Below are 57,671 nucleotides of genomic sequence, written 5' to 3'. Positions count from 1 at the left end.
TTTCTTGGAATACTACACGAAGACTCGCACATCCGTGCACCTGAACGACTTCTGGGTGGGACTCTTCAGCGCCGCTGTCTTCGGCGTCCTTGTTGCACTTTCCGGGTGTATGAGGGGCATGCAGTGCGGCAGGAGCGCCGCTGACGTGGGTGACGCGACAACCTCTTCAGTGGTAACCGGTATCGTCAGCATCGTCGTGGCGATGGCGGTGATCACGGTCATATGTAACACACTTGACATTTAATCACCTGGAACAGAAAATATGGAGAAACGGGAGCCCCAGATTGTGGTACAGGACCTCACATTGGCCTACGGGGATGTAGTGATCCAGCAAGACCTTACCTTCACGGTGACCAAGGGGGACATCTTTATCATCATGGGCGGAAGCGGCTGTGGAAAGAGTACCCTTATGCGCGGCTTGGTTGGACTCTTGGAGCCGGTGAAAGGACAGGTGCTGTACGAAGGGATAAGCTTCTGGAATGCAGAAGAGCAAGAGCGCCGTCGGCTCTTTGAAAACTTCGGGGTGCTCTATCAGAGCGGAGCACTATGGACTTCCATGACCCTGGCCGAAAATGTGGCTCTACCCCTTCAGGAGTGCACCGACCTTAGCCCTGCCAGAATCGCCGAGATCGTTTCGTTCAAACTCTCCCTGGTCGGTCTTGCGGGTTTTGAGGAATATTATCCTTCCGAACTTAGTGGAGGAATGCAAAAGCGCGCCGGACTGGCCCGCGCGATGGCATTGGACCCTGAAATCCTCTTCTTTGATGAGCCCTCTGCCGGACTTGACCCTGTCAGCGCCCGATTGCTCGACAGGCTTATTTTGGAACTGAGGAACAGCCTCGGTGCCACCGTAGTGATTGTAACCCATGACCTTCAAAGCATTTTTTCTGTTGGCAATAATTCGGTATTCCTTGACGCAGAGACGAAGACCATGATCGCAGGCGGGAACCCTAAGGAACTTCTTGCAACCTCCAGAGATCCAAGGGTCAGGAATTTTTTGACAAGCGGTGGGGAAAATATCCGTGAAGGAGGGCGCAAATGAGCAAGAAGGCAAGCAAGAGTCTCATCGGGCTCTTCGTTCTTGCCGCTATTTCCCTCTTCGTTGCAGGCATACTCATTTTCGGTTCAGGCAAATTCTTCACAAAGGCCGATAGGAGTGTGATGTTCTTTGAGGGTTCGGTGAAAGGGCTCACGGTGGGGGGGCCGGTTGTGTTTCATGGCGCACAGATAGGGCACGTGACCGATATCGTCGTGGAACTCAATGCAAGAGACCTCACCGCTTTCGTCCCGGTTTACATAGAAGTCTATCCGCAAAAAATCGTGCCGCTAGGGGACGATCATGGCTATGACCAACGGTTTCTTCAGGCGCTGATAGAGAAAGGACTGAGAGCTCAGCTTCAGTTGCAGAGCTTTGTCACCGGCCAGCTCGTGGTCAATCTCGATTTCTACCCGAATACGCCGATCAGGCTTGTGGGCCTCGAAAAGCGGTATCCTGAGATCCCGACAATCCCTTCGGGTCTGGAGCAACTGACAAAAAGATTGGAGGAGTTGCCGCTCAGGGAGATCGCCGACAGATTAAATGAAACCCTTGCAGGAATAACCGGGCTCGTCAATTCCCGCGACCTTCAGGCAAGCATCGGCTCGCTGAATCAGTTGCTCAAAGACGCAGATGTGCTCGTGAAAACTCTCAATACCGAGATCGGGCCTCTCGTTTCGCAAATCAAGGGGACAGCGGATGCCTCCCGTACAGCCTTTGCACAGGCCGAAAAAACACTCAGATTCGATGAAGGTGTACCCGGGCAGGTCGCATCGAGCATCAAAGAGACCCTCTCTGCAGCCCAAGATACTCTGAAACAAACACACACAGCGGTCAAAAATGTCAACGCAGTCGCCCTGCAGAATGCAAACGTCGGATACGAGATAAACAGGACACTTGAGCAGATCGCCGAGCTCTCCCGCTCCATCCGTGTTCTGGCCGATTACCTTGAACGCCACCCCGAGGCATTGCTTCGAGGGAAGAGCCCCGCTAAAGGGGAATGAAATGAAAACTATGAGAGAATAAATGAAGGGCCCCCTATGGGGGTAGAGGGCCCGGAAATCGCGGGAATGCGGGGAAGGTGTGTTCCCGCGAAACTGTGCAGGTGGGAGGGTTTCTCCCTGCACAGGATGTATTTCAGTCAACGATAATATTGTATATCGGCAGGGCGCCGAGAGTCAAGGCGTATCTAAATTACGCAACTACAATGAAAAAAAGTTCATCTTCGACAGGACAGGTAAAGAATGCTTTCTCAGAGGAGTCCGAAATCTTTCAGCGTCTTCCTGAGCTTTTCCTTGTTGGCGTCGGACATCTCGCAGAGGGGAAGGCGAAACTCTTCCTGTATCTTTCCCATCATCGCCAGGGCTGTCTTTGCAGGGATAGGATTGGTTTCGATGAACATTGCGCCATTGACCGGCTCAAGACGGTAATGCAATGCCCTTGCTTCTTCGTGTCTACCTCCTGCCCAGAGCCTGCACATCTCTGAGACCTCACGGGGTGCGACGTTTGCAGAGACGGAGATGACCCCTTTGCCGCCGAGCGCCATGAGCGGCAGGGTGGTGAAGTCATCTCCCGACAGGACGGTCATGCTCTCACCGCAGAGTCTTATGACCTCGCTGACCTGCTTCATATCGCCGGTGGCCTCTTTTATGGCGACGATATTCGGTATCTCTCTGAGACGGGCTACCGTAGGCGGCAGTATGTTCACTGCCGTTCTTCCCGGCACATTGTAAAGCACGATCGGGATATCGACCGCCTGAGCAACGGCCTTGTAATGACGGTAAAGTCCCTCCTGCGTGGGTTTGTTGTAATAGGGAGAGACAAGGAGGGCGGCATCGGCGCCAAGTTCCTTCGCCTTTCTCGTAATCATGATTGTTTCGTCAGTGCCATTCGCACCGGTACCGGCTATGACAGGCACGCGCCTGTTCACGGCGTTGACCGTCATTTCGATGACCCGGTAATGCTCTTCGTAATCAAGGGTCGCAGATTCACCGGTTGTGCCGCAGGGAACGATGGCGTTCGTACCGCTCGAGATATGCCAATCGATAAGTTCTCCCAGGGCCCTCTCATCGATCTTTCCGTTCCTGAACGGTGTGACGATTGCTACGATAGATCCTTTGAACATATGCTCCTCCTCACTCGACTTGTGGTGACGGTATCAAGATTCAGTCCTCGTCTCAAAGTTGAAGACCCCCGTGAAGACCTCCACAGCAGGTCCTGACATGGAGACGCGATTGTCAGCAGACCACTCAATGAACAGGTCCCCTCCCATGAGGTGAACGGTGACACTTCTGGCAGTGAGACCCTTGAGGCTGGCTGCTACAACAACGGCAGACGCTCCGGTGCCGCAGGCCATCGTTTCGCCGGCTCCCCTCTCCCAAACACGCATCTTTATCTCAGAGGGACTCATGATTTCGATAAACTCCACATTGGTCCTCTTCGGAAAGAAGTGATGATTTTCTATCATCGGACCGTAGTATGCCACAGGAAAGGTGGTCACATTGTCCACGACTATAACGGCATGGGGGTTGCCCATCGAAACGCAGGTGATCTTGAAAAGGGCGTCATCGATGAAGAGAGGGTAATCGATGATCATCGGTCTCTCTCCCGAATGAAGGGTTTCAGGCTGATAATCGGGTATCTCCACCGGTACCTTTGAGGGTTCGAGCACGGGTTCACCCATATCGACTCTTATGAGACTATCCCTCTGTTCGGGAATGATGATGCCCGCAAGTGTCTCGACCCTGATCGCCCTCTTGTCAGACAGTCCTTTGTCCCAGACGTATTTCGCAAAGCATCTGATCCCGTTGCCGCACATCTCGACCTCGCTGCCGTCGGCGTTGACAATGACCATCCTGAAATCGGCCCGCTCTGACGGGTAGAGGAGGAGGAGTTGATCTGCACCAATGCCGAACCTTCTGTGGCAGAGCTTCTGTGCAAGGGCAGAGATATCCGGAGGATTGAACTCCCTGCAATCGACAAGGATGAAGTCATTTCCCAGCCCCTCCATCTTTGTGAAGGGCAGTTTCATCGTTCTTCCAAAAAGGCAGGGACGACCTCACCCTTTATAAGGTCCTCGTGCGTTTCTCGCCTGCGGATTACGGAGTGTCCCTTGCCATTGACCATCACCTCTGCTGCACGGGGCCTGCTGTTATACTGTGAGCTCATCGAAAATCCATAGGCCCCGGCCGACATCACCGCAAGGTATTCTCCCTGTTTCATTTCGGGCATCTCCCGCTCCTTTGCGAGGAAATCGCCGGATTCGCAGATCGGCCCCACGACATCGGCGAAAAAGGTCTTCCTCCTCTTCCTCACAACGGGCTCTATATGGTGATAGGCGTCATAGAGGGAAGGTCTCATGAGATCGTTCATCCCGGCATCGACAATAACAAAGGTCTTATCAGGCCGCTCTTTCAGATAGAGCACTTTGGAGACAAGGATCCCTGTATTGCCGACGATCGACCTGCCGGGTTCCACGATGACCGTGAGTTTCCTGCCCTTGAGCAGGGGGACAAGACTCTTCGCGAGGTCCCTGGGGACCGGCGGGGCTTCATCCTTGTATGTGATACCGAGTCCTCCGCCGATGTCAACGGAGGATATCCGGATGCCATGTTCCTGCAGTTCATCAACGAGGAGGAGGGTCTTCTTCAGGGCCTCAACAAAGGGAGAGACCTTGGTAATCTGTGACCCGATATGTTTATGGATGCCGACAACGTCAATATTCTTGAGGCTGTCGGCAAGCTTATAGTATTCAAGAGCTTCTTCAAGCGGTATCCCGAATTTATGTTTCTTGAGACCCGTGGATATATAGGGATGAGTCTGAGGATCGATGTCGGGATTGACCCTGAGGGCGATAGGCGCCTTGAGCCTCATAATCCCCGCAATCCTGTCGATCTCGGCGAGTTCGTTGCCGGACTCCACATTAAACATCAAGATTCCGGACTTGAGGGCATACCGTATCTCGTCTTCTCTCTTGCCTACGCCGGCATAGACAATCTTCTTCGGCGGTATCCCTGCCTTGAGGGCCCTGAATAACTCTCCACCTGATACAACGTCCGCGCCACCTCCCAGCCGGGCGATGGTACGGAGTATCGCGGAATTCGAATTTGCCTTGAGCGCAAAGCAGATGAGATTGGGCAGATGATCAAAGGCATCACGATAGGCCTGAAAATGTCTTATAAGGGTATTGTAACTATAGACGTAAAGAGGGGTGCCATACGTTTCGGCAAGCTCCCTCACCGCCACTTCTTCGGCATAGAGTTCTCCGTTCCGGTATCTAAAAAGGTGCATGGATGCTCTCCATAGGTGTCATTGTGGCATCAAGAAGAATGAAATATTATAGAATAAATGATTATCGGCGGCAACAGGGAGGAAATCCTTAAGGCGACTGCTCTCCTGCATCCCCAGCTTCCTTGCGGCAAACTGGATCATTGTCTCTATCGCTGAGGAATCGGGTCCTGAGAGCAGGTTTCATAATCATCTGGGATGTCCCGCCCTGTAATCCCGGGGCGACTCCAGGAGTCCTCCTGCTGCCCATATGCCCCTCTTCTTCTCTCTTGCCTCCCTCTGCGCGGCCCTCAGCTGGTCAACATGCCTGACATTCGGTGGAACAGTATAGATGACAGCATAGCCGTCCCTTACCATCTCAAGATTCACCAATCTTCCTGCAGTTGACCAGACATATGCAAGGAGACGGCCATATCTGTCTCTCTTTCTGACATCGGTCACAATGGTTATGTCAGAGGCGCCTATGAGATCGGCGAGGTGCCTCTTCGCCTTTTCTCCCCAAGGTCTCTGGCCGACCTCAGGAGCATCGATTCCTATCAATCTGATCTTCTCGGTCTTGCCGCCAATCCTGACACTGAGCGTATCTCCGTCATGGATCTTCATGACCTGGGCGGCTACCCCATCCTGAAACGCCGTATTGCTCCCATGGTCCCTGCTTGCGCGCGAACTATCACCGATGCAGAGCCCTGCAAGGATGAAGATGATGGTAAAGAGCGATGGACCCCGAAGTCTCATGAAATAATTATATATATAAAGAGTTTCAAAATAGAATAGACATAATCAGAAAATCTCCCCTCGCCCCTCTTTGCCGAAGAGGGGATTTCCCTCCCCTTGGAAAAGGGAGGTTAGGAGGAATTTTACAAAGAGAGTTCATACTATTATGAGTCTGTTAATATATACGGTCTCCGTCATGGTTTCGACATTCCCATTATAGCCGATGGGACCTGAAAAGAGCAGATCCCATGACTTACCACCAAACAGAGAGATGCCCTTCACCGGTTGCCTCTCGTTGGATGCGTGAATGGGAGATCACTGCCGTTGGATTTTCAATGACCGATTGGTTATAATAAAAAAGATCTTCTAGACTTCTTTGGAAGTTCCTCATTACGAAGGAAGAGTCGGGAAAGAATGGAAGGAGTTGGAGAACATGTCGTCACCCGTCTGTACGTTTGAACCTGAAGTTTCTCAGTCCCTTGTCCAAGAGGTCATGGAGCGGTCGGGTCAAAACGTCCTGGCCTGTTACCAATGCCGTCGCTGCGCTGCCGGTTGTCCGGTGGGCGACGAAACCGGCGTCACGCCTGATCGCCTCATACGCATGATCCTCCTCGGGGAAAAAGAGGAAGCCCTCAATAACCTCCTTGTATGGAAGTGCCTAGCCTGTTATACTTGCGGTACGCGCTGCCCGAATAATATCCAGACGGCGAGGATCAACGAAGTCCTCAAGCAGATGGCAAAGGAAGCCCACCTCACACCGCTCAGACCGAAGATCGCCGAGTTCCACAACGCCTTTATGGTCTCGACGTCCCACTTCGGCCGTTTCAACGAACTCGAGTGCATGGGTATGTACGAGGCAAAGACCGCAATCGCTGAGGTAAAGCGGGGAGGATTGAAGGCGATTGTTGAGGAGATGAAGAACCAGGCCAGGCTCGGCGCTGACATGATGAAGAAGAAAAGGATGCACCTTTCCTTCGAGAAGGTGAAAGGACTTCCTGAGGTGAAGCGCCTCTATAAAAAGGCTAAAGACGAGAAGAAGGGCTGAGCCGGCTGAGAAGGAAGATGACCGAGTGACGGATTGCAGAGGTAGACTATGGAAATAGCATATTATCCCGGATGCTCCCTTCACGCTTCTTCAGAGCTCTATGACGTCCAGTGCAAGAAGGTCCTCGGGCAGTTGGGAATCGAACTGAAGGAACTTGAGGACTGGAACTGTTGCGGCGCAACCTCGGCGAGCAAGACGGATGATTTCCTGGCCGTGGCACTGCCTGCCAGGAATCTTGGCATTGCCGACGCAAGCGGTCTTCCCGAGATCTTCATCCCCTGTTCATCCTGTTACAGCAGGATGCGCGTCTCCCAGAAGCGCCTCTCCTGCGACGCAGAGCTTAAGGAATCGATTAATGACGAGCTCGAAAAGAAGGTCGGGAAAGGAGTGAAGATTTCTAGCATCCTCGAAGTACTCGCACCTAAGGTTTGGTCAGGCGAGATCGCGGAAAAGGCGACGAAGAAACTGGAGGGGCTGAAGCCCGCCTGCTATTACGGATGCCTTCTCACCCGTTTCCCCTGTGATGTGGACGTGCCGGACAATGTCGAAAACCCCCAGGGGATGGAGACCGTCTGCAAGGCACTCGGGACCCAGCCCCTTGACTGGAGCTATAAAACGGATTGCTGCGGTGCAACGGCATCGGTGGTGGATATGGACCAGTCGCTCCTCCTCATGTCAAGGATATTAAGGGACGCCATCGCCAGAGGCGCAAACTGTCTTGTCACGACCTGCCCTATGTGCCAGTTCAATATGGACGCCTATCAGGAAAGGATCGCAGAAAAATACGGGATAAAGGAGAGACTCCCTGTTTACTTCATCACCGAGCTCATCGGTATCTCCATGGGAATCAGTCCCCATGAGATGCACGTGGACAGGCATTTTACTGACGCAATGGAACTTCTCAAGGAGTTGAAACTGATATGAGCAACAACGGTTCATCAAAGAAGATCGGGTCGGTGCTCATCGTCGGCGGCGGCATCGGCGGGATGCAGGCGGCTCTCGACCTTGCCGACAGCGGATTCAGAGTTCACATGGTCCAGAGGGACCCCTCCATCGGAGGTACCATGGTCATGCTGGATAAGACCTTTCCGACGGGTGACTGCTCGATGTGCATGATTTCTCCGAAGATGGTCGAGGCAGGCCGCCACCTGAATATCGATATCCACACCCTGGCTGAAGTCGTTTCGGTGGAGGGCGCAGAGGGCGACTTTAGGGTCAAGGTGAGGCTCGCGCCCCGGTATGTTGACTCCGGCAAGTGCACGGGGTGCGGCGACTGCGAGGTGAAGTGTCCGAAGAAGGTGTCGAGTGAGTTCGATCAGGGACTGGGTGTCCGCAAGGCGATTTATTCCCTGTTCCCCCAGGCCGTACCGAACACGCGGGCCATCGATGCCTCAAAGTGCATCTACCTCACCACCGGGAAATGCCGCGCCTGCGAAAAGGCGTGCAAGGCAGGGGCAATCAATTATGAAGACAAGGGAAGGGAAATAGAGCTCAATATCGGATCGATCATCCTGAGTCCCGGCCTCGACCGTTATGACGCAACGGTGAGGGGAGAATTCGGTCTCGGCAGATGGAAGAACGTCGTGACCTCCATACAGTTCGAGCGCATTCTCTCTGCTTCAGGTCCTTACAAGGGAGAGGTGAAGCGGCCTTCTGATGGAAGACATCCGAGGAAGGTTGCCTGGATCCAGTGCGTCGGCTCAAGGGACCGTCGTAACGCGAATCCCTGGTGCTCGTCGGTCTGCTGTATGTATGCGACAAAGCAGTCGATCATCGCCAAGGAACACGACGCCCATATAGAGCCGACGATCTTCTATATGGAGATGAGGGCCTTTGGAAAGGACTTCGACAAGTACGTCGAACGGGCGAAGAATGAATACAGTGTCCGCTACCAGCGGGCCATGATCTCAGCGGTGAGGGAGGATCCCGCCAGCTATGATCTCATCCTCCGCTATGCGACTGAAGACGGCAGGCTCATCGATGAGACCTTTGACATGGTGGTCCTCTCCATCGGGATCCAGCCCCACAAGGACGCATCTGAGTTTGCCGAGAAATTCGGCATCGAGATGAACCCCTATCGCTTTGCGAAGACCTCTCCCCTGAAGCCCATCGAGACAACCCGTGGAGGGATCTACGTGACCGGCATCTACCAGGGTCCGAAGGACATCCCCGAGACCGTGATGCAGGGGAGCGCAGTCGCGGGAAGGACCATGGCGCTCCTTGCGGAGGCCCGCGGTACCGAGACAGTGACAAAGGAGTTGCCTCCGGAAAAGGACGTGAAGGGTGAGGAGCCGAGGATAGGCGTCTTTGTCTGCCACTGCGGGACGAACATCTCCTCAACCGTCGAGATCGACCAGGTGGTGAGTGCCGCAAAAGACCTTCCCGGCGTCACCTATGTTACGAATACGATCTATGCCTGCGCACAGGACAACCAGGAGATGATCAAGCAGACCATTAAGGAGCAGAACCTAAACCGCGTCGTTATCGCTTCGTGCACACCAAGGACCCATGAGAAACTCTTCCAGGAGACGATCCGCGAGGCGGGTCTCAACAAGTACCTCTTCGATCTCGCCGACATCAGAGAGCAGTGTTCCTGGTGCCACAAAGGTCAGAACGAGGTGGCCACAAAGAAGGCGATCCAGATCGTGAAGATGTCCGTTGCGAAGTCAAGGCTCCAGGAGCCGCTCAAGACCGACACCGTAGGAGTCACGCCGGCATGCCTGGTGATCGGAGGGGGGATTGCCGGGATGATTGCAGCCCTCGCCCTTGCTGACCAGGGCTTTCAGGTCAGCATTGTCGAGCGCGAAACTTTGCTCGGCGGTCTCTTAAAGAACGTCTACCGTACCCTCGAAGGAGACGACGTACAGCAGTTTCTTAAGACAAAGATCGGGGAGGTCGTGACCCATCCACGGATAAATGTCTATACCGGGGTTGAGGTGAAGAAGACCGAAGGTTTTGTGGGAAACTTCAAGACAGCGCTCACCGACGGTACGACCATTGACCACGGCGCGGTCATCCTTGCCACGGGCGGGGTGGAGTATGAGCCTACGGAATACCTTTACGGACAGAATGATAGAGTCATCACGCAGCGCAGGCTCGAAAAGAGGCTTGCCGAGGGCGAAACACCGAAGAACAGCGAGAGATTCGTGATGATCCAGTGCGTCGGATCGCGGGAGGAGCCTAACCAGTATTGCTCCCGCGTATGCTGCCAGGACGCTGTGAAGAACGCCATAGCTATAAAAGAGCGGAACCCGAAGGCCCAGGTCGTTATCATTTATCGGGACATGCGCAACTATGGACTCCGCGAAGACTATTATGCTAAGGCCCGTGATCTCGGTGTCCTCTTTGTCAGATATGACGTGGACAGGAAACCCTCTGTCGGGGCAGCAGGCAATAATAAGGTAAAGATCAAGACCTGGGATTATATGCTGAACAGGGAACTCGTTGTGGATGCCGACTGGCTCGTCCTTTCGACGGGCCTCAGACCGCATCCGACAACGGACAGGGTTGGAGAGATGTACAAAGTCACAAGGAACCCAGACGGGTACTTCCTCGAGGCCCATGTAAAGCTCCGTCCTGTGGATTTCCCGAGTGAGGGGCTCTTTGTTGCGGGACTCGGCCATGCCCCGAAGAACCTCGATGAGACCATCAGCCAGGCGCTGGCTGCGGCGGGAAGGGCAGGGGTCATCCTCTCCCATGAGAGCCTCGCGGTCTCGGGAATCATCGCAAAGCACAAACGCGACCTCTGCATGTCGTGCCTGAGCTGCCTAAGGGTCTGCCCCTTCGGCTCTCCCTACATCGCCGAGGACGGGAAGATCTCCCATAACGAGGTGAAATGCATGGGTTGCGGCATCTGTGCAGGCATCTGCCCTGCCAAGGCATTTCAGGTGAACAATTTCCGTGATGACCAGATTGTTGCGATGATCGATGCGGCGGTGGAGTCTGAAGCCGGGGTCATCGGCGCGTAGGAAGCGAGGAGGTTACAAGCAGGGCCTCACTCGTCATTCCCGCAAGCGAACTCATCGGGAATCCTCATGTGACTTTGCTATTGATCGAGTAAGCAGATATGAGCCGTTGGAGGATTGAAGAATGACAACAGTTGCAGAACCAGCAGTTGAGCAGGACATATTCACCATTGAAAAGCCTCATGAAGGCCTGCCGGGCTGGGAGCCGAACATACTGGCCTTCGCATGCCACTACTGCGCCTTTGCTGCGGCTGATCTGGCCGGGGTGATGAGGCTCTCTTATCCACCCAACGTGAAGATCATAAGGCTCCCGTGTACGGGAAAACTGGACCACATCCATATTCTCAGGGCCTTTGAGCGGGGCGTGGACGGCGTCTTCGTTGCAGGCTGACTGAAGGGCCAGTGTCATTACCTGGAGGGTAATACATTCGCAGCCCGGCGCATAGCGTACGTGAAGAATCTGCTCGCAAAGCTGAACATCGATCCGGCCCGTCTCGAGATGTACAACCTGTCTGCTGCCATGGGGCCGAGGTGGGCAGAGATCTGCACACAGTTCACTGAAAAGATCCGCAGGCTCGGGCCTTCGCCCATAGGGCTTGCCCTCGCCAAGCGTAAGATAAAGGAGTGATAGACCGATGATTGTTGGGACACAGAAACCGATTGAGGAAATTTGGGAAATGGTCAAGGACTTCAAGAAGGTCCTTGTTTTCGGATGCAATACCTGCGTTGCCATCTGTCATGCGGGCGGCGGCAAAGAGGCGGAGATCATCGCCTCGATGATCAGGATGAAGGTTATCGAAGAGGGAAGGGACATGGAGGTGAAGCACGCCGCTGTTGAGCGCCACTGCGAGCCTGAGTTTTTCGATCCGGTGATGGAAGACGTGAAGACCTATGACCTCGTGCTTTCGACGGCCTGCGGCGTGGGGGTCAACTTCCTGACCGAGAGGATCGGCGAGATACCGGTCTACCCGGGGATTAACACCTCTTTCTACGGCGGCGTTCCCCAGGTCGGCGTCTTTACGGAACTCTGCGGAGGCTGCGGAAACTGCATTCTCCATCTTACAGGCGGCATATGCCCGGTCGTCCGCTGCTCCAAGTCGCTCTTGAACGGCCCCTGCGGCGGCACCAACAAGGGGAAGTGCGAGGTCAGCGATCAGGTGGACTGCGCGTGGTACCTGATCGTCGAAAGGATGAAGAAATTGGGAAGACTTGAAAAACTCCTCGAGATACAGCCTCCAAAGGACTGGTCAACGGGCACTCACGGCGGTCCCCGCAGAGTTGTTTTGGAGCATATCGCCGAACTTGAAGAGAAGGAGGAGGAGAAAGCCAAGGGGGAGGTCAAGAAATGAAATCCGGAAGCAATCTTGAACGCGTGATCCTGAGCGGACAGCCCGCCGTAACAGCCGAACTCGGTCCTCCCATGAGCGCTTCCCCGGACGAGGTGGTCCATAAGGCCCACAGGCTGAAGGGCTTTTGCGATGCGGCAAACATCACGGACTGCCAGACTGCGATTGTGCGTATATCGAGCATTGCCGCAGCCTTCATAGCTTTTCGCGAAGGCCTTGAGCCGGTCATGCAGATGACCTGCCGTGACAGGAACCGCATCGCCATGCAGGCCGATCTTTTGGGCGCTGCTGCCCTCGGCCTCAAGAACTGCCTCTGTATAGCCGGTGACCACCAGAAGTTCGGCGCTGCCGGGAAACTGAAGGGCCATCCCGGTGCGAAGAACGTCTACGACGTTGATACCACACAACTTGTAGGCATCCTCAAGAAGATGAGAGATGAGGGACTGCAGCAGGGAGGCGACAAGATCGAAGTGCCGCCGCAGTTCTTTATCGGCGCGAGCTGGACACCCATGGGTGATCCTATGGACTTCCGACCATACAACCTGAAGAAAAAGGTCGATGCCGGCGCGGACTTTATCCAGACCCAGGGCATCTACGACATGGAACTCTTTAAATCACAGATGGAAAAGGCGAGGAACCTCGGTATCCTTGAAAAGACCGCCCTTCTGGCAGGCATTATCGTTCCCAAGAGCGCAATGATGCTGAAATACATGGACTCTTCAGTAGCGGGTGTGACTGTGCCGAAGGCCCTGATTGACCGGATGAACAAGGCAAAAAGCGCTGCAGGTGACGATAAGAAGAAAGCCAAAGAGCTGCAGGAGGAGGAGGGGATCAGGATCACTGTTGAGCTCATTCATCATGCCCTTGAAATACCCGGGGTCAAGGGAGTCCACATCCAGGCCATTGAATGGGAAGAGGCCATCGAAAAGATCGTGAAGGCTGCAGGCTTGTACCCTCGTCCCATTTTTCCCCAGGCATAGAAGCGGTCCAAACATAGAGTTTCTCCTTTCTATGGGACGCAGACACCTGCGTCCCTTTTTGAGCGTCCTTTCAGGAATCTTTCTCTCGAACTGACGCGTTCTCCAGAAACTCATGCCCCAAGAACCGAATCGTTCCGGATTCTTTGATATTAGGCTTTACAAATATTCAAAAATGTGGTACTTTGAATGCATGTTCATGGAACTTATTGATAATCCGACGAGAAAGGCTATCACCCTTGCTCTCAAGAAGCGGGGCAGCCTTTCTGTAGAGGAACTCAGCAAGGTGGTACGTATCACTCCAATGGGCGTCCGGCAGCACCTCCTTGTCCTTGAGAGGAACGGCATCGTCGAATATATCACGAAGAGACGGGGAGTCGGACGTCCCGGTTACCTTTATCGACTGACTGAAAAGGCTGGTGGTCTCTTCCCGAATGGTTATGCGGATTTCTCCCTCGACATCCTGAAAGATATCGAAAAGTATGAGGGAAGGGAGAAGGTTGATGAGCTTTTCAGGAGGAGAACGGAGAGGATCGTCAGCGAGAAGATAAAGACTTTTTCCGAGAAATCCGTTCTTTCCCAACGGGTTTCCGCCCTTGCGGAGATGCTTAGCAGTGAGGGAGGGATCGTCGAACTGGAGGAGGACGACAAGGACTTTAAGCTGAAACAATTCAACTGTCCGCTGCCAAAGGTGGCATCACGTTTCAGAGAAGCCTGTGCCTGTGATTTCAGGCTCTTGCAGGCACTCGTCGGGGAGGGCGTTCCGATTCAGCAGCAACAGACCCTTGCCGATGGCGCCCTCCATTGCCTCTACCTGATACCAAAAGAGACATAGAAGCGGTTTCCCCTTCGTCTGCAGACAATCCCGGCTTACCTACCCGGTCGCCGAACACTAAGGTTATTTCTTTTCCTTCGCTTCCTTCTCTTTGCCCTCTTCACTCCCCGGCTTCACAGCAGGTGCGATCTTCGCGAGGGCCTCTTGATTGATCTCGGGCTTGTATGAATTCTTCAGATTGTTCATGTAAGAGTCGAAGAGCTCTTTCTGTTTTTCTGCAGTCACCTTCTGGGTCAGTGCTTCCTTTATCTTGTCGAATTCAAGGATCTTCCCTTCCTTCTTGTCAGTCACCTTTATGATGTGGTAGCCGTACTGGGTCTTGACCGGTCCGCTGACTTCACCCTTCTTGAGTGATATGGCTGCCTTTTCGAATTCAGGCACCATTTGACCTTTCGAGAAGAACCCGAGGTCCCCACCGTTCTGCGCTGAACCGGTGTCTATGGACTTCTCTCTTGCGAGCTTCGCAAAATCTGCGCCCTTTTTGATCTGTTCAAGGATCTTCTTAGCCTCATCCTCTGATTTTACGAGGATATGGCTTGCCCTTATCTGGCTGTTGGAGGTGAGTTCTGCCTTGTGGGCCTCGTAATAATCCTTGACCTCTTTTTCGCTCGGTTTGGCCTTTTCCTCGATCTCCTGTTGGAGGAGCAGACTGATGAGGGTGAGTTTCTTGAAGTCTTCAAGCTTCTTCTTGTATTCGGCGCTGTTTTCGAGACCCTTCTTCTTTGCTTCCTGATAGAGGACCTCCTTTTTTACGAGCTCATCCACGAATCTCTGCATACCCTCGGGTCCCTCGAACATCTTCTGGATCTGTTCCGGAAGGGCCTTCAGCTCTTTTTTCACATCTTCCTCTGTTATCGTGGCCGAGCCTACCTTTGCTACGTACGCTCCCCCTGTACCTGATATCTTCTGTTCACCCTTCTTCGCGCATGCAAAGAAAAGGGCCATGGACATCACCATGATGAGACACAAGATCTTTTTCATTTCTCCTCCGTTCCTGTTATTCACGCTACGTTCATCCCTTAACGCCTGCCGCCTGTCTCGCGGCACTGACGGTATTCTTCATGAGCATGGTGATGGTCATCGGTCCGACACCGCCCGGCACAGGAGTGATGGCGCCGGCGATCTCCTTGGCTGCGTCAAAGTCAACGTCGCCCTTGAGGATCGGAACCATCTTGCCGGTCTTCTCGCTCATCTTCTCACCAACACGGTTGACGCCGACGTCTATGACGCAGGCACCAGGCTTGATCCATTCAGGCTTCACGAGATGCGGAACTCCTGCAGCAACGATGAGGATGTCTGCGCGCTTGCAGTGAGCCTCGAGGTTCTTCGTACCGGTATGGACGATGGTGACCGTGGCGTTGGCCCCCCTGCCTTTCTGGAGCATAATGTTCGCAATGGGTTTGCCGACGATGTTGGAGCGGCCCACGACGACGACCTCGGCTCCGGAAGTCTCGAACCCTGAGCGGACAATGAGTTCCTGGATGCCCGCGGGTGTGCAGGGAAGGAACCTCGCCTCGTCGCCGCCGATCATCAACCGCCCGACATTGACCGGGTGAAAGCAGTCTACGTCCTTGTCAGGGTCTATGGCGTTGAGGACCTTCTTTTCATCGATATGCTTCGGTAGGGGTAGCTGAACAAGGATGCCGTGTATCTTTGGATCCTTGTTGTATTTGTCGACGAGCTTGAGCAGGTCAGCCTCTGATATGGTCTCCGGCTGGTCGTCCTGGAAAGAATTGAAACCAAGGTCGTGGGCGGTCTTCTGTTTGGCCGTGACATAGCTGACAGATGCCGGATTCTTGCCGACGAGGATCGTGACCAGTCCGGGCACTACCCCATGTTTTTCCTTCAGATCCACGACTTCCTTCTTGAGCTCTTCCCGTATCTGTGCGGCGATCTCTGTGCCGCTGATGATCTTTGCTGCCATCTTCTTCCTCCTCGTCTCTCGGTAATATTCGATATGATGACCTGGGCGGTGCCTCAAAAAAAGGTCCATGACCCCTGATAGCTAGTCCCTTCTGTTTAAGAGTTCGAGCATCTCTTCCCGTGTGCTCTGTTTTGTCCTGAAAATGCCCCTGACAGCAGAGGTGACAACTGTCGAACCGGGTTTCTTGATCCCCCGCATGCTCATGCAGAGATGCTCAGCGTTGAGAATAACCATGCACCCCTTGGGCTGGAGCCTCTTCATGATGAGATCTGCGAGCTGGGTCGTCAACCGTTCCTGTACCTGAGGCCTCTTCGCAAATACCTCCAGAGCCCTCGCAAGGGCGCTGATGCCGACGATCCTGCCGCCCTCAGGGATATAGGCGATGTGAGCGCTTCCGGAAAAGGGGAGGAGATGGTGTTCGCACATTGAATAAAAGGGGATGTCCTTGAGAAGCACCATCTCATCGTGCTTTTCTCCTTCCATGGGAGTAAGGAGGTCCTGCGGTGATTCGCCAAGACCCGAGAAGATCTCCGTAAACATCGTGAAGACCCTTTCCGGTGTACGCCTGAGGCCGGGCCTCCCGGGGTCTTCACCGATGCCTTCGATAATAAGCCTGACGCCTTCCTCTATCTTCTTTTTGTCCATGCCCGCCAAGAGATCTGCAAGAGCTGCCTATTCTAACATTTTGAATCCGCTTTAGCAATGAGCTGAGTGCTTAGCGAGGCCGGCGTCTGCCTCGTCTCATTCAAGAAATGACGCACGGAGAACGCCTTGACATGGTCCGCCTTCTTCCTGATAATGGTGTCATAGCAGGGAAGGCCGTCTGGCATGACCACATCAGGAGATTGTGGAGACACGAATACTTTCTCGGAGGGACAGCATGATCATACTCGAAAACATTACGATGAAGGAGTTTCAGAAAGGACTGAGAAGGACTAAGACGATCGTTTTCCCCTTTGGAACGATTGAAGAACACGGAACCCATCTGCCCCTGAACACCGACTCTCTTATCATCAGGGAAGTCCTGAATGTCGTGGCGAAAAAGAGAACGTTTTTTCTCGCCCCCGTGATCCCCTATGGCGTATGTACCTCCACAAAGGACCATCCAGGCACCCTCAGCATTGCGCCGGAGACTCTCAGGAAACTCTCCCTTGATCTTGTGAGTGAGGCCTACGAGAAGGGTTTGAGAAATTTCCTCCTCATATCGGGCCACGGTGGAAGTCTTCATATGGCCGCATTGAAAGAGACCGCAGAGATTCTCGTCGATGAATTTGAGGGCATAAGGATAGCGGCCTTTACTCCCTACGAGCTTTTGTGGAAGGAGTTATCGAAGATCGCCGAGACGCCTGACGATTCTCACGCAGGAGAACTTGAGACGTCGATAGTCCTTTACTTTTCGCAGGGGCTCGTCAAGGGCAGGGCGCCTAAGGAATATCCAAAGATTCCCAAGCCCTTTATTGTAAAGAACAAGGTGAGGTACTGGCCTGGCGGCGTATGGGGAGATCCCGGAAAGGCCACAGTGAAAAAGGGGGAAAAGGCCGTGAAGGTAATGGCAGAGGCAGTCGCCGAAATTCTTGACAGGATCGAAACGCGCAGGGGGGTAGATTATTAGTCTTTCGTTTAGAATCCTCTTGATTTCGAAACGGTATGCCGATACACTTAAGTCAGGATATTATGGTATCTTATGGTGGTATGGTGAGCCGATGAGCGTGAGGTGACATGCGGTGACTGAGCCCTTGAGACTCCTCGTACAGAAGATCCCGAAGCTTCCTACCCTTCCCCATATCGCACGGGAAATGCTGGACCGTATGAGTGATGATATGGTGTCCGTCAGAAGGCTGGAAGAGGTCATAGAGAATGACCCGGCGATGTCGGCGAAGATCCTGAGCGTATCGAACTCGGCGTTCTTTGGGCTTGAAACCCCGAACACCTCCGTCTCCGGCGCAATCATGAGGATAGGGTTTAACAATGTCAGGAATATTGCCCTTGGAGTAGCGCTCATGACGGTCCTCGACAGGGAGCGGCATGAGCAGCCGCTCGATGGCAGGCGGATCTTCAGACATTCCGTTGCTGTGGCTATGGTCTCAAAGCTTCTGTCCGATGATCTCAAGTTCGGCAACCGGGACGAGGTCTTTGTCTACGGCATGCTCCACGATCTCGGGTTTCTCGTCATGAATAATTTTTTCCCCGACCACTACCGAAGGGTAATGGATGAGTTTGCCGGCGAGACCTCGCTCATTGAAGCAGAGAAGAAGGTCCTGGCCTGCTCCCATGCAGACGTAGGCGCATGGCTTGCCTACCAGTGGAATCTGCCGGGAGCGGTATCGGCGGCGATACGCTATCACCATGCTCCGGCCCTTGCCCATGATGAAGCACGGAAACTCACGGCACTCGTCCACGTGGCAGACTGGATTACGAGCAGGAGTCCCTTCAATGTTACGGAGAAGGGACCATCTTATCCTTTGGAACCTTCATCTCTCACACTCCTCGGCATAGGAAAGAAGGATCTGGCTGATATCGAAAGGGGGATCGACAGGAACATCTTCTCCCGCGGTCTCTTTGATCTATGATCGACACGGTCTTCATGGAATGGTTGCAGAGAAGCTTCACTGAGGAAGGGTACGCGCCGGCCCCCTTCAACGGCCTTTCTGAGGAAGAGCTCATCCTAGCGGCGCGAATTCAGAATGAGTTTGGAAGACATATGAAATACTCACGCGTGTACTACCAGGCGCTCCAGGGTATGGAAAGGTTTTATGAACTGTCGATAAGGGCCCTTTCTGCATTGATCAGAGTCGGCAGGCTTGGGGACGAGATAACCCAAATCGATGTTCTTTGCAAGAGGATACTCGAGATCTTTTCACAGGAACTTCAGTTTGAAAATTGTTCGATCATGCTGAGGGACGAGGACGGCGAGCACCTCAGCCTCGTAGCAGGGAAAGGCAAAGGAGACGTCTTTTCTGACGTAAGGATGACTGAAAAGACGACACGAATACGTGTCGGAGAAGGGATAGCCGGCTCTGCAGCGGAGACCGGAAAGTACATCTTCGTACCTGATGTGTGCCGTGACGCGCGTTTTAGTCCTTTCGATGTCCGGGTGCCGATTACGTCGCTCCTTTCGATTCCCCTGAAGAATGATGAGGGAGTCATCGGCGTCATGAATTTCAGCCATCCCCTGCTCGAGGCCTTCGAGGAGAATATGATAGGGCTCATGGTCGTTCTTTCGAACTATGTCGGACAGATGATTACGCTGACGAGACTCCACAGTAAGATAGCGACGTGGAATGAAGTCCTGAGAACCCTGGTCACGGAAAAGGAACGTCTTGCCCTGACCCTCTGTTCTATCGGCGACGGCCTCATTACGACCGATACCGAGGAGAAGATCATCATGGTCAATAAGGCTGCTGAAGAACTGACTGGGTGGAAAGAGGAGATCGTGGGCAGGAGTCTTACGGATGTCTTCCGTATCGTCGACAAAGAGAGCCGCCGGGCACGTGAAAATCCTGTGACAGAGGTGCTCAGGACAGGAGATATGGTCAGTCTCACGAGGAATACCGTCCTTGTTGCCAGGGACGGAATGGAAAGGCTTGTCGCCATGAGAGGCAATCCCGTGCTCGACCGTCTTGGTAAGATGATTGGAGTTGTGCTCGTCTTTCGTGACCTAACGGAGAGCGGGAAGCTCGAAGGGGAACTGATACGGGAGCAGAAACTCGAATCCGTGGGAGTCCTTGCGGCCGGGATAGCCCATGATTTCAATAACATTCTGACGGCTATTCTCGGAAATATCACTCTCGCAAAGGCCTATGCCAAATCCGAAGAAAAGTTCAATGAAAGACTGGTCGAGGCAGAAAGGGCTTCTCTCAGGGCGCGCGACCTGGCCCAGCAGTTGCTCACGTTTTCGAAGGGGGGTGAGCCTGTCATGAGAGTGAAGTCCCTTGGAGAACTCGTGAAGGAGATTGCCACTTTTGCCTTACGGGGGTCCAATGTGAGGTGCGAGTTTCATCTTCCTGCCGAACCATTGCTGGCAGCCGTAGACGAGGGACAGATCAGTCAAGTGGTCCAGAACATTGTTTTGAACGCCCAGCAGGCGATGCCAGGGGGCGGGACGGTCACGGTGACTTGCGAACGCCTGAGTATCACCGACCGCCATTATCTGCCGATTGAGAACGGGGAATACATAAGGATCTCAATTCACGACGAGGGCATCGGCATACCGGAAAAAAATGTTCAGGAGATCTTTGACCCCTATTTCACCACCAAGCAGAAAGGGAGCGGTCTCGGCCTGGCCACGAGTTACTCTATTGTCAGGAAGCATAACGGTCATATCGCCGTTGAATCCACGATAGGGGTGGGGACCACGTTCCATGTCTATCTGCCTGCTTCTAAAGAGAGGAGATCGGCGAAGAGGATGAAGGAAGAGCAGATCACAACGCTCCATGGGAAGATCCTCATCATGGATGACGAAGAGAACGTCAGGAATGTCGCCGGTGAGATGGCGAGACATTTCGGATGCGATGTTGATTTTGCGAAGGACGGAGGAGAAGCCATAGAGCTTTATAAGCAGGCTAAGGAATCGGGACAGCCCTTTGACACGGTTCTCATGGACTTGACCATCCCGGGCGGCATGGGTGGAAGGGATGCTGTTGAGAGGCTGATCGAATTCGACCCGGGTGTCAAGGCGATTGTTGCAAGCGGATATTCCGATGAACCGATCATGGCGAATTACGAGAAATACGGGTTCCTTGGCGCTGTGAAGAAGCCCTTCAGAATGACGGAACTTCATGAGACTCTCCGCAGGGTCCTTTCCCTTTGACCAGGAAACGCACTTCCTTTCGGTCAGTCTTGCCTACCACATCTGATACCTGCTCCTTTATCTGTTTCATGGACTCTATGTCCTAACCCTGCCCAACGGCGGCTTGATTGCAGAGGGGAAATGGATTACATTTTCATCGTCCTTCATTCCCCAAAAGGGAAAAAGGTTCCCGAAAATGGTCGGTACGCGAGAATCTACGAACAAAGAACAGAGAGAACCTGATAGGTTCTGATCAGTTGCAGGATGGTATACTTCTTGCTTCTTAAGATACTATTAAGGAGACCAAAACCGCACCGAAAGGGGGTGAAGAGAGAATGAAAATACTTACGATCCTGTTGACAATCGCGGTGGCTATTATGTTCGTCGGCAGCGCCATGGCTGTGAACCCTGGGAAGACCGTGGAGTGGGAAGGAAAGGGCATGGGAAAGGTAACCTTTGACGGCAAGGTTCATGCTGACAAGGGTCTGAAATGCAACGATTGCCACACGAAAATATTTCAGATGAAGAAAGGCACAGCAAAGATCACGATGGCAGAGTTGAACGCGGGCAAGCTCTGCGGAGAGTGCCATAACGGTACAAAGGCATTCGCAACGAAGGACGCTGCAAACTGCGGAAAGTGCCATAAGAAATAAGGACAAGCAGCGGGAAATAAACGCGGCCCGATTTTTTCGGGCCTTTTTTTGCGAAGGTGGTTTCAGTCTCTTCTGAAGTCTGATCGTCATTGTAAGGAGGGTGATTGTCCGTCCTTATCGCAGAGGGGCCCTGGCTGACATCTCGCCCGCTGCAAGTGTTTCATAATGGCTGCCCCCTATGCAAAACCGGGAATTCATGATAAGGTGTATAATTATGATTAACAGATTGCCTCATAAGGACATAAAGAGGGATCATCTGTCTTTTTCTTTTTTGGTGGTGTTGCCGGACGTAAAATTTTTTAGGAAAGGAGGTGAAGAGAGCATGAGGACATTCACGGTTCTGTTAACAATCGCCATCTCTGTGGTCTTCGTCGGCAGCGCTTTTGCGGTGGCGCCGGGAAAGAGCGTCGAGTACGCAGGAGGAGGCGAGGGCAAGGTTGTCTTTGATGGAAAGGTGCATGAAAAGTCGAAATGCAACGACTGCCATCCGAAGTTGTTCCAGATGAAGAAGGGCGCGTTCAAGATGACGAAGAAGGACCATGAGAGCGACAAAGGATGCGGAGCTTGCCACAATGGTAAGACTGCATTTGCTCAGTCAGACAAGGCGTCTTGCGGCAAGTGTCACAAGAAATAGGCGAAGAGCATGACAAAAAAGGCCCGGAGAAGACGGGCCTTTTTTGTCATAAACGCATGAGCAAGAAGCGCCTAGATGTATGTCAGCCATGATTCATAGTTCCTATTCTTTCCTTTGACCGTATCGAAGAAGATCGACTGCAATCTCTTCGTCACCGGACCGGGCTTCCCGTCTCCTACGATCCTTCCGTCAACTTCTCGTATTGGAGTAACCTCGGCAGCCGTGCCGGTAAAGAACGCCTCTTCAGCGATGTAGATCTCGTCTCTCGTAAACCGCTCTTCCGAAACCTGAATCCCTTCATTCACGGCCATTTCCATGATGCTGTCCCTCGTGATGCCCTCGAGTATCGAGGTGAGGGGCGTGGTCTTGAGCTTGCCGTTCCTTACGAGAAAGATGTTCTCTCCGCTTCCCTCGGAGACGTATCCCTCTGTGTCAAGGAGAAGGGCCTCGTCGTAGCCGCATGAGATGGCCTCCTTTCTTGCGAGTTGGGAATTCACATAATATCCCGAGACTTTTCCCCTTGCCATGTTTGAGTTTACGTGGCTTCTTATGAAGGACGAAACTTTAATCCTTATCCCCTTTGTGATCCCGTCCTCTCCGAGATAGGTTCCCCAGGGCCACGCCGCAATTGAAACCCTTGTGGGATTCCCTCTCGGATAGAGTCCCATAGCGCCGTCACCGATATATACGAGGGGCCTGATATAGCATTCCTTCACGCCATTTACCCTGATCGTGTCGATTATCGCCTGTTCTATCTCTTGCCTCGAAAAAGGGATCTCGAGGAGGAAGATATGAGCGGAGCTGAAAAGTCTCTCTACGTGCTCTTTCAGCCTGAATATGGCAGGACCTTTCCCGGTCTCATAACACCTGATGCCTTCAAAAACACCGAGGCCGTAATGGAGCGAGTGGGTGAGGACATGGACCTGCGCCTTGTCCCAGTCGACAAACTCCCCGTCCATCCATATTTTGGACGTTTTATGAATCATGCTCCTTAGTTATAGCAATATATCCGTTCCCCTGTCAACAGAAATAGTTGTTGATCCGCTGTTCTCATGCCTTACGAAGCGCGTCTCTGGTTGATTGACGGTACGTCATAGTTCTGTGCAACTTGAAGAAAAGCGACTTCCTCGTTTATGGATTTCAGAGAAACCATTGCAGGGCTGGTGAGAGTATGGTATGGTATAGATGCTTTGGGAAGAGACGAACCGAACATGGGTTCACGAGACCTGGCGACTCCGAAGGGGTTCCTTTTTTCGACTGCAGGAGCAGCGATCAAGAAGCCGGGGAGAAGAGACCTCGCCCTCATCTATTCCGAGAAAGAGGCCCTGATGTCCGGCATGTTCACCACAAACAAGGTGAAAGCGGCCCCTGTCCGACTCGACATGAAGAGGATTGCGTCTGGAAAGGGACAGGCGATTATCGTCAACAGCGGAAATGCGAACGCGTGCACCGGTAGGCAGGGAGAGGAAGATGCCCTTGCCATGACGAAGCTGGTGGCTGCTGCATTAAGGCTGAAGGAGAAGAGCGTTTATGTCTGCTCTACCGGTGTCATAGGGCAGCCCCTGCCCATGAAGAGGATTGCTTCAAAGATTGACGGACTTGCGAAATCCCTTGGAGCGTCGACGCTTGATGATGTGGCTGCCGCCATAATGACGACAGACTCCTTCCCAAAGGTTGTCTCCAGGGTCATGAAGATAGGAAAGAGGAAGGGCACGATCGCCGGCGTCTGCAAGGGGGCAGGGATGATATGCCCGAATATGGCTACCATGCTCTCCTTTCTCATTACTGATATCAACATTTCGGGTCGGGCTCTCGACAGGGCTTTCAGGGATGCTGTGCAGGGGTCGTTCAACAGGGTAACCGTTGACGGTGATATGTCGACGAACGACACGATCCTCATGATGGCTAACGGACTTGCAGAAAATGATCTCGTAGATGAGAGGTCCCGTTCCTTCAGTCTGTTTTCGAAGGGCCTTTCAGATGTTGCCGGGGCGTTAAGCAGACTGATCGTGAAAGACGGTGAAGGTGCGACAAAACTCGTGGAGATCACCGTAAAGAATGCCGTGACAAAGGCAGACGCTGAAAAGGGCGCCTATGCCATAGCGAATTCTCTCCTTGTGAAGACGGCACTGTATGGCAATGACGCAAACTGGGGCAGGATAATCGCTGCCCTCGGATATTCGGGTATCACGATGAGAGAGGAAAGGACCGACATTTACGTCGGCAGGGTTAAGATAACCAATAAGGGCCTCTCAACCGGGAGTGACCGGGAAGCCGGAGCTGCGCTGAGATCCAAAGAGGTGTCTCTTACCGTTGACCTGCACCTCGGAACTGCTTTTGCAAAGGTGCTCACCTGTGACCTTACCGAAGAGTATGTGAGGATAAACGCCGGGTACCGGTCTTGATCGGGCATGATAGTCTTGGAAGACAGTGAAAATGCCCTATGCTGCATCGGGCGAGGAGGCGGGAGATGGTCGAGACGTTACTAAGGAAAGGGCTGCAAGTCCTCAACCTCGAGGATGATGAGGCCGATTTTGAACTCATCAGGGCACACCTTGCCCAGGATTGCGTTGAATGCTCCATGACCCGCGTCGAAAAGAGAGAAGATTTCGTCGCAGCACTCAAGACATACCGGTTTGACCTTATTCTTTCAGACTATGCGTTGCCGTCTTTCGATGGTCTTTCTGCGCTCGATATCGCACGGGAAGAGTGTCCTGAGACCCCGTTTATCTTTGTCTCCGGTCAAATCGGAGAAGAGTTCGCCATCGAGACGCTCAAGAGAGGTGCAACAGATTATATTCTGAAAGACAGACTGGCGAAGCTCCCCGTTGCCGTTAAGAGGGCACTGAAAGAGGCAGAGGACAGGGCCAACCGCAAGAAAGCTGAGGAGGCGCTGAAGCGGTCCCACGAAGAACTCGAAAGAAGGGTAACGGAACGCACGGCAGAACTCCAGAGGGTAAATAAGGCGCTGGAGGAGAGCGAAGAGCGTCTCCTTATTTCGCAACAGATAGCACACGTCGGCACATGGGATTGGGACATCGTGGGGAATTGGGTCATTTGGTCTGATGAAACATACCGGATTTTCGGTTTCCGTCCCCAGGCGTTTCTGCCGACACATGAAAGATTTCTTGAGAGGATCCATCCCGAGGACCGTGAGAGGGTCGAGACAGTAATCAAAGGCTCTCTGGACATGAAGACACCCTTTGCTGTTGAACATCGTATTGTCCGTCACAATGGGAGCGAAGGTTTTGTCGAAGAAAGAGGAGTGGTTTATCGAAATATGGCAGGTCAGGCGATCCGGATCGTCGGGGTTTTGCACGATGTCACGGAGCGGCAGAAGCTGGAAGAAGAACGGCAGAAAGTCCAGAGACTGGAATCGATGGGGATCCTCGCCGGTGGTATTGCCCATGACTTCAATAATTTATTGCAGGTGATCGTGGGGAATATCTCTCTTGCAAAGATGGCGTTTGAGCCCGAGGACGCAACATTCGAGAGTCTCGAAGCGGCCGAAAGGGCGTGCGAAAGCGCCGAAGAATTAAGCAACCGACTGCTCACCTTCTCGAAAGGCGGATTCCCTGTTAAGAAGACCGTCTCAATGTCCAGATTGCTGAAGGACTCGGTTATCTTTTCGATGCGCGGCTCCAACATTTCTCCCCGATTTATCATTCCTGAGGACATCAGTGCTGTTGAAGTTGACGAGGGTCAGATGAATCAGGTGATCAGCAACCTCGTTGTCAATGCACGGGAGGCCATGCCGGAAGGAGGAGTTCTCACCATTTCTGCGAAGGATGTTGCTGTTGCTGAAGGCGAGAGGGAGAAACTTCCGCTGAAGGAAGGGAACTACGTGAGGATATCTTTTGAAGACAGCGGAAGGGGGATAACCGAGGATGACCTGACGAGGATTTTCGATCCCTATTTTTCTACCAAGGAAATGGGTGCTGAGAAAGGAAGGGGATTGGGGCTTGCCATCTGCCATTCGATCATAAAAAGGCATGGTGGCCTGATTACGGTCGAATCCAGGCTCGGGTTCGGAACCACCTTTCATGTCTATCTCCCTGCATCCCGAAAGCAGATGGTTGAAGAAGAAAGGACAGAAGAAAAACGCTTCGTCAGGGAGGTCACAAAGGGAGGCATGTCGGCAAGGATTCTTCTCATGGACGATGAGGAGAGGGTGCGAGCTGTTGCCGGCGCAATGCTGAACTACATCGGATGCGAAGTCTGGTTCGCAGAGGATGGCGACGAGGCGGTTAAGATATACGGGGGCGCAAGAGAAGACGGCCGCGTCATCCATGCAGTAATTCTCGACTTGACCGTGGCCGGAGGCAGAGGCGGAGAGGATGCCATGAGGAAGCTCCTTGAAATAGATCCCCGCGTTAAGGGCATTGTCTCGAGCGGATATACCGATGATCCGGTAATGCTGAATTACCGTCAGTACGGGTTTGCCGGCTCCATACCAAAGCCATACAGAATGCAGCAGCTATGGGAAGCTCTCCATGCGGTGATTGGCAAAGATTAGCACTCGACCGGTGGCGGCGGTTCGTTAACAATCATCCAGAATCCCCTGATCTGTTTGACGACGTCGATAAATTCATGGAAATCGACAGGCTTCACGACGTAACCATTTGCACCAAGCCGGTACCCTTCAAGAATATCTTTGTCTTCTTTGGATGAGGTGAGGATTATCACCGGCGTGAGCTTGAGTCTTTCGTCTGACCTGATCCTTTTGAGTACCTCAAAGCCGCTTAGCTTTGGAAGCTTGAGGTCAAGGAGGACAACAGCGGGATTGTCGCCTGTCCTGTGGGCGAACTTGCCATTGTAGCTGAGGTAATCGATCGCTTCTTTCCCGTCCCGGGCCGATACGACCTCGTTCGCCAGATTGTTTTCGGCAAAGCCGGTCATTATGAGTTCGGCATCGTGTGGATCATCTTCGACGAGTAAAATACATTTCAATTCTTGCATGCTACTGCACCTCCTCTCTCTCTTGGAAGGCTAAAGTAAAATGTCGCGCCCTGTCCCTCAGCGCCTTCGGCCCACGTCCTCCCACCATGACGTAAAATGATGCGCCGGACATTAGCAAGCCCGATGCCTGTTCCTTCAAATTCTTCGTGGCTGTGGAGCCGCTGAAATACCCCGAAGAGCTTATTGGCATATTCCATGTCAAACCCCACACCGTTATCCTTGACGAAAAAGACGAATTCGTCTCCCCTGTCTTCGCACCCTATGCTGATCTCGGTCCGGGGACGCGTACGGGTGTATTTAACTGCGTTGGAGACGAGATTGACAAGGGCGAGTCTCAGCAATGACCGATCGCCGGACACCTCGGGCAGGTCATCGATCTTCCATTCAATGTCCCGTCCCTTCACTTCGTGCTGCAGTTCACGGAGAACCCCCCTTGTCAGGTTATTAAGGTTTATTCTTTTCATCTGCATCTCCGTACGCCCCATGCGAGAGAAGGCGAGGAGATCATCGATGAGCGTCCCCATCTTTTTTGCGGCGCCGGCTATCACAGCCATATAATGGTGGATTCTCTTATCCGGGTGTTCCTGAAGTCTCTTCTGAAGGAGTTCGACAAATCCAGCCATATGCCGCAGTGGGGCGCGAAGGTCATGGGAGACCGAATAGCTGAAGCTCTCAAGCTCTCTGTTCGCCTCTTCAAGCTTCTCGTTTGTCCTTTGCAAGGCCTCTTCGGCACGCTTGCGTTCGGTGATGTCTTCGCTGAAGACCACAATGCCGGCGACCTTGCCAGTCACATCGAACCAGGGCCGCACTTCCCACCGCAGCCGCTGCTCCGATCCGTCTGCCCGCTTGAAGCAGTCGTCGTCATTCTGCACGACCTCGCCCGCGAGCGCGCGGCGGTGGATTTCCTTCCAGCGTTCCGAAATCTCAGGGAAGATCTCGTAATGGGAGAGTCCTCGCAGATCGCGCTCGCCCAGGCCGTAGTCGCTCAGCCAGCGGCGGCTGAAACTGAGGTAGCGCATATCGCGGTCGAACATGGCGAGGGCCGCGGGCGCGTGTCGAATGAAGAGCCGCAGCCGCTCTTCGCTCTCCTTGAGCTCCTTCTCCTTCTCTTCGGTCTGTCGACGGGCGGCAAGGGCGTCCTCCATCATGTTCAGGGCTGCACGACGGGAATCGCGCAGCGAAGCGGTCAAACGGTCGCGCTCCGTGAGCAGCCGGGCCAGCTTGACGTTGCTGTATCCCAGTTGGGAGAGCGTATCGGACAGTTTGAGGAGGAATGCCATTCCGTGATCGACGGTCTGGCGGCTCAGGCGGGGAACGCGGTCCAAGGCAGCCAGGTATTCCTCCTCATTGAAGCCGTATTCCCTGGCCTGGGCACGGAACATCTCGCGGTCAACGGTCTCGTCATCGAAGAAGAACTGCCCAGAGAATACGTTGCCGATATGCCGGCCCCCTACAATAATCGGCGTAGCAATGTCCCACAGGTTGTTCTTGCACTTGTACAGCCGAAATTCACCCTGCGCCAGGCCCGCGGAAAGCTCGGTATCGCTCTCCAGGCAAAGCCGGGAAGTGTCAGGCTCTACGCGGTGGAATCGGGTGCAGATCTCCTGCCACCCAACCCCCACCAGCACCCGACCTCTGAGGTCGATAATGCTCATGGGGAAGCCGGCCACAGCGAAGAAATCGTCCATCAGCTTCTGGAGGGCAGGCGCGTCGATGATGTCGGCCAGTTCGAGGACGCCCAGGTCTCCCCCGGGCGAGAGTACGCTCTCCAGCTTCCGGCGCACGCGCACCTCACTCTCACGCAGCGCCTCCTCGGCCTGCTTGCGCCCCGTGATATCCATCACAACGCCGTCCCACAGGGTCGAGCCGTCCTCCATGCGGCGTGGCATAGAGCGGCACTGGACCCACTTGACCTCCCCCGTGACCGTGCGCTGCCGGAACTCGCAATCGAATGGCGACAGATCTCTGGCCGACTGCTCAGCGGCAGCGGCGACGCGCTGCCGGTCTTCTTCGACGATGAGGCTCAGAAATGGCGTCGAATCGGCTATTATCTCTTTGGGCGGCATCCCGAAGAGGCTCTCGATACCGGCGCTCATATAGGCGTACCGCACCCGTCCGTCAGGCTTCTGTATATGCTGATAGATAGCCCCGCCGGGAATCTGATCGCTCAAAGTGCGAAGCCGCAGCTCGCTCTCGCTCAGCGCAGCGGCGGCTTCCTCGGCCTGTCTGCGTGCGTTGATAGCATCATCCATCAGATTGATCGCCGAGCGTCGGGAGTCATCCAGCTCCATGTTCAGATGGCGCAGTTCCTCTGTCTGATGGCGTTCGCGCATCCGCGCCGTGCGCTGCATCCCGGCCAAAAGACTCACGCTGACATTGGCCGCCACCCAGATGACCTGCCGCGCAATTGCGGCGTGGTCGTAGACATTGAACCGGCCGAACACGAAGTTCACGAGCAGGAGAGAGCCGAAGGTGGATGCCAGCCCCGGCCCTACGCCTCCCAGCGCCGCCGACGCCACCACCGCCGGATAGAAGGGGAGATAGGGAGTCGGAGCAAGCGTCCAAGGCGCCATCCATCGTATCAGCGCGGACAGGCCCGTCGCCACCACTGCCACCCCGTAGCGCGCCAGGACGGAGAGCGGATCGTGCCGCGATGCCTTCAGATTCTCTATGTTAGCAATCTTTTCCATCATCTACGGAGCTTCCCTCCTCGGTTAAGGAGAACCTTCCCCCCTCTCTTCCTCTTCGAAATCCACCCGATACCTCTGAGGTTTATCGGCCCTGGCGCTCAGTTCGTTTATTTCTTTTTTCAGCTCGATCATGCGGAGTTCACGCCCTACTGCGGCGCTATTGAAGCGCGTCAACTCTTCATTCGCCAGCCGCAGTTCTTCGACGCGTCGACGAAGCTCTTCTTCTGCACGGGTCTTTGCGAGAGCAACCGACAGATATCCGGAGAGTCTCTCCCAAAGGGCAATGACCTCCGGCGAGAACATCCCTTTTCTCTTGTCGTTCAACTGGACGAGTCCCAACGGCTCCGCTCCCATGCGAAGAGGCATGAGGGCAACGGACTCGTAACCCTCACCGTTGCATCTGTTGCGTGTGCGGGCCCGGCGGTCTGTCTCGGTGGTGCTCGCCAATAACTCCGTCGTGGAGTTGGTCCAGAAACTTCCGCCTTTGCTGAAGAACTTCCTCGACGGGTCGAACCTCCCGCAGATAACATTTCCGCACATGCAGGCAAGAACGGGATTTCCCCAGTCATCCCTAACGACATTGCCGGATTCATCGCAGGAGCAGAGAGAGCTTTCCATCTTCACGAACTCCTTCGGGAAGCCCCGTGCCTCACAATAGGGATAATCGTCGCCTTCTTTCAACCTGATGCCGACAGCCTCGCAGCCCGATTGTTCCTGAAAGAAGGTCGCGGCCGATTCGATAAGGTCGGGAGTCCTGGTGCTCATGTTTATGAGATGGAGGAATTTCAGCGAAACCTCGCGCTCCTGCTCGGCCCGCTTTCGTTCGGTGATGTCATGCGCGACATGGACCGAGCCGACCATCTTTCCTTGATCATCGAACAGGGGGGTAGTGGTTATCAGCAAATCCATTCCGAGACGCTCTTCATGCACCTCCTGGACATGCTCGCCGCCGTCCTTCAAGGTTTGGGTATGAGGACAGAATGAAGGCGGAGCAGAAGTACCATGCAATGCCTCATAGCACTTCAGTCCGACGCAGTCTTCGGGTCTGCACCCCAGGCGCTTCGCCATGGACTCATTCACCCTGACGACCCTGTGGTTGTTATCGATGATCGCGATCATATCCGGTACGCTTGCGAAGGTCCGTTCCCATTCCTCCTTGGCGTGGAGAATCTCCTCTTCCGCACGCTTGCGTTCGACGATCTCCCAGGAGAAATCGCCCAGGAGCTTTGCCATCTCGATGTCCGCGTCGGTATAGTCCGTTTCCTTATTGCCGACGCCTATGATCGCAACGATAAGGCCTCCCCGGAAGATGGGAACGACCATCTCGCGTATAACAGGAGCGTGGCCGGTGGGCATCCCCTTTTTGTGTGACAGTGATGCATAGTCATTATGGATGACCGGCCTCCGCTCGCGCACGCAGTCCACCCACACGCCTGCCTGAGATATGTTGTAATGACTGCCCGAGCCTTCCGCATTACACATCTTCGCTACGGTGTTCGTTGACCAGTTCCGGAGGGAGAGGGTTTCCTGGTCCTCTTCCAGAAAATGGTAGAAACCGATCTTGCTGCCGGTCTGGAGTTCCAGTTCGTCGAGCGTGAGACGGAGGACATCGTCCGCAGACAATGCGCCCTTATATGCAGCCTCTGCGATCCGAAGCCGCGCCTCCATGGCGCGCTCCGTCCACTTTCGCTCGGTGACGTCGAAGGTATAGATGCGAACCGCAGAGAACAGCGGAGCGACATAAATGGTTTCGCCGAAGACCCTGTCTTTGATCGCGACCTCGCGGTACAGGGCAATCTCCTCATTCTTTTTCAGCACACCGAGTATACCGTCCATATCATAGGGGAGAAAGACGCTCGCGTCTTCCCTGTCCAGTGAGAGGTCTTCAAGGACCCTCTGAGTCGCCGCGTTGCTGAAAGTGATGCCGCCGGAGGAATCCACCTCTATAACCGGGTTGGGATTGAGCTGCGGGAAGGAGGCAAGGTGTCTCGTTCGCTCCTCAGCCCGCTTGAGATCAGATACATCGGTGTATGTTATGACTACGCCCTCGATGCGGTTATCGGAAGTACGATAAGGCAGAGCAGCGCGGATATACCAGTTGCCGTTGACCGCGAATTCATTCTTTACGGGCGCGAGATTGTCGAGGACAGCCTGTGCATCGGCGATGAGGTCGGGACCGAGATTTTCCTGTGACATATCTATGATCGGACGTCCGACATCGGAGGGAATGAGCTTCAACAGTCTGGACATGGCAGGGGTGAAACGTTTTACCCTGAACTGCTGATCAAGGAAGACGGTAGGAATGTTTGTGCTGAAGAGGAAGTTGTTCAGGTCGTTGTTCGTCTCTTCCTGTTCCTCGATCTTGCACTGGAGCTGCGAATTTACGGTGATAAGCTCTTCGTTCAGGGACTGGAGTTCCTCGCGCGAGGTTTCGAGCTCTTCGTTGGCGGCCTGGAGTTCCTCATTTGAAGACTGAAGCTCCTCATTGAGGCCCTTGAGCTGTTCGATGTTGCTCTGAAGCTCGGCCCGTGTGGAAGAAAGCTCGCTTTCGATCTGACGGACCGCGGTCTCATCGACCTGACCGGCCTCTAAAGAAAAGACCTCTGTCTCTTCGGGAATGCCCGCCTTCTCGCGAAAAACAACAAGGAAAAGGTTTTCCCGTGCCTTTGATATGCGAAGGATAACCTGCCTCTTCAGTCCATCGTCCGAGGAGAGCACCGCTCGTATCGAGATCGGTTTCGTCTCCTGCGTGACCCTATAAATGGCTCCCCTTATCTTGTTCCTGAGGCCCTCCGGGAAAAGTTCAAGGATGTTCTGCGTGGGCGTTCCCCGGGGCTGGATCAGGTATCTGTTCGTAGGTCCGTTATGGTAGACGATATTGTAGTGTTGATCAATAGCCACGGCAGCCGGGGCATATTTTTCGAGAAGGGCCTCCTGAATGAATTCGTTCGCCGACTGCTGATGCTCGATGGCAGTCCGTCTGCCGGGCGCAGAAGCGACTCGTTCCGAGGCAAAGGGAACTGAGAGCATCAACCTCGAAGGCGCCTTTGTCTCGACCTTCTGGTAGATCCGGCATTTCTTATGAGGGAGCGTCCTGAAGAGCGTCTTGCTCCTGCCGACGGACTCGGCGTTGCCGAGGAAGAGATATCCCCCGTCCTTCAGGGCATAATGGAAAAGAGTGATGCACTTCTCCTGGGCCTCGGGTTCCAGATAGATCATGAAGTTGCGACAGATTATTAGGTCGAGGCGCGAAAAGGGAGGGTCGGTGAGGAGGTCCTGCCGGGCGAAGACCACTGACTCCCGTATCTCCTTGCCGATGCTCACCGAGAGCCCGTCTTTCGAACAGGTGAAGAACCTCTTCATACAGTCAGGCGGGAGGTCGGCTGCTATGGTGGCGGGATATTTGCCTTCCCGGGCCTTCTCGAGGGCCCGGTCGTTTACGTCTGTGGCAAAGATCTGTATCTCGCGTCTCCTGCCCAGGAGTTCGAATTCGTACCTGAGCATCATAGCGATGGAATACGCTTCTTCTCCTGTTGCGCAGGCAGGGCACCATACGCGGACCGGTTGATCCTCATCCTCCGCAGCAAGCTTCCGTATCACGCCTATCCTGAGAGCCTTCCAGGCTAGGCGGTCACGGAAAAAGGAGGTTACCCCTATCATAAGGTCTGAGACGAGATGGGCCGCCTCAAGGTCGTTCTTGTCGACCATCGCGATATAGTCCTGCACCGAAGAGACTGCGCGAAGATACATCCGTCTCCTGATCCTCCGGCTGACGACATTCTGTTTGTAGTGATGAAACCGGAGTCCCGTTTTATCCTGGATCAGCCTGTATAGGGCGTCGAACTCCTCGGGCGCAATGACGATCCCGGGGGCCGCGACGACGCCTGATCCGTAGAGCTTCTGTATCTCCCGCGCAATTTCGTCCGGCGGGAGCGCTGCGTCCGCCTGACCGGCATTAATCACAGCAGCCGGCATTTCGGGAAACTCGGCGGTCTCAGGGTCCTGGACAAAGACCGTCCCCCCTGCGTTTCTTATGGCCTTTACTCCCCTTGCCCCGTCTGTGCCGGCTCCGGAAAAGATCACGGCGACGGCGCGCTCTCCAATCACCTCGGCGAGGGAAATGAAAAATTCATCGATGGGAAGATGGACATGGTCCTCTGGAGGATCGGACACAAGAAAGGATTCCTTCAAAATTTTTATCTCTTTTCCCGGCGGGCAAAGATAGATCTTTCCCGGAAGGACCTCCAGACCATTGGATATCTCCCGGCTATCAAGGTCGGGCCTGCCTTTGCGGACGAGGTCGGGAAGATGGTTCTCGTGCTTTGGCGACAGGTGCTGCATGAAGACAACGGCAAAAGCGAACTCTCTTGGGAGGGCTGCAAGAAAACACTGAAAGGCATTCAGACCGCCTGCAGATGCACCGATGGCTATAATCGGGAAAAGGCTGCTCAAATCACTATCTTGCGATGTTGAATTTGGCTCCATATGGTTTCAATAAATGTTTCTAATTATACCATTCTCAACAGTTTTTTTGCCGGAGCTCCCGTCCTCAGTTAACGAAAGAACCAAGAGATAATTTATTTATCACCCCGGCCTGTTGCCACCCCTCCTAAAATAGCCGGAGAGCTCTTTTATCCTTCTTTAACTCGCCTCCTTGGTCAAGAAAGGTCTCCCGAGAGGAAGGGGCGGATCAATCTAAAAGTATAATTAATAGGCTGCATAATATTTTCTTCTTGACAAAAATAACCATATCTGTATACTAAAAGATATATCGCCTCGTTACCTCCCCAAAGCTGCTGTTCCGTTCATGCGGACAGCAGCTCTTTTTTTTGAAGCGAAAAATCTGTGACATGTGATATTCACGTGGATCGCAGGACGCCTGAATGGGAAAGTAGGATATTCCAAAGGGTTACAGCTCGATCAATTCGTACGCCCTCGACCCGAGACCGATTTTTTCTGCCTCCTCCACCTGAATCATATAGGGCTTCTTGCTCAGGGAGTAGAGTATATCTGCCGGTAGTCCCTCTTCCTGGTCTACTGCAGAGTCAGGCAAAGGCGACACATTCCGTAACAAATCTATACTTGCCTGCTCGATCGAGACGATATCGTCGGATATCATAATACCCTTGTCCTGAATCACCGGGACGTCCGCTGCAGGCATGCAATCACATTCAGGCTGTATCTCGGTGAGAAAGTTTACGTAGAGAACCTTCTGTGGCTCAAAGGTGCTCAAGACAGCCTTGGCAGCCTCGGCAAGGGACCGCATAAAACGTTCGTCATCTCCCGGCAGGGCGATCGCCTCTGACTGGCAGACCCGTTCGCACCGCCCGCATCTCCAGCAGGTATCACCGTCCCATACAAGTTCATCCTTCTCGTCAAAGACAATGGCATCGAGAGGGCAGATCTCGGCACACTGGTAACAGAGCTCGCATTTCTCACTGTCCCAGGTGAGCCTGCCTTCGCCTATGGTGTGCATGGAGCCCCTGCCGCATTTCCACCCGCAATCCCTGTGGGCCGAGCTGACTCCTCCCATGGCAACATTCTTTATGGCCCCTCCATACCCGGCGTTTATGTGTCCCTTGAGATGACTGCAGACGACCATGGCAGGAACATCGTGTATGAGCGATGCAACGGCTATATCACCGAGGATATCACCTGCCCTCACCATGATATTATCTTTCCCGTAGAGACCGTCCGCGATGACCACAGGAGCACCGACGGAGAGATGGTTTAAGCCGTTTTGGTTTGCGACTTCGAGGTAATCAAGGCCCTTTATTCGCACCGTATCTGTGACAAAAGGTTTGGCGCCCAGTGTCTTGAGCGCTTCAACAACTTTCCGAAGAAACACCGGCCTTATGATTCGGTGTGCGCCTTCAGAACCGAAGTGGGTCTTTACAGCGACCCATTCCTTTGGGCTGAAGTAGTTCGAGAGGCCGGCCTCCTTCAGGAGCCTCTCAAGTTTTCCCGGCATGCTCTCCTCATACCGCCATTTTCCTGGTCGTGCCGATGAGAAATAGACCTTTGCCATAAAATCCCTCTGTGATATGATAACCGAAAAAATGGGCCATTGCCAGAGCTCTTCTGGCAGGACAAAAAGAGGAACAAATAGTTTACAATATCTCCATGAAGGCAAAGAAAAATCTTATCATCGTCGGTGACAGGGTTCTCCTGGACCCTGATGAGAGGATGGAGAAGACGACAGGTGCAGGGCTCTACCTCCCCCCGACTGTCAAGGAGAAAGAGAAGGTTTCTGCCGGATACGTCGTTAGGGTCGGACCGGGATATCCTGTTCACGACCCCAACGTTGTCATCGAAGAACCGTGGTCCTCAAAGAAGAGACCCGAGCTGAAATATGTCCCCCTTCAGGCAGCGGAAGGGGATTATGCAATCTTCCTCAAAGACGCTGCCATAGAGATCGAGTTTGAAAGTAAGAAATACCTTATCGTGCCTCATTCGGCAATCCTCACCCTTGTAAGGACAGAGATCACAGAAGGCTACGCCGAGACCTGAAGAGGCATGCGAGAGTTCTGACAGGCCCACTCGCAGGAGTCACAGGGCATCCTGTTTGATATAATCATCGTATGAATCTGGCGCGGGCGCATCTCTATATTACCGGAAGAGTTCAGGGCGTATCTTACCGTGCCTTTACCCGTGATCTGGCAAATCAGCTGGGACTCAGGGGATGGGCGAAGAATCTCTATGACGGCAGCGTCGAGGCGGTTTTCGAAGGTGACAAGAAGCTCATTGAAGAGGCCGTGACCCGTTGCCAGGCAGGCCCTCCCGGCGCAAGGGTCGACGGTGTTCATGTAAGATGGGAAGACTATCAGGGCGACTTGAAAGGCTTCCAGATACGATACTTCTGAACCTGCAGATTCAGTTGGAAGAACACACTTTCACTTCGGAAGCCCGATTTCTGCCGTTCTAAGTTCATTCCGCTGCACCCGTGAAACTCACCCTCCGGGTTCGGACACTCACGGGTGCGGACGCTTCATTTCACGAAGAACGGCAACGAAATACGAGCAAAGTCGTTCAAGTCTGTTCTTCCAACTGCTGAACATAGGATGTGCTTGCCTTACCGTAGTTTGCAACGTCAGGATAGTTGTCCAGTTGCCGTCGGTATTCTCTTTTGTGCCAGGATACTGATAGAATAGATCATGGCCATTATTCGTGCTTGTCTCGTAAGACCGCTTCTGCGAGCCGTCACTCTTCTTAGTTTTTCATATACGATCCTTCTCATCTCCTCCCATGCCTCTGCCTTTGTTGCAGCTGACATACAGGCCTATCTGAAGGACATGTCACGTCTGTCCCTCGGCGAAAGGATCGCCTTATGGGCCGAAAAGTTTGTGGAAACTCCCTATGATCCTGACCCTGACGGTGAGTACGTCACGAAAAAGGTCATCATTGCCGATGAGCGTGTCGACTGCATGTACCTCAGTTTCAGGGCCCTTGAGCTTGCACTGAGCCAAAAACCTGAAGACGCCGTCGCGATCGCCCTTGATAAGCGTTTTCGGGGAAGGGGCGTTCTTGATGGCGACGTCGTGACGAACTATGAAGACAGGTTCGAATATGGTGAAGACATGATCGACAGTGGTAAATGGGGCAAGGAGATTACCGGAGAGATCGGAGCGGTAACAAACGTGCGGGGAGCACGGGGAAGGGAAAAGGTTGAGATGCTCTCAAAGGAAGAGGTCCTTTCTCTCCTGAAAGAACCGAAAAATGCTGCCGGCTTCAGAAGCGGAGATATCGTCTTCTTTATCAAATCACCTGAAAAGAGGGTGATGGAAGAGATTGTAGGCCATCTCGGTATCATCAAGAAAGAACAGACAGGCCTCTATCTTATCCATGCGAGCGGCAGGAAGAGAAAGGGGGGTATCGTGAAAAAGGTGTTCTTGTACGACTACATAAGCTCCATGCCCTTCATCGGCATGAGAGTGAGCAGATTTGACTAGCCCTTAATCTTCTTCATGATCTCGGGGAATTGACTCTTAAAATCCGGGTGCACCCTACCGAGAAAAAGCTTTAATCCTTTTATTTCGAGCTTGAGCTCGTCGAGCTCTTTCCGTACAGCAGAAATTCCCTCAATCCTCTGGGTCAGGGTTTCGAGTTCCTTCTCTATGAGACCGGGCTTTTCTTTCATAATCCCTCATTCCCTAATGATATATGTTCAGATCCAGTAAAGAAGACCAACTTCTCTCACTTACTTGCTTCTTCTCTGATGTTTTGTTTTTCTGAGCAGTTTCTTGTGCTTGTGCTTGCTCATCTTCTTCTTGCGCCATTTTACAACACTTCCCACACACTCACCTCCTTATACATCGGAATAACCATGGCTGAAGCTCAGGTCCCGCCCTAACCGCTTCTTGACCGGCTGTACACAGCCGCCTGGTTCATGAATGCCTCGATCTGTATCTCGGTCGCCGACGATTCAGAACCGTCATAGGGAATACTTATGCACGGCACTCCATAGTCCCTGCTGACCCCGCGCATGAGCGTGGTGACGATCGTTCCTGGCATACAGCCAAAGGGCATGGCGTTTATTATACCAGAGATCCCTCTCTCGATGAGATCGATACTCTTTCCGATGCTGAGGATCGCCTCGCCTTCAAAGGAGTCATGGAGATAAGGCGAAGCCTTCTTCAGGATCTCTCTTGTGTCCGGCTCCTTCAGTGTCTTCAGGAAGCCTCTGGAGTATCTCCCGAACCGGTGTTCTATCCTCCTCTGAAGAAAGGTCTTCAGAAGAAAGTCAATAATAGCAGACCCGTCTTTTTTTATCAATGCCTTTCTCAGGCCCATATGATTCACATAGTAGATCCATTCTTCCACGGGGGCGAGCCATGCCTCACCACCGAGGGCCTCGATCTTTCTGATGAGGTTTTCATTCGAGAATGTGTGGCTTCTGACAAAGATCTCTCCCACAATTCCGATGAGCGGCCTCTTGCCTTTCACCTTCGGAAGGTCTTCAAAGTCACGTCTCATCTTCTCAAGGGCCGTCTCAATCCTTCCGTCAGCGCCTTTCAGGGAACGATAGATTCCCTCTAAGTGTTTAGCATGCAATTGGTCGGCCGACCCCTTTTCTTTCTCATAGGGCCTCGTTTCATGAAGAGACTTGTTCAGGAGCTCAATGGCTACTACGCCCCTCCATATCTTGAGAGGATAGCCTTTGCCCACCATCCCGAGTTCACGGTAAAACCCTACGTCCTGATTCGGAGAGAATATCGGGACATTCCGGTATCCAAGATCGTCAAGCACCATGCGGTGGAAGACATTGTACTGGCCGAACCTGCAGGGTCCTGAGCCCGACGGCATGAAGAAGGCCGATTCATCTTCCCTGAAATCGGAGGAGAATACCTTTTTGAGCATATCTCCTGTCGTAACCGTGCAGGGGAAACATTCCTTGCCTGAGACATGTCTCCTTCCGATATCGACCGATTCTCTGTCGGATTCAGGTAGCACCTCAGCGGGAATACCGCATCCTTCGAAGGCTGCTGCAATAGCGAAGGCGTGGTCGGACATTCGGGGGATGAATATGCTCCTTCTTGCCCGACGGCTGGCGAAGGTGAAGGAGGCGGGCCTTAAGCCGTCAGACGGAGGGTTTTCTCCTGCGCCGGCGCTTTCGTTATCCCTCTCCTCCGCATGAGCCGTCGACGGACATACCGACATTCGGTTCCTGATGCTGTCAAGGAAGGCCTCGCACCTTGTTATCGCCCCGGCATCGGCGCTATGCTCATCGATCTCGATGTGGAGGAAGGGCTTGTCCTTCATCTCCTCTTCAAAATACTTCTGGATGAAAGAATCGGGTCCGCAGGAGAAGTTGCCGATAAAGATCGGGAACAGGTTGGGGTTCTCGCTGATAAACCGCGCAGCCTTGAGTATCCTCTGGCCCGATCTCCAGTACATGTTCGACCATCTGTCTTGTATGCTCAATCCTTCGAGGGGCAGGAAATCCATCGGCACCGAGAGCACGCCGAGATCAGCCAATTTTTTTGGTATGGTGAGGTTCATGCCCCCATCAAAGGCGTTGTAAGGCCTCCCAACGATCACGATGGCCCTCTCTTTCAAGGTCGAAAGGACTTCCGAGCCCTTCTCCCTCACAGACCGAAAGAACTCCTCCTGTGTCTTCTCTGCCGACCTCATCGCCTCGGACATTTGCGCCCTCTTGACGCCGAAGGGTTCAAAAGACTTTGTGAGCTCGTTAACAAAAGACTTCCTGTCTGCCTGGAGGTTAACAACGGGCGCTATGATTGTCGCATCCCGATGGGCCACCCTTGCAGCATAGGGAATGGTCTGGGTCAGGGGACAGGCGAACCCTCTCTCAAATTCCTCATGCCCGGCGTTCATGTTGATAAAGCTCGGGATGAAGAGGGTCCCGATGCCTTTCTCAGCGAGATGCCGGATATGGCCATGGGCCACCTTCACGGGAAAACAGGTGTCGGCAAGGATGCCCTCGATACCGAGACGGATTATTTCCCTGTCGGTTTTTGGAGACACTTCCACGTCGAAGCCCAATTTCCAGAGGAGGGTCGTCCAGAAGGGCAGATAGTCATGGAAGAAGAAGACATAGGGAATACCTATCTTTCGACGTGCGTTCTTTCCCTTTTGCTCTCCATGCCTCACAAACAGCGCTTTCCGGTCGTTCTGTTCCTTCCAGAGCCGCTCCTCCCTGAAGGCGAAGAGGTCAGGGACAGCCGAGGCCTCCCGCTTTCTCCTGACATCATACTTTTCACATCTGCCCCCATAAAAGAGATGGCCCTCTTCCCCGGCGATTTTCACCCTGTTAATCTCACAGACGTTGGAACATCCCCTGCATTCGAAGGAAGAAACATCATAGGGGCGTTGCGAGAGTTCAAAACCCTTAAAGGTCGTCATGCGCGGCGGGTGGCCGCTAAAGTGATTCGAGTCTTTTCCGCTCATCTCTTCACCCGCTGCAGTGAGCGCTTCGCGCTCTTTCATATGTTCCATCGCTATCATGGCCATGCCGATTGCGCCTGTGACGTCGTGATGGGGAGGAACGGTTATCTTCTTACCGAGATATTTTTCAAAGGCAGCCACAATCGATTTGTTGAAGGCGACCCCTCCCTGGAAAAAGATGTTCTTCCCGATGGGCCTGCCCGCAACGACCTTATTGATATAGTTCTGGACAATGGAATAGGCGAGGCCTGCAAGGAGGGCATTCCTGTCGGCGCCCTTCTGGAGGTTTGCCACGAGTGAGTTCTCCATGAAGACCGTACATCGCTCTCCAAGTCTGCAGGGGTTCTCCGCAGAAAAGGCGCACCGGGCAAATTCCTCTTTCACCGGGACATTGAGCTTTTCCGCCTGCTCTTCGATGAACGAGCCGGTGCCGGCGGCGCAGGCCTTGTTCATCTCGAAGTCCATGATCACGCCGTCCCTGAGCGCTATGTACTTCGAGTCCTGCCCGCCGATCTCGAATACCGTATCCACGCTCCTATCAATAAAGGCAGCGGCCCTGGCCTGGGCGGTTATTTCGTTCTTCACGATATCGGCGCCCACGTAATCGGCGATCATATACCTTCCGGAACCCGTTGTCCCGACACCCGCGATTTCGACCCTTTCGCCTATTTCGTCAGCGATTTCTGACAGGCCCTGCCTTACCGCGTCTATCGGCCTGCCCGCTGTCATCAGGTATCGCTTGGCGAGGAGAGAGCCCTTCTCATCGATGAGAGCCAGGTTGGTGCTTATCGAGCCGATATCAATCCCGAGGTAGGCTTTGATCCTTGGCATGCGGTTGTGGGCAGGAGGCGATGGGACGTCCTCATCCTTCTGCTTCATATGTCTTTCAAGAAAGTCATCACCGGTTGTTATGAGTGGGAGATGCCCCTGTTCAGAGTAACGGGACGATTCGATGAATTCCCTCAGGGCCTCCAAATCAAATCCGTTTACGGTACCCTCTTCCCTGTCTTTCAAGGCGGCGCCGATGGCGCCCATAAAGGCATGGTCCTCAGGGACAAAGAATTCTCTGAACTGAAAGACCTCGCGGAAGGCCCTGACCATCCCCGTATTAGCGGCAACGCCTCCATGGAAGGCCACCGGTTCTTCCAGGACCCTTCCCCTCACGATGGAGCCTTTGAAATTCCGTGCCACGGCAAAGCAGAGGCCGGCAACGATGTTTTCAAGGGGCGTTGCTATCTGCTGAAGATGTATCATGTCCGACTTTGCAAAGACGCTGCATCTGCCCGCCACACGCGAGGGGCTTTCGGCCAGGGTGGCCAGCCTGCTGAACTCGTCAAGAGAGAGTATGAGACGTTCTGCCTGCTGGTCGAGGAAGGACCCCGTGCCGGCTGCGCAGACGGAATTCATCGAAAAATCCCTTATCCCTTCTTCTCCAAGAAGAATGAGTTTCGAGTCCTCGCCGCCGAGTTCGAATATGGTCCTGATGTGAGGATACCTTTTTCTTGCTGAAAATGCCTGGGCAACGACTTCATTCGTAAACCCTGTGCCGAGGACTGACGCTATCAGTCTGCCTGCTGAGCCTGTGACGGATAGGGAGAAGTTTCCGGGAAGCGAGGGGTTACCGCACCCGGTCACCTTCTTGAGGAGTTCAAGAGCAACCGTGAGAGGGTGCCCTTTGTGCCTTTCGTAATGGCCCTCAAGCCGCACTCCCTCACCGTCGAGGAGGACGACTTTTACGCTGACAGATCCTGCGTCAAGACCGATATAGTACATAGATTTCTCCTTGCCATAAGAGAGACCCCGGGCCTCCTGTTTCCTCTGTCTCAGAAACGGCGTCTGCCATCGGCAAAACGAAGAGCGCGAATCGATTTTTATATTTTATAAATAAAAGGTATCACAAAAAGAATGAAAGTTCCAGTGATTTGTGAGATGCGCGATACTGTCTCAGGAAACCGATCTGTCACTTGCTTCAAGCTGCAGGCGGCAAACGCACGTGAGCAACAGCCGCAAGCCCGGGATCACAGAGACTGCGAGCCGGTCTTGATGTACTGCAACAGGAGCGTGTAGGCCAGGGGTAAAGTCCGTTTCCTGTGGGTGATAATGTAGAAATGACGTCTCATTGAGGTATCCTTAATCCTTATTTCCTTCAGTATCCCGCGGCTCAGTTCATCGGTTACAGAAAGTCTTGATACGATCGAAATGCCAAGCCCTGTCTTAACCGCTTGTTTGATCGCGTCTGTCGATCCAAAGATGCCTGCGATCTTGACCTCCTCCCGAGGGATGCCCCTGCCGTCAAGAATCCTCTCGACCTCCCTTCTCGTCCCCGATCCCTCTTCCCTCACTACCATCGGAAACTTTATGAGATCCTTCAGAGGCATAGAGAAGGTCTTTGTCAGCGAAGGGTGGGCGACTGCGACGAGTTCGTCATCTATCCATGGAGTGTACTGTATCCGGTTGTTGCTCAATCTTGCCCCGACGACTCCCATGAGCAGTTCATGACCTGATACCTTCTCCACGATCCATTTTGAATCTGATACGATGATCTGAAAAGAGACGGCAGGATGGCGCTTCTTGAACTCGGCCATGATGCCCGGTAGGAGATAGGTGCCGGGGATAGAACTTGCGCCGAGAACGAGTTCCCCCTGAACTTCCTTCTTATATTCTCCGATGACTTCCTTCAACGCGGCGGCCTTTTCGATAATTTCGACGGCATGGCTGTAGAGAAGCTCTGCCTCCCTCGTCGGTATGATCGTCCTGCCGAGCCGGTCAAAGAGGCTGCAGGTAAGCTCCTCTTCGAGAGTTCTGATATGGTCGCTGACTGTGGGTTGCGTAAGGTGGAGTTCTTCCGAGGCCCGTGAAAAGCTCCTGTTTCTGAAGACCGATGCGAAGACCTTGAGGTGGTGGATATCCATAGCGTGAATGATTGAAGTATATCATAACCGCCGAACCGGCATCATTGTCTCTCGCATTTCTGGTACAATAGTCCATGAGGCTCTTAATGCACATGTGCTGCTCAAATTGTGCGCTCTATCCGATGAAGAGCCTCCTGAAAAGGGGGATCGATGTGAAGGGTTTCTGGTTCAATCCTAATATATATCCCCTTCCCGAGTATGAGGAGAGACTGAATTCGCTCGGGAGTCTTGAGAAATTCTGGGGCCTCGACATCGAGTATGAAGAGCATTACGGGTTTGAAGATTTTCTCGGAAGGATCGGCGGTCCCGGCGACAATCGCTGCCTCCGCTGCTACGCGATGAGGCTGGAGGAGACTGCAAAGGCTGCCAGGAAGATGAATCTTGACGGGTTCACCACGTCTCTCCTCGTCAGTCCTTACCAGCAGTTCGATGCTATCGCCGAGATGGGAAAAGAGTTGGGGAAACGGTATGCTCTTCCCTTTTACCTCGAGGATTTCAGGGTTGGATACCGCGAAAGTATTCCGCTCTCCCGGGAACTCGGTCTTTACCGCCAAAAGTATTGCGGGTGCGTCTACTCCGTGGCAGAGAGGGCCGGAAGGAAAAGCCATGGCTGATGGAATCCAGCATATAGGGAAGGTCCTTATTCTTGTGGGCATCATTTCTGCTGCACTTGGCGGGTTGCTCCTTCTGTCAGGCAGGATATCATGGCTCGGCAGACTTCCGGGAGACATTATTATCCAGAAGAAAAACTTCACCCTCTATTTTCCGGTTGTGACGAGCATACTCCTGAGCGTCATCATCACGTTCCTCCTATGGTTGCTGGGAAGGCGGTGAAGGAGAACATGGAAGAAAGCCCCGCTGCAGCATCTCAGGTCCGTAACGGGAAGCCTGTGGAACAGACCACGAGGAGGGCCGTGAAGAGGAGAAGACGCTTTTCCCCTTGCCGGCTTTTTTTTATTGTAGCCTGCCTGACCCTGTTCCCGTGCGTACTCGGCATGCCCTCTCGAGGTCATGCTGAGAATTCGACACCAAAGATAAAGGTGCTCGTCCTTGATGAGACCCACGCCGTTGTTCCCGATAAGGATGAAAAGATCATACGCCTCGGGAGCAGGAAAGGGGACCTCCTCATGAATGGAATGCACTATACCGGGAACATTGAGGTCTGGAAAGGCGACAAGGGTCTTTATATTGTGAATGAGCTTCTCCTCGAAGAGTACGTGGAGAGTGTCGTGGCTTCCGAGGTCGGCACCAACTGGGAGATGGAGGCGCTGAAGGCGCAGGCTGTTATCGCACGGACCTATGCGGCTTACAGAATGAACGCGAGCGGGAGCTCGAAATACCACATCACATCTTCGGTATTACATCAGGTCTATAAGGGCAACAATGCCCAGATACAGGTCGCCTATGCCGTTAAAGAGACTGCGGGCGAGATCATCACCTATGACGGCAAACCGATTGAGGCATTCTACCACTCCACGTCCGGCGGCATGACGGAAGACCCTAAGGAGGTCTTTGGAAAGAGCTTTCCTTATCTGAAGCCTATTGAGACGAAGTGCGAGCAGTCCCCCTATTGGCTGTGGGAGAGAAAGATCCCGTTTCAAGAGATCGATAAGGCCCTGAATCTAACGGGGATAAAAGAAATATCGGTGACCTCCCTTACTACCACGGGAAGGGTGAGGGACCTTTCCATTGAGTCCCAGTCGGGCAGGATAACCATGAAGGCGACTCAGTTCCGGAAACTCCTCGGCTGGTCCCGATTGCCGAGCACCGACTTCCACATGACGATGAACGGTGATTCCGTCATCTTTGAAGGAAAGGGCTATGGGCACGGCGTTGGTCTCTGCCAGTGGAGCGCCCTCCAGATGGCAAAGGACGGCAAGAGTTACAGGGAGATCCTATCGTATTTCTATCCCGGTACTGAAATCCAACACTATGAAGGTGACTGATTTTGATTTTGACCTTCCCGATTCTCTCATCGCCCTCCAGCCAAGCAGCACAAGAGATGGATGCAGACTGCTGATCCTTCGCAGGGATGACGGGAGCATCGAACACCGAAGATTCTCCGACCTTCCTGAATTTGTCTCTGCGGGTGATCTCCTCCTCCTGAATAGTACCAAGGTCTTCCCCGCGAGAATGAGAGGTACCAAGAGGACGGGCGGAAAGCTCGATATCCTCCTTGTGAGAGAGCTTGAACCCGGCCTCTGGGAAGTATTATCAAAGGGCCGGTACTCGGGGATGCTCAGGTTATCCCATGAACTTTCAGGTGAGGTCGTTGACGGGAAGATTATGAGGTTTGAGATGAGCGGCGACCCTCTTTTCAGGGCGATCTGGAACGCGGGACAGATGCCGCTGCCGCCCTATATCAAGAGAAACCCCACCGAAGAAGACAGGGAATGGTACCAGACGGTCTATGCTGATGAGGTTGGCTCCATAGCAGCGCCGACTGCGGGACTTCACTTCACGGGGGAATTGATCGCCAGTCTTGAAGAAAAGGGAGTCGAGGTTCGCTTCCTTACGCTTCATGTGGGTACGGGGACTTTCAAACCGGTCAAGGCCGAGACGGTCAGACAACACGTTATGGAGGCCGAATACGTCGAATTCGACCGCAGTCTCATCGATACCATAACCGGGGTTAAACGATCGGGCAAAAGGGTCATAGCTGTGGGGACAACTACGACGCGGGCTATAGAGGGTTATTGTAGCGGGGTATTTACAAGGGCGGACAGTGATTCCCGTGAAGAGGAGTGGCGGCAGAGAGTGTGCGGATATACCGACATATTTATCTATCCCGGCTATGAATTCAAGGTCGTTGACGCTCTCATCACGAATTTTCACCTGCCGAGATCGACCCCCCTCATGCTCACGTCCGCCTTTTCAAGCCTGGAAAAAATCATGGATTCATACTGTTCTGCAGTGTCTGTCGGATATAGATTTTTCTCATATGGAGATGCTATGCTTATTTTATGAATGGGGGCTTATTTCCGTGACTGCCGGACTTTTAGGCAGGCTTTTTCTTATTGTTATTACGGTGACAGCGGCGGCAGGAGGGTTCACGTTGGGGTATCTTGTCGGCAGGAATACCCCTTCGGCAGCCCCTCAACCGGTCATTGAGCAGACCATACAGGCGAAGGCCGGCGGGAGTGACAATCGTCCTCTTTCAGGAGAAGCGCGGACTGTCGAGACCGCACTCGTTGCTCCTGAACAGATGGGAAGTAAGGAAAACCCTTCAGCAGTCGCTCTGAGCGGGGCGCCGGCTCAGGAACAGAGGTCGGCGAATATGATCGTGAGCAACGAGAAAGCGCAGAAGACCGAGACCGTCGAGCAGACCATGAGGGAGAAAAGGGTGCCCTCGGAGGCGGCGGGATCATCGAACAAGGCCAAGGAGGATGGGACCGGGGATGATGCTGTCTTGTACACTGTTCAGGTAGGGGCGTTCAAGAGCCGCAAAGAGGCGGACACGGTCAAGAACAGACTTGCAGATAAAGAGTATAAGGCTGATATCAGGAAGGTCACGCTGAAAGGCAAGCACCTCTTCAAGGTTACGGTCGGTGAGTTCAGTCAGAGGAAAGAGGCCGAAGTGCTCGCAGTGAAGCTGAAGAAGACCGAAGGGTTGAAGGCCTTTGTCACGACGAAGTCATAAGAGGAGCTATCACGGTTACTTCACAGATAGAGCTTGATCCTGAAAGGGAAGTTCCGCTCCTTTCCGGCAGTTTCAGCAAAAACCTCAAGGTGATCGAGGAGTCTCTCGGTATCACGATAAGCACGAGGGGAAATAAGATATTCCTCCAGGGTGATGAGGAAAAGACTGAAAAGGCCGGGGACATTATCAACGAGCTGCGTACTCTGAACACAGAAGGGTTCAGCCTCAGGCCAGAGGATATCCTGTACGCCCTGCGGTCCATCTCCTCGGGCGTTGATGTATCCCTCAGACACCTGCTTATGAATAACATACCCGTCGCCTCGAAGAAGCGGTTTATTATCCCGAAAACGGAGGTCCAGAGGCAGTACATCGAGGCGATCAAGGCAAATGATATCGTCATCGGCATCGGTCCGGCCGGCACCGGAAAGACCTATCTTGCCATGGCAATGGCGATCAATGCCCTCCTGAAAAAGGAGGTCAGCAGGATAGTCCTTGCCAGGCCTGCGGTGGAGGCAGGAGAGAAACTGGGCTTCCTTCCCGGCGACATATACGAAAAGGTGAACCCTTATCTGCGGCCCCTCTACGACGCCCTCTTTGATATGCTCGATGCCGAGAAGGCAGGGAAACTCATTGAACGAGGGGTTATCGAGATAGCTCCCCTTGCCTTTATGAGGGGGAGGACGCTCAATGAGTCTTTTATTATCCTCGATGAAGCACAGAATACCACGTCAGAGCAGATGAAGATGTATCTTACGAGGCTCGGCTTCAATTCGAAAACGGTAGTGACGGGAGATAAGACGCAGATAGACCTGCCGTCCGGCAAAGTCTCCGGCCTTATCGAGGTTGAGACCATTCTGAAGGGGATCGAGGGCATACAGTTTGTGTATTTTTCTGAACTGGATGTCGTGCGGCACAAACTCGTCCAGAAGATCGTGAAGGCATATGAAAGGTACGAAAAACGGGACACAGATAATCCGAGAGCAGACTGAAAACCGGGAAACAAGGAAATACGCAATCCTTGTCATCTTCGGTTTGCTCTCTGCTGTTGCCATTCAGGGTCGTGGTCACGTGGGGATTGAATCTCTCACAGGGGGATTCTTCGTCGCCTGTCTTCTCCTCGTGATCCTTTACCGTGACATTCTGCGGTACAAGCCCCAGTATATGAAGAAGCACGGCATGCTCGTCCTGCTGGGTGTGATGATCGTGTGTACCGTAGTGGGCGGAAGGATTTTTCACTACGTCCTGCTCAACCTGTCAAAAGGTGTTGGGTCTCTTGCCGTTGAAGGGACTGTCTTCGGTTTGCCGATCGCTGCAGGGGCGATGCTCGTGACCCTCCTCTTCGATTTCCATACGGCAATAGTCTTCTCCTTTATTGTCAGTCTCCTTTCCGGCCTCTGGCTTCGTGACACCATCTTTCCGGTCTATGCCTTTGTGGGGAGTCTAACGGCTGCCTTCAGCGTCATAAGATGCAAGAAGAGGTCTGCGCTCCTCAGGGGCGGGCTCTATGCAGGTGTGGCAAACATGGTGACGGCGACCATACTCCTTCTCTTCCAGGGAGAATTGTTCATGGCGAAGGCCGTGTCGGCTATCGTGTTCGCCCTCTCGACGGTGATCAGCATCACGGCAATCGTCTCGGTGATGCTCCCGATCCTGGAGCATATCTTCACCGTCACGACGGACATAAGCCTTCTTGAACTCCTTGACCTGAATCAGCCGCTCATGAAGAACCTGATCATATCGGCCCCTGGGACGTACCACCACAGTGTTATTGTGGGGACCCTTGTGGAGTCGGCGGCAGAGGCGGTCGGCGTAAATCCCCTCCTGGCGAAGGTGAGCGCATACTATCATGATATCGGCAAGATCAAGATGCCCGACTACTTCGTCGAGAATCAGGGCGGCGGGGTCAGTAAACACGAGAGACTCACGCCGCACCTCAGCAGTATAACCATCGTATCCCATGTCAAAGAAGGTGTCGAGCTTGCGCGGCAGTACAAGTTGCCCGGATCGATCATTGACATCATTCAGCAGCACCACGGTAACGGGCTGATAACCTTTTTTTACCGGAAGGCAAAGGACCAGTATGAGACTTACAGGACTGACGCGCACAGGGTTCATGACCTGCACAGGCATGAGGCCGGCCACGGGCCGTCGGAAGACGATTACCGGTATCCCGGTCCAAAACCGCAGACGAGGGTTGCCGCTCTTGTGATGATGGCCGATGCTGTTGAGGCAGCTTCTCGCGTTCTTACCGATCCCACGCCGGCGAGGGTATCGGACCTCGTTGAGCGGATCATCAACCACATATTCCTTGAAGGGCAGCTCGATGAATGTGAATTGACGTTAAAGGACATATCGGCGATAAAGAAGCATTTCTCCTATATCCTCACCGGTATCCTTCATCGGAGGATTGACTACCCCGGGTTTAATTTCAGAGCGGAAGGGAAGAAAAGCCCGCCGAGGGAGAGTGAAAGGGGGGTAGGGGGGGAGGCGCACCTTACCCCCCATGGGCATGATGGTTTTGATAAGGAACCGCCAAAGGCTGATACCGATAGATCTTTGCAGGATAAGAAGGGACTCGCTCAAGCTTCTTAGATCACTCAACCTTGAGGGGGCTGAAATCAGTATCCTCCTCGTCAGTGACGCACGCATGAGAAGGCTCAATAATTCTTCACGGGGGATTGACAGGACCACCGACGTCCTCTCATTCCCTCAGCAGGAAGGAAAGGTCCTGGAGAGGAGAATGAGGCAGGGAAGAGAGAGAGGCAAGAAGGCCATGGTTGCCGCGCCCTGTCCGCCGGCGCTCCTCGGTGACGTTGTCATAAACCTCCATGCCGCACAAAGACAGGCCTCACGGTATGGTAATACGTTTCAGGAAGAGGTCCGGCGTCTTCTCATCCACGGCCTTCTCCATCTCCTGGGTTACGACCATGAAAGGAGCGATTACGAGGAGCGGAAAATGAGGAAAAAGGAGATCAATCTGCACCATGCCCTTAAGACAATGGATAAGAAGCGCTAATTTTGCGATCGAGGGTATACTCTACGCGGCAAAGACCCAGCGGCATGTAAGGTACCACTTCTATTCATCGGCAGCGGTTCTCCTCCTGAGTTTCGGCCTCGGCATATCATCGACTGATTTTCTCATTATTGCCCTCGCCGCCATTGCGGTGCTCATTGCTGAGCTCTTTAATACTGCCATCGAAACCGTCGTTGATTTCGTCTGTCCTGAACATCATGAGAAGGCAAGAGTGGCAAAGGATGTTGCGGCGGGCGCCGTTCTCATAACCGCCTTCGGTGCTGCGATGATAGGCTACATAATACTTTCACCGGCGATCTTCAGGTCTTTCCGGGAAGAGTTTCATATAGCGAAACACTCTGCCGAGGAAATAGCCCTTGCGTCATGTGTTCTTGTGCTCATCACTGTTGTCATAACAAAGGCCTATTTCGGGAAAGGAGCCCCCCTCAGGGGAGGGATCCCGAGCGGCCACGCCGCTCTCGCCTTTTCGGCATGGATCGTGGTCATCTATTTAACAACGAGTACGGCCGTTTCCCTCATCGCCTTCTTCCTCGCCTCTGCCGTGGCAGCGAGCAGGGTCAGCCTTGGAATTCATACGGTCTGGGAAGTTGTCCTTGGAGGCATCATAGGAGCGTCCTTGACCTTCCTCATGTTTCAGCTCTTCTTTTGACCCCGCGCCTCATACAGATCGGCAACGGCCTCCACGATCCGGGTCCGCAACAGACAAAAAGGATAGCTTCTCACCATGAGAGAGAGTGTCTGTAGAGAATCTGAAGCTCAAAGGCGATGACGAGAGTGTACATCACGATAGAAAGAAACAGAGAAATCCTTGCAGCAGGGAAGCTATGAAAAAGGCATAAGAGAAGGATCGATGCCGTGGTCATCAGGGTCTTCATCGCAATAAAGGATAGGCTGCCGAAATCTGCATAGGCGGCCATAATGGGATTTGCCTCATACACCAAGCCATTGTCTATCAAGAGAAGTGTCAGGTAACCGTCCGTCAGACTGAGGACCATGAGCAAGAGAAGCGTTATCCAGAGGCGGGTGCCGTACACGTCCACGTACATATGCCTTCTCCTATCGGACTTTCTCCTGACCGCTTTTCTCTGGCCGTTGCGGAGAGAATGCTTGCTTAACGTCGAGGGTTTCAGCCTTCTGTCAGGGGCTGATCGCCTCTCCTTTCTTCCTGTCGAATTGTTCATCCTCTTCCCTCTTCGGGAACTTCCGGTGAATAATCAAAGCTGTCCGAAGTGAAGGCCAGAAAGCTGAATATTGCGAGAGAGATGAGACCCCATAGCAGACCGATGACTACCCCCAGATCGATGATGCCCCGCCAGGGCTGGGGTAAAAGGCGAACAAGCACAATCAAAATAATAATAGCCGTCGTCACTGAAAATGATGTGATCCTTCTCCTCCTTGTCGCATGGAAAAAGCCCATGCAAAAGAAGGGTGCGAATACGATATGGGAAAGCCTGGGGTGGTTCTTGAGATATCGTGCTCTTGCGGCGACCCGGGGAGAAAATCTCTGCTGGAATCCCCGGTAGCCCTCGGCGTAAGCCATGAACAGGGCAAAGAGCACCATGGTCGACCAATGGTACCAAAGGAGCTCGAAGGAAAAGGCGGCGGCTGCGATGACGGAAAGCCGATACACGGCACTGCCGAGGAGCAAAAAGACCCCGGTCAGTCCCCAGGATGCTCCGAGTGCCCCTCTCAAATCACTGTGCATGTCCTCTGCCATTATGCCTCGTCAATGCGTTCTTGTCTGGTTCTGTCTTCCGGGTTTCGATCCGTGCCTTCCCTTGCTTGCAACAACAAGGTCATTTCGGAATGGTGAAGATGAAATTAGGATGGTTGTCCCAGGTATTCTCATGCCACATGTCTCCGCCATGTTTGAGAATAAGATTCCGGCTGATCGCAAGGCCAAGGCCCGTGCTGTCCTTACTCTCATACTGTTCAAATATCTTCGTCCGATTCTCTTCCGGAATGGGCGGGCCGCTGTTAAAGACATTCAGTCTGTAGTGGTCACCCTTGTCTTCGAAACCGAAGGCGATGTATCCCGAAGCAGCGTATTTAATCGCGTTGCGAATAATGTTCCTGTAGACAATCCTGATCCAATGGGCATTTGCCTTTATGATAATCCTGTTGCCCGGGATTGCTCCGAGGCGATTGTCTATCTGGATCCTGTTTTCTTCTATTTCGGATGAATATTCATCAAGGATCGGATCGATGATGTCCTGGCGGAGATCAAAGTACTCCCTGTCCGTTTTTTTCACGTTCATGAGAGAGGACTTACAGAGGTATTCACTGAGAATCTTCTCAAGGTGATTTAGTCTGGATGAGATATCGGAAAGGGTGACTTTAACGCTTTCGTCGATCATACCAAAGGCGCCTCGAATGAGGAGTTTCACGGTACTTGCGATTGCAATGAGAGGGCCCCTGATATCATGGGTGGCGATGCTGAGCATGTCGAGAACATGTCGTTCCTTTTCGATCCTTTCCGTGACCTCCCGGTATATGCCGATAATGCCAATTACCTCTCCCTGACTATTTGTCCAGGGAGCTTTGGTGACCGAAAACCAGATTTCCGAGCCCTGGGGAGAGACTTTTCGTTCAATCTTATCCTTGAGAGGTTCTCCCGTTTCGATGATCTTCTTTTCCTCTAGAAGAAGCTCTTCGGTCTGGTCAGGGGACAAGAAGTCTGTCTCCCTCTTGCCGATCATATCGCTGGCGGGGACATTCGCATAGGCAGCACATGCATTGCTGACGAAGACAAAATTGCCCTGGAGGTCTTTGAAATAGATGGCATCGGGGATGCTCTCCATGAGGGCTTTCATCATATCGGAGGGGGCGTGAGGAGTTTCTACCGATGAGAGGGGGTCTTTCCCGGATTCAGGGCTGCTGTTCTTCTTCAAAATCATCCTCTACCATAATATGCAGATCTGCCGGGTAAGTCAAGATACCCGTCCGGTGCGTCATACTCCCGGGCGTCCCTTAAGGGGCCATCTCTTGCTTGAAAATGAGACGGGATTTATGTATATTCAAGCGCCGGGTGTAGCAGGCCTATAAACTTCTGGGTCGATGTCCGGTTTGTAGGCAAGAGTCGGGGTTATTGGCCTGTCCGCTCATGCGGACCGTAAACGCCTCTTCAGGACGGATCGTTATGAGGACTGTGTGGTCGGAATAATCACCAAGGGCTATGCTCTTGCTAAGAAGCGGATGTCGACGCCGAAGAGAAGACGGATCAAGAATTTGGGCTAAGGGAGCTGCAAAGAGTGTACAACTTCGTGAGCTTTGGCGGGATATTTGTTCTCATGGCTCTTGCCTGGATGCTCTCTCAGAACAGGAAGGTGATACACTGGAGGGTCATCATCTGGGGGACGCTCCTTCAACTCATCTTCGCACTCTTCATATTCGTCATACCGGCCGGCTCACGGCTTTTCCTTTTGGTGAATGATGCGGTGGTGAGGGTCCTCGACAATGCAACGGCAGGCACGAGGTTCCTCTTTGGCAGGCTCGCTCTTCCCCCGGGGACGAAGAACGAGATGGGAGAGGAGTCCCTCGGTTTTTTCCTTGCCTTCCAGGCCCTGCCGGCGATCATATTCTTTGCGAGTCTCATGACATTACTCTACAACGTGGGCGTGATGCCGAGGATTATCAAGGTCTTTTCGAAGGTCTTCTCAAGACTGATGGGAATCAGCGGGGCCGAGTCTCTCAGCGTGTCGAGCAATATCTTTGTGGGCGTCGAAGCCAACATGACCATACTCCCCTACCTCGGGAGGATGACGCGGTCTGAGTTCTGCACCATACTTGCGGCAGGGATGTCCACAACAGCATCGAGTGTCCTGGCCCTGTACGTCTTCCTTCTTCAGGGGCCTTTCCCGGCGATAGCAGGCCATCTCGTCTCGTCTTCTATCCTCTCGGCCATAGGGGCGATCGTGATGTCGAAGATCATTATGCCCGAGACCGAAAGACCCGAAACTCTTGGGCTCAACATAGAGCCTCACTATGAAAAGGAATCATCTGCCATGGAGGCGATTATCAACGGTGCAGGCGAAGGGGTGAAGATGGTGACGGGGATCATGGCCCTTCTTCTGGCATTCCTTGGCCTTGTGGCATTGGTCGATTCTCTGCTCTCCGGAATCGGCCTCAGACTGAACAGCCTGACCGGCCTTCAGGTCGACTGGTCCTTAAAGGGTCTCCTGGGGTATCTCTTTTATCCCTTCGTCCTCGCCATAGGCGTTCCGTCTCCGGACGCTTTCGAGGTATCAAAACTCATTGGCGAGAGGGCCGTGCTGACGGAAGTGAAGTCCTATCAGGACCTTGCCGCGCTCCTCTCTTCCGGCGGTCTGAGATACGAGCGCTCAGCGGTCCTCGCCGCCTATGCCCTCAACGGTTTTGCCCATTTTGCCTCTCTCGCGATTTTTGTGGGTGGCACCGCAGCTCTTGTCCCGAAGAGGACGAAAGACATTTCGAATGTCGGATTCAGGGCCCTTCTTGCGGCAACGCTCGCCTGCCTTATGACCGCATCAATTGCCGGCACGTTCTTCACAAAGGGGTCGATACTTCTCGGCAGATAGGACTCCTGACGGTGGGAATGACAGATTGGGGGAAAGGTACGAAGACCCCTCGTTATGCAGGAATCAATGATTCCGCCTTTCCCTCCTGCGACGTGTTTCGCTATCCCTTTTACGCCCTTCAAACAGGTCTTTGAGCCAAAAATACCTTTTGCGGTTCTTATCCCGATATCGGCCGATCAATTCTCTAATCCTGCACCGAAGGCCCGGGGGGCTGGCTGAGGAAACATCGGGCTGAAAAGGGGCTCCTGAAATCCGGCCTATTCTCTCCGAATACCCCTCACCTCCGGACAGGAAGCGCTCTTCTTCATGAAAGGTGAACTCCTCACTGCTCGCAATTGTCCGGTACGATTCGGTATGGTTGAAATGTCCGCAGACGACATTGCAGCTTGCCACTCTTTTGAGGAGATAACCGCAATTATACCCGGTGACTCTGTGAGCCAGGAAATATACACAATCTCTGCATGTCTTCATAGGGTCCTCCTCGGTTTTTCCTCACCATGTCCCCCCGCCTCGAACCCCCGCACGGTGACTGCCGTCCAATATGAAGAAACTCCCAACGAAAAGGAGAATAAATCTTTCCATTTCGCTTCTGACCTTTGCGGGTTCAGTGCTTCTGTAATATCTTCTTCATTAGTATACCAGAAAAGGCTTACATTTCATTCGGGATTTTTCTCCGGCAGGGCACATTCTTGCCGACCTTCACTTCATATTTGACCTTGTTGGTGATGGTTCTCAAAGGGAAACAGGAAATTATATACTACAAGGGGGGAGAGGAAGAATACCTTCTCCCGTGGGAAAAAGTGAGACTGATATCGAAGAGAATGTTTTCGATAATAGGGATATCTAAAGATGGCCCTGCCGGTTAAGTTAGGGAGTCTTGCAGTCTCCCCCCTCATCCTTGCGCCGATGGCGGGGATAACGGACCTTCCCTTCCGACTCATAAGTCGTTCTTTCGGCTGCGGTTTAGCATTTGTTGAAATGATAAGCGCCCGTGCCCTTGTCTATCGGAACAGAAACACAGAGAGGATGCTTGCCACGGCACCTTCGGACAGACCTCTCGGAATACAACTCTTGGGGAACGCCCCTGATGTTATTAAGAGAGCACTCGATATTGTCAGGACGTACCGCTTCGATATGATAGATTTTAATGCCGCCTGCCCGGCGAGCAAAGTGACGGGAAAGGGGAAGGGCGCTGGCCTCCTGAAAGATCCGGCCAGATTGAGGGATTTGCTGAAGGTTATTGTTGACAATTCTGATGCGCCTGTAACAGTCAAGATACGGACAGGCTGGGATGAGACATCGATCAATGCGAGGGACGTCGCGCTTTATGCCCAGGATGCGGGGATCAGCGCCCTCTTCATCCATGGCAGGACGAGGTCCCAGAGATACAGCGGGAGGGTGGATTACGGGGTAATCAGAGAGGTAAAGGAGGCCCTGAAGATACCCGTCATAGCGAGCGGGGACGCTTTTTCGCCTCTCCTCGTTGAGAGGATGTTCAGGGAAACAGCCTGTGACGGCGTGGCCATAGCCCGGGGAGCACTCGGCAACCCGTGGATCTTTAGAGAAACAGAGGAATATCTTGAGCGGCGCGTGGCGCCGGAAAGGCCTGACATCGGGGAGATCGCCGAGACCATGGTAAGACATCTCGACCTGTGTACGGACTTCTACGGAGAGAGGGTCGGTACGATACTCTTCCGCAAATTCTTTGCCTGGTACACAAAAGGCATCTCAGACATGAAGCCGCTCAGGGACAAGGCATTCCGGGCAGAGACACGAGAACAGATGGTGGCGAATATCCGGGAGTTCCGTGAACGGGCGTCCTCCAGCGACGATCCTTCAGGAACAAAAAAAGAGGCAGCCATAGAATGGCAAGCCTCTTGATTCCTGATGGTAGGCGGAACAGGGATCGAACCTGTGACCCATGCCTTGTAAGGGCTATCCAGACGAACCGGAACCTTTTCCGTATTCTTCCGTTTAGTGCCGTAGAACGGCTCACAGAGCGGGTTTCCCCATATATTATTTCCACAATGTGTGGAAACTTTCATCACGTCGGGAATGCGTTTTCCCGATCTTTACGAATGTGAACTGACACAAAAAGTGCACAATAAAAGGAGACGTTTATGAATAGCAGGTTTTGTAGTAAAGAGGGCGTCTGTATAGACGTTAACAAGAAGGTACTTCACAGCATGGTAGCGGCGAATATCCTCTCAAGGGTTAGGCAGAAGTGTGAAGCGATTGATGAGATCATGGTTAAACAGGGAGAAGAGCCGAAAGCAATGAAAGCCTTTGCCAGCGTAATGAATCCAATGCTGAAGATGTGCAAAAACGCGAAAGCGGCTGAAGCAATTGAACAGACGATTCTTGATCCCGTGCTCGAATCCACGAAGAAGGGTTTCACTTATAGGGAGTGTATGCAGGCGATGAAGGCCGCGATGGAACTGGTAGAGAAGAAGCAGAAAGTAAGAACAAGATCGAGCTAACGCGACGGCGCAAGTAATCGTGACATTTGCCGGGCTGTCTGTATGAAGCCCGGCAGATCGAAGGGAGATGTGAAAAAGACACTCACAGCCATTGAGAAGGGTAAAAGGCTAAAGTTTGCGACTTAACCGGACGATGAGAAGATATGGAGGCATAGGTATATGCCAGAATTCAATAACAAAGAAGAATATGAGAAGTGGAAGGCTCAAAAGTTAAGAGACTCACAAGAGAAGTTCGCTGAGAAGCCACAAGCACCCAAAGTAACCGAAAGTCATTCAAGAAATATAAATAG

51 protein-coding genes (1 of these 51 running past the window's edge) are annotated in these 57,671 nt (G+C 53.2%); 32 read left to right on the top strand and 19 right to left on the bottom strand.

What is annotated here, in order from left to right; translation table 11 throughout:
* The 3 genes in view from VFG09_04795 to VFG09_04785 are tightly spaced (at most 18 nt apart) and all read left to right on the top strand, a layout consistent with a single transcriptional unit that may run on beyond the window.
* Positions 1 to 244, top strand: the final stretch of a protein-coding gene (locus VFG09_04795) for an ABC transporter permease (protein HET6514456.1). It extends 887 nt beyond the left edge of the window; only the last 244 of its 1,131 coding nucleotides appear in the window; its start codon lies off the left edge, out of view; the stop codon is at positions 242 to 244.
* Between the two features lie 18 nt (positions 245 to 262).
* Entirely contained in the window at positions 263 to 1,042 is a 780-nt protein-coding gene (locus VFG09_04790) for an ATP-binding cassette domain-containing protein (protein HET6514455.1), read from the top strand.
* Positions 1,039 to 2,040 (top strand): MlaD family protein, encoded by a 1,002-nt coding sequence (locus tag VFG09_04785; GenBank protein ID HET6514454.1) that lies wholly within the window; start codon positions 1,039 to 1,041, stop codon positions 2,038 to 2,040. The genes VFG09_04790 and VFG09_04785 overlap by 4 nt, the downstream gene beginning before the upstream one ends.
* A 248-nt stretch (positions 2,041 to 2,288) precedes the next feature.
* On the opposite strand, the gene dapA is transcribed toward VFG09_04785, so the two are convergent.
* The 4 genes from dapA to VFG09_04765 form a co-directional block, all read right to left on the bottom strand.
* Complete coding sequence (gene dapA / locus VFG09_04780) at positions 2,289 to 3,161, bottom strand: 4-hydroxy-tetrahydrodipicolinate synthase (protein ID HET6514453.1); 873 nt, start codon at positions 3,159 to 3,161, stop codon at positions 2,289 to 2,291.
* Between the two features lie 33 nt (positions 3,162 to 3,194).
* Positions 3,195 to 4,067 (bottom strand): diaminopimelate epimerase, encoded by an 873-nt coding sequence (gene dapF / locus VFG09_04775; GenBank protein HET6514452.1) that lies wholly within the window; start codon positions 4,065 to 4,067, stop codon positions 3,195 to 3,197.
* Positions 4,064 to 5,326 (bottom strand): diaminopimelate decarboxylase, encoded by a 1,263-nt coding sequence (gene lysA, locus VFG09_04770; protein ID HET6514451.1) that lies wholly within the window; start codon positions 5,324 to 5,326, stop codon positions 4,064 to 4,066. Before lysA ends, dapF begins: the two co-directional genes overlap by 4 nt.
* Positions 5,327 to 5,512: 186 nt before the next feature.
* Positions 5,513 to 6,058, bottom strand: coding sequence for a thermonuclease family protein (locus tag VFG09_04765; protein HET6514450.1), 546 nt, complete (start codon positions 6,056 to 6,058; stop codon positions 5,513 to 5,515).
* A gap of 472 nt (positions 6,059 to 6,530) precedes the next feature.
* Between VFG09_04765 and VFG09_04760 the strand changes: the two genes are divergently transcribed.
* From VFG09_04760 to VFG09_04730, 7 genes are all read left to right on the top strand, one after another.
* Positions 6,531 to 7,082, top strand: a complete 552-nt coding sequence (locus tag VFG09_04760) for a 4Fe-4S dicluster domain-containing protein (protein HET6514449.1) — start codon at positions 6,531 to 6,533, stop codon at positions 7,080 to 7,082.
* A 48-nt stretch (positions 7,083 to 7,130) separates the two neighbouring features.
* Entirely contained in the window at positions 7,131 to 8,006 is an 876-nt protein-coding gene (locus tag VFG09_04755; GenBank protein HET6514448.1) for a CoB--CoM heterodisulfide reductase iron-sulfur subunit B family protein, read from the top strand.
* On the top strand, positions 8,003 to 11,050 hold the full coding sequence (locus tag VFG09_04750; protein ID HET6514447.1) for an FAD-dependent oxidoreductase: 3,048 nt from the start codon (positions 8,003 to 8,005) through the stop codon (positions 11,048 to 11,050). Before VFG09_04755 ends, VFG09_04750 begins: the two co-directional genes overlap by 4 nt.
* A gap of 187 nt (positions 11,051 to 11,237) precedes the next feature.
* Complete coding sequence (locus VFG09_04745) at positions 11,238 to 11,675, top strand: hydrogenase iron-sulfur subunit (protein HET6514446.1); 438 nt, start codon at positions 11,238 to 11,240, stop codon at positions 11,673 to 11,675.
* Between the two features lie 7 nt (positions 11,676 to 11,682).
* Entirely contained in the window at positions 11,683 to 12,396 is a 714-nt protein-coding gene (locus VFG09_04740) for a methylenetetrahydrofolate reductase C-terminal domain-containing protein (GenBank protein HET6514445.1), read from the top strand.
* On the top strand, positions 12,393 to 13,373 hold the full coding sequence (locus tag VFG09_04735; GenBank protein HET6514444.1) for a methylenetetrahydrofolate reductase: 981 nt from the start codon (positions 12,393 to 12,395) through the stop codon (positions 13,371 to 13,373). The genes VFG09_04740 and VFG09_04735 overlap by 4 nt, the downstream gene beginning before the upstream one ends.
* A gap of 196 nt (positions 13,374 to 13,569) precedes the next feature.
* Positions 13,570 to 14,205 (top strand): helix-turn-helix domain-containing protein, encoded by a 636-nt coding sequence (locus VFG09_04730; protein HET6514443.1) that lies wholly within the window; start codon positions 13,570 to 13,572, stop codon positions 14,203 to 14,205.
* 63 nt (positions 14,206 to 14,268) lie between these two features.
* Here the strand turns inward: VFG09_04730 and VFG09_04725 are convergent, their stop codons facing one another.
* The 3 genes from VFG09_04725 to folE all read right to left on the bottom strand — a co-directional run bounded on the left by VFG09_04725 (position 14,269) and on the right by folE (position 16,774).
* Positions 14,269 to 15,186: a peptidylprolyl isomerase gene (locus tag VFG09_04725; protein HET6514442.1), complete on the bottom strand. Its 918-nt coding sequence runs from the start codon at positions 15,184 to 15,186 to the stop codon at positions 14,269 to 14,271.
* 31 nt (positions 15,187 to 15,217) lie between these two features.
* Entirely contained in the window at positions 15,218 to 16,129 is a 912-nt protein-coding gene (gene folD / locus VFG09_04720; GenBank protein ID HET6514441.1) for a bifunctional methylenetetrahydrofolate dehydrogenase/methenyltetrahydrofolate cyclohydrolase FolD, read from the bottom strand.
* Positions 16,130 to 16,210: 81 nt separating this feature from the next.
* The gene (gene folE, locus VFG09_04715) at positions 16,211 to 16,774 is read right to left on the bottom strand and encodes a GTP cyclohydrolase I FolE (GenBank protein HET6514440.1); all 564 of its coding nucleotides are present in this window, start codon (positions 16,772 to 16,774) and stop codon (positions 16,211 to 16,213) included.
* 235 nt (positions 16,775 to 17,009) lie between these two features.
* Between folE and VFG09_04710 the strand changes: the two genes are divergently transcribed.
* The 5 genes from VFG09_04710 (at position 17,010) to VFG09_04690 (ending at position 22,205) form a co-directional block, all read left to right on the top strand.
* On the top strand, positions 17,010 to 17,741 hold the full coding sequence (locus VFG09_04710; GenBank protein ID HET6514439.1) for a creatininase family protein: 732 nt from the start codon (positions 17,010 to 17,012) through the stop codon (positions 17,739 to 17,741).
* 112 nt (positions 17,742 to 17,853) lie between these two features.
* Positions 17,854 to 18,699, top strand: coding sequence for an HDOD domain-containing protein (locus tag VFG09_04705; protein HET6514438.1), 846 nt, complete (start codon positions 17,854 to 17,856; stop codon positions 18,697 to 18,699).
* A 131-nt stretch (positions 18,700 to 18,830) separates the two neighbouring features.
* Positions 18,831 to 20,939 carry an ATP-binding protein gene (locus VFG09_04700; protein HET6514437.1) on the top strand — a complete coding sequence of 703 codons (2,109 nt, stop codon included), beginning with the start codon at positions 18,831 to 18,833 and terminating at the stop codon, positions 20,937 to 20,939.
* A gap of 314 nt (positions 20,940 to 21,253) precedes the next feature.
* Positions 21,254 to 21,571: a cytochrome c3 family protein gene (locus tag VFG09_04695; GenBank protein HET6514436.1), complete on the top strand. Its 318-nt coding sequence runs from the start codon at positions 21,254 to 21,256 to the stop codon at positions 21,569 to 21,571.
* Between the two features lie 322 nt (positions 21,572 to 21,893).
* Positions 21,894 to 22,205 carry a c(7)-type cytochrome triheme domain-containing protein gene (locus tag VFG09_04690; protein HET6514435.1) on the top strand — a complete coding sequence of 104 codons (312 nt, stop codon included), beginning with the start codon at positions 21,894 to 21,896 and terminating at the stop codon, positions 22,203 to 22,205.
* Positions 22,206 to 22,276: 71 nt separating this feature from the next.
* On the opposite strand, the gene VFG09_04685 is transcribed toward VFG09_04690, so the two are convergent.
* Positions 22,277 to 23,191 carry a branched-chain amino acid transaminase gene (locus VFG09_04685; protein HET6514434.1) on the bottom strand — a complete coding sequence of 305 codons (915 nt, stop codon included), beginning with the start codon at positions 23,189 to 23,191 and terminating at the stop codon, positions 22,277 to 22,279.
* 147 nt (positions 23,192 to 23,338) lie between these two features.
* On the opposite strand from VFG09_04685, the gene argJ reads away from it, so the two are divergent.
* Together argJ and VFG09_04675 are read left to right on the top strand one after the other, a co-directional pair.
* The gene (gene argJ / locus VFG09_04680) at positions 23,339 to 24,610 is read left to right on the top strand and encodes a bifunctional glutamate N-acetyltransferase/amino-acid acetyltransferase ArgJ (protein HET6514433.1); all 1,272 of its coding nucleotides are present in this window, start codon (positions 23,339 to 23,341) and stop codon (positions 24,608 to 24,610) included.
* A 65-nt stretch (positions 24,611 to 24,675) separates the two neighbouring features.
* A complete protein-coding gene (locus tag VFG09_04675; protein ID HET6514432.1) occupies positions 24,676 to 26,721 on the top strand; it encodes a response regulator in 2,046 nt (681 codons plus the stop codon).
* On the opposite strand, the gene VFG09_04670 is transcribed toward VFG09_04675, so the two are convergent.
* The 4 genes from VFG09_04670 to VFG09_04655 form a co-directional block, all read right to left on the bottom strand.
* Positions 26,718 to 27,164 (bottom strand): response regulator, encoded by a 447-nt coding sequence (locus VFG09_04670; protein ID HET6514431.1) that lies wholly within the window; start codon positions 27,162 to 27,164, stop codon positions 26,718 to 26,720. The two genes, VFG09_04675 and VFG09_04670, sit on opposite strands and share 4 nt — an antisense overlap.
* Complete coding sequence (locus VFG09_04665) at positions 27,152 to 29,857, bottom strand: PocR ligand-binding domain-containing protein (protein HET6514430.1); 2,706 nt, start codon at positions 29,855 to 29,857, stop codon at positions 27,152 to 27,154. Before VFG09_04665 ends, VFG09_04670 begins: the two co-directional genes overlap by 13 nt.
* Before the next feature lie 21 nt (positions 29,858 to 29,878).
* Complete coding sequence (locus VFG09_04660; protein HET6514429.1) at positions 29,879 to 34,306, bottom strand: CheR family methyltransferase; 4,428 nt, start codon at positions 34,304 to 34,306, stop codon at positions 29,879 to 29,881.
* Positions 34,307 to 34,763: 457 nt separating this feature from the next.
* On the bottom strand, positions 34,764 to 35,825 hold the full coding sequence (locus tag VFG09_04655; protein HET6514428.1) for a DUF362 domain-containing protein: 1,062 nt from the start codon (positions 35,823 to 35,825) through the stop codon (positions 34,764 to 34,766).
* 152 nt (positions 35,826 to 35,977) lie between these two features.
* Here VFG09_04655 and VFG09_04650 point away from each other — a divergent pair, with 152 nt between their 5' ends.
* From VFG09_04650 to VFG09_04640, 3 genes are all read left to right on the top strand, one after another.
* Complete coding sequence (locus tag VFG09_04650) at positions 35,978 to 36,364, top strand: co-chaperone GroES family protein (protein HET6514427.1); 387 nt, start codon at positions 35,978 to 35,980, stop codon at positions 36,362 to 36,364.
* Positions 36,365 to 36,435: 71 nt separating this feature from the next.
* Entirely contained in the window at positions 36,436 to 36,717 is a 282-nt protein-coding gene (locus tag VFG09_04645; protein ID HET6514426.1) for an acylphosphatase, read from the top strand.
* Positions 36,718 to 37,008: 291 nt separating this feature from the next.
* Positions 37,009 to 37,803 (top strand): hypothetical protein, encoded by a 795-nt coding sequence (locus VFG09_04640; GenBank protein ID HET6514425.1) that lies wholly within the window; start codon positions 37,009 to 37,011, stop codon positions 37,801 to 37,803.
* On the opposite strand, the gene VFG09_04635 is transcribed toward VFG09_04640, so the two are convergent.
* The 4 genes from VFG09_04635 to VFG09_04620 all read right to left on the bottom strand — a co-directional run bounded on the left by VFG09_04635 (position 37,800) and on the right by VFG09_04620 (position 43,671).
* Positions 37,800 to 37,991 carry a hypothetical protein gene (locus tag VFG09_04635; GenBank protein HET6514424.1) on the bottom strand — a complete coding sequence of 64 codons (192 nt, stop codon included), beginning with the start codon at positions 37,989 to 37,991 and terminating at the stop codon, positions 37,800 to 37,802. The two genes, VFG09_04640 and VFG09_04635, sit on opposite strands and share 4 nt — an antisense overlap.
* A gap of 60 nt (positions 37,992 to 38,051) precedes the next feature.
* The gene (locus VFG09_04630; protein HET6514423.1) at positions 38,052 to 38,147 is read right to left on the bottom strand and encodes an AURKAIP1/COX24 domain-containing protein; all 96 of its coding nucleotides are present in this window, start codon (positions 38,145 to 38,147) and stop codon (positions 38,052 to 38,054) included.
* A gap of 53 nt (positions 38,148 to 38,200) precedes the next feature.
* The gene (locus VFG09_04625) at positions 38,201 to 42,532 is read right to left on the bottom strand and encodes an acyl-CoA dehydratase activase (protein HET6514422.1); all 4,332 of its coding nucleotides are present in this window, start codon (positions 42,530 to 42,532) and stop codon (positions 38,201 to 38,203) included.
* 245 nt (positions 42,533 to 42,777) lie between these two features.
* Positions 42,778 to 43,671 (bottom strand): selenium metabolism-associated LysR family transcriptional regulator, encoded by an 894-nt coding sequence (locus tag VFG09_04620; protein HET6514421.1) that lies wholly within the window; start codon positions 43,669 to 43,671, stop codon positions 42,778 to 42,780.
* Between the two features lie 92 nt (positions 43,672 to 43,763).
* Between VFG09_04620 and VFG09_04615 the strand changes: the two genes are divergently transcribed.
* From VFG09_04615 to VFG09_04575, 9 genes are all read left to right on the top strand, one after another.
* Positions 43,764 to 44,285, top strand: coding sequence for an epoxyqueuosine reductase QueH (locus VFG09_04615; protein ID HET6514420.1), 522 nt, complete (start codon positions 43,764 to 43,766; stop codon positions 44,283 to 44,285).
* Entirely contained in the window at positions 44,278 to 44,505 is a 228-nt protein-coding gene (locus VFG09_04610) for a DUF2905 domain-containing protein (GenBank protein HET6514419.1), read from the top strand. The genes VFG09_04615 and VFG09_04610 overlap by 8 nt, the downstream gene beginning before the upstream one ends.
* A gap of 8 nt (positions 44,506 to 44,513) precedes the next feature.
* On the top strand, positions 44,514 to 45,617 hold the full coding sequence (locus VFG09_04605) for a SpoIID/LytB domain-containing protein (GenBank protein ID HET6514418.1): 1,104 nt from the start codon (positions 44,514 to 44,516) through the stop codon (positions 45,615 to 45,617).
* Entirely contained in the window at positions 45,604 to 46,638 is a 1,035-nt protein-coding gene (gene queA, locus VFG09_04600) for a tRNA preQ1(34) S-adenosylmethionine ribosyltransferase-isomerase QueA (protein ID HET6514417.1), read from the top strand. Before VFG09_04605 ends, queA begins: the two co-directional genes overlap by 14 nt.
* Positions 46,639 to 46,654: 16 nt before the next feature.
* Positions 46,655 to 47,311 (top strand): SPOR domain-containing protein, encoded by a 657-nt coding sequence (locus tag VFG09_04595; GenBank protein ID HET6514416.1) that lies wholly within the window; start codon positions 46,655 to 46,657, stop codon positions 47,309 to 47,311.
* 89 nt (positions 47,312 to 47,400) lie between these two features.
* Positions 47,401 to 48,300, top strand: coding sequence for a PhoH family protein (locus VFG09_04590; protein HET6514415.1), 900 nt, complete (start codon positions 47,401 to 47,403; stop codon positions 48,298 to 48,300).
* Complete coding sequence (locus tag VFG09_04585; GenBank protein ID HET6514414.1) at positions 48,254 to 49,903, top strand: HDIG domain-containing protein; 1,650 nt, start codon at positions 48,254 to 48,256, stop codon at positions 49,901 to 49,903. Before VFG09_04590 ends, VFG09_04585 begins: the two co-directional genes overlap by 47 nt.
* Before the next feature lie 55 nt (positions 49,904 to 49,958).
* Positions 49,959 to 50,327, top strand: coding sequence for an rRNA maturation RNase YbeY (ybeY, locus tag VFG09_04580; GenBank protein ID HET6514413.1), 369 nt, complete (start codon positions 49,959 to 49,961; stop codon positions 50,325 to 50,327).
* A complete protein-coding gene (locus VFG09_04575) occupies positions 50,296 to 50,994 on the top strand; it encodes a diacylglycerol kinase (protein HET6514412.1) in 699 nt (232 codons plus the stop codon). Before ybeY ends, VFG09_04575 begins: the two co-directional genes overlap by 32 nt.
* Positions 50,995 to 51,064: 70 nt before the next feature.
* Here the strand turns inward: VFG09_04575 and VFG09_04570 are convergent, their stop codons facing one another.
* The 3 genes from VFG09_04570 to VFG09_04560 all read right to left on the bottom strand — a co-directional run bounded on the left by VFG09_04570 (position 51,065) and on the right by VFG09_04560 (position 53,236).
* Complete coding sequence (locus tag VFG09_04570) at positions 51,065 to 51,526, bottom strand: DUF5658 family protein (GenBank protein ID HET6514411.1); 462 nt, start codon at positions 51,524 to 51,526, stop codon at positions 51,065 to 51,067.
* Positions 51,523 to 52,062, bottom strand: coding sequence for a hypothetical protein (locus tag VFG09_04565; protein ID HET6514410.1), 540 nt, complete (start codon positions 52,060 to 52,062; stop codon positions 51,523 to 51,525). Before VFG09_04565 ends, VFG09_04570 begins: the two co-directional genes overlap by 4 nt.
* Before the next feature lie 79 nt (positions 52,063 to 52,141).
* Positions 52,142 to 53,236, bottom strand: a complete 1,095-nt coding sequence (locus tag VFG09_04560; protein ID HET6514409.1) for a PAS domain-containing sensor histidine kinase — start codon at positions 53,234 to 53,236, stop codon at positions 52,142 to 52,144.
* A 360-nt stretch (positions 53,237 to 53,596) separates the two neighbouring features.
* Between VFG09_04560 and VFG09_04555 the strand changes: the two genes are divergently transcribed.
* The 3 genes from VFG09_04555 to VFG09_04545 all read left to right on the top strand — a co-directional run bounded on the left by VFG09_04555 (position 53,597) and on the right by VFG09_04545 (position 57,381).
* A complete protein-coding gene (locus VFG09_04555) occupies positions 53,597 to 54,901 on the top strand; it encodes a nucleoside transporter C-terminal domain-containing protein (GenBank protein HET6514408.1) in 1,305 nt (434 codons plus the stop codon).
* Between the two features lie 849 nt (positions 54,902 to 55,750).
* The gene (gene dusB / locus VFG09_04550; protein ID HET6514407.1) at positions 55,751 to 56,782 is read left to right on the top strand and encodes a tRNA dihydrouridine synthase DusB; all 1,032 of its coding nucleotides are present in this window, start codon (positions 55,751 to 55,753) and stop codon (positions 56,780 to 56,782) included.
* Between the two features lie 239 nt (positions 56,783 to 57,021).
* Positions 57,022 to 57,381, top strand: a complete 360-nt coding sequence (locus VFG09_04545; GenBank protein HET6514406.1) for a hypothetical protein — start codon at positions 57,022 to 57,024, stop codon at positions 57,379 to 57,381.
* Positions 57,382 to 57,671: the final 290 nt, after the last annotated feature.

The sequence above is a fragment of the Thermodesulfovibrionales bacterium genome (genome assembly GCA_035686305.1).
Classification (GTDB): domain Bacteria; phylum Nitrospirota; class Thermodesulfovibrionia; order Thermodesulfovibrionales; family UBA9159; genus DASRZP01.
Note: the sequence above shows the minus strand (reverse complement) of the source record. Positions and strands in the feature narration are given on the sequence as shown.

Excerpts from the sequence above, each read along its gene's own strand:
- VFG09_04790 (HET6514455.1), top strand. The coding sequence starts at position 263 with ATGGAGAAACGGGAGCCCCAGATTGTGGTACAGGACCTCACATTGGCC.
- VFG09_04785 (HET6514454.1), top strand. The coding sequence starts at position 1,039 with ATGAGCAAGAAGGCAAGCAAGAGTCTCATCGGGCTCTTCGTTCTTGCC.
- dapA (HET6514453.1), bottom strand. The coding sequence starts at position 3,161 with ATGTTCAAAGGATCTATCGTAGCAATCGTCACACCGTTCAGGAACGGA.
- dapF (HET6514452.1), bottom strand. The coding sequence starts at position 4,067 with ATGAAACTGCCCTTCACAAAGATGGAGGGGCTGGGAAATGACTTCATC.
- lysA (HET6514451.1), bottom strand. The coding sequence starts at position 5,326 with ATGCACCTTTTTAGATACCGGAACGGAGAACTCTATGCCGAAGAAGTG.
- VFG09_04765 (HET6514450.1), bottom strand. The coding sequence starts at position 6,058 with ATGAGACTTCGGGGTCCATCGCTCTTTACCATCATCTTCATCCTTGCA.
- VFG09_04760 (HET6514449.1), top strand. The coding sequence starts at position 6,531 with ATGGAGCGGTCGGGTCAAAACGTCCTGGCCTGTTACCAATGCCGTCGC.
- VFG09_04755 (HET6514448.1), top strand. The coding sequence starts at position 7,131 with ATGGAAATAGCATATTATCCCGGATGCTCCCTTCACGCTTCTTCAGAG.
- VFG09_04750 (HET6514447.1), top strand. The coding sequence starts at position 8,003 with ATGAGCAACAACGGTTCATCAAAGAAGATCGGGTCGGTGCTCATCGTC.
- VFG09_04740 (HET6514445.1), top strand. The coding sequence starts at position 11,683 with ATGATTGTTGGGACACAGAAACCGATTGAGGAAATTTGGGAAATGGTC.
- VFG09_04735 (HET6514444.1), top strand. The coding sequence starts at position 12,393 with ATGAAATCCGGAAGCAATCTTGAACGCGTGATCCTGAGCGGACAGCCC.
- VFG09_04730 (HET6514443.1), top strand. The coding sequence starts at position 13,570 with ATGGAACTTATTGATAATCCGACGAGAAAGGCTATCACCCTTGCTCTC.
- VFG09_04725 (HET6514442.1), bottom strand. The coding sequence starts at position 15,186 with ATGAAAAAGATCTTGTGTCTCATCATGGTGATGTCCATGGCCCTTTTC.
- folD (HET6514441.1), bottom strand. The coding sequence starts at position 16,129 with ATGGCAGCAAAGATCATCAGCGGCACAGAGATCGCCGCACAGATACGG.
- folE (HET6514440.1), bottom strand. The coding sequence starts at position 16,774 with ATGGACAAAAAGAAGATAGAGGAAGGCGTCAGGCTTATTATCGAAGGC.
- VFG09_04710 (HET6514439.1), top strand. The coding sequence starts at position 17,010 with ATGATCATACTCGAAAACATTACGATGAAGGAGTTTCAGAAAGGACTG.
- VFG09_04700 (HET6514437.1), top strand. The coding sequence starts at position 18,831 with ATGAAATACTCACGCGTGTACTACCAGGCGCTCCAGGGTATGGAAAGG.
- VFG09_04695 (HET6514436.1), top strand. The coding sequence starts at position 21,254 with ATGAAAATACTTACGATCCTGTTGACAATCGCGGTGGCTATTATGTTC.
- VFG09_04690 (HET6514435.1), top strand. The coding sequence starts at position 21,894 with ATGAGGACATTCACGGTTCTGTTAACAATCGCCATCTCTGTGGTCTTC.
- VFG09_04685 (HET6514434.1), bottom strand. The coding sequence starts at position 23,191 with ATGATTCATAAAACGTCCAAAATATGGATGGACGGGGAGTTTGTCGAC.
- argJ (HET6514433.1), top strand. The coding sequence starts at position 23,339 with ATGGATTTCAGAGAAACCATTGCAGGGCTGGTGAGAGTATGGTATGGT.
- VFG09_04675 (HET6514432.1), top strand. The coding sequence starts at position 24,676 with ATGGTCGAGACGTTACTAAGGAAAGGGCTGCAAGTCCTCAACCTCGAG.
- VFG09_04670 (HET6514431.1), bottom strand. The coding sequence starts at position 27,164 with ATGCAAGAATTGAAATGTATTTTACTCGTCGAAGATGATCCACACGAT.
- VFG09_04665 (HET6514430.1), bottom strand. The coding sequence starts at position 29,857 with ATGATGGAAAAGATTGCTAACATAGAGAATCTGAAGGCATCGCGGCAC.
- VFG09_04655 (HET6514428.1), bottom strand. The coding sequence starts at position 35,825 with ATGCCGGGAAAACTTGAGAGGCTCCTGAAGGAGGCCGGCCTCTCGAAC.
- VFG09_04650 (HET6514427.1), top strand. The coding sequence starts at position 35,978 with ATGAAGGCAAAGAAAAATCTTATCATCGTCGGTGACAGGGTTCTCCTG.
- VFG09_04645 (HET6514426.1), top strand. The coding sequence starts at position 36,436 with ATGAATCTGGCGCGGGCGCATCTCTATATTACCGGAAGAGTTCAGGGC.
- VFG09_04640 (HET6514425.1), top strand. The coding sequence starts at position 37,009 with ATGGCCATTATTCGTGCTTGTCTCGTAAGACCGCTTCTGCGAGCCGTC.
- VFG09_04635 (HET6514424.1), bottom strand. The coding sequence starts at position 37,991 with ATGAAAGAAAAGCCCGGTCTCATAGAGAAGGAACTCGAAACCCTGACC.
- VFG09_04625 (HET6514422.1), bottom strand. The coding sequence starts at position 42,532 with ATGTACTATATCGGTCTTGACGCAGGATCTGTCAGCGTAAAAGTCGTC.
- VFG09_04620 (HET6514421.1), bottom strand. The coding sequence starts at position 43,671 with ATGGATATCCACCACCTCAAGGTCTTCGCATCGGTCTTCAGAAACAGG.
- VFG09_04615 (HET6514420.1), top strand. The coding sequence starts at position 43,764 with ATGTGCTGCTCAAATTGTGCGCTCTATCCGATGAAGAGCCTCCTGAAA.
- VFG09_04610 (HET6514419.1), top strand. The coding sequence starts at position 44,278 with ATGGCTGATGGAATCCAGCATATAGGGAAGGTCCTTATTCTTGTGGGC.
- VFG09_04605 (HET6514418.1), top strand. The coding sequence starts at position 44,514 with ATGGAAGAAAGCCCCGCTGCAGCATCTCAGGTCCGTAACGGGAAGCCT.
- queA (HET6514417.1), top strand. The coding sequence starts at position 45,604 with ATGAAGGTGACTGATTTTGATTTTGACCTTCCCGATTCTCTCATCGCC.
- VFG09_04585 (HET6514414.1), top strand. The coding sequence starts at position 48,254 with ATGAAAGGTACGAAAAACGGGACACAGATAATCCGAGAGCAGACTGAA.
- ybeY (HET6514413.1), top strand. The coding sequence starts at position 49,959 with ATGAGAAGGCTCAATAATTCTTCACGGGGGATTGACAGGACCACCGAC.
- VFG09_04575 (HET6514412.1), top strand. The coding sequence starts at position 50,296 with ATGCCCTTAAGACAATGGATAAGAAGCGCTAATTTTGCGATCGAGGGT.
- VFG09_04570 (HET6514411.1), bottom strand. The coding sequence starts at position 51,526 with ATGAACAATTCGACAGGAAGAAAGGAGAGGCGATCAGCCCCTGACAGA.
- VFG09_04565 (HET6514410.1), bottom strand. The coding sequence starts at position 52,062 with ATGGCAGAGGACATGCACAGTGATTTGAGAGGGGCACTCGGAGCATCC.
- dusB (HET6514407.1), top strand. The coding sequence starts at position 55,751 with ATGGCCCTGCCGGTTAAGTTAGGGAGTCTTGCAGTCTCCCCCCTCATC.
- VFG09_04545 (HET6514406.1), top strand. The coding sequence starts at position 57,022 with ATGAATAGCAGGTTTTGTAGTAAAGAGGGCGTCTGTATAGACGTTAAC.